General features: G+C 68.8%; 54 protein-coding genes, 2 pseudogenes and 1 riboswitch. Of the genes and pseudogenes, 33 read left to right on the top strand and 23 right to left on the bottom strand.

Annotated elements, in window-relative coordinates; all coding sequences use genetic code 11:
• Positions 1-417 precede the first annotated feature (417 nt).
• Positions 418-753 (bottom strand): winged helix-turn-helix transcriptional regulator, encoded by a 336-nt coding sequence (locus H9X80_RS01460; protein WP_204792587.1) that lies wholly within the window; start codon positions 751-753, stop codon positions 418-420.
• Positions 754-879: 126 nt separating this feature from the next.
• Here H9X80_RS01460 and H9X80_RS01455 point away from each other — a divergent pair, with 126 nt between their 5' ends.
• Positions 880-1,425, top strand: a complete 546-nt coding sequence (locus tag H9X80_RS01455) for a flavodoxin family protein (protein ID WP_204792586.1) — start codon at positions 880-882, stop codon at positions 1,423-1,425.
• Between the two features lie 383 nt (positions 1,426-1,808).
• Here H9X80_RS01455 and H9X80_RS01450 read toward each other — a convergent pair whose 3' ends face one another.
• Positions 1,809-2,669, bottom strand: coding sequence for a LysR family transcriptional regulator (locus H9X80_RS01450; RefSeq protein WP_204792585.1), 861 nt, complete (start codon positions 2,667-2,669; stop codon positions 1,809-1,811).
• Positions 2,670-2,791: 122 nt separating this feature from the next.
• Here H9X80_RS01450 and H9X80_RS01445 point away from each other — a divergent pair, with 122 nt between their 5' ends.
• The 5 genes and pseudogenes from H9X80_RS01445 to H9X80_RS09035 all read left to right on the top strand — a co-directional run bounded on the left by H9X80_RS01445 (position 2,792) and on the right by H9X80_RS09035 (position 5,965).
• The gene (locus tag H9X80_RS01445) at positions 2,792-3,649 is read left to right on the top strand and encodes an aldo/keto reductase (protein ID WP_204792584.1); all 858 of its coding nucleotides are present in this window, start codon (positions 2,792-2,794) and stop codon (positions 3,647-3,649) included.
• A 119-nt stretch (positions 3,650-3,768) separates the two neighbouring features.
• Positions 3,769-4,671, top strand: a complete 903-nt coding sequence (locus H9X80_RS01440) for a DUF5131 family protein (RefSeq protein ID WP_204792583.1) — start codon at positions 3,769-3,771, stop codon at positions 4,669-4,671.
• A 4-nt stretch (positions 4,672-4,675) separates the two neighbouring features.
• Positions 4,676-5,194 carry an aldo/keto reductase gene (locus tag H9X80_RS09210; protein WP_342590846.1) on the top strand — a complete coding sequence of 173 codons (519 nt, stop codon included), beginning with the start codon at positions 4,676-4,678 and terminating at the stop codon, positions 5,192-5,194.
• A pseudogene (locus tag H9X80_RS09405) lies at positions 5,191-5,562 on the top strand (aldo/keto reductase); the annotation flags it as partial. The gene H9X80_RS09210 and the pseudogene H9X80_RS09405, both read left to right, overlap by 4 nt.
• Complete coding sequence (locus H9X80_RS09035) at positions 5,492-5,965, top strand: aldo/keto reductase (RefSeq protein ID WP_428832964.1); 474 nt, start codon at positions 5,492-5,494, stop codon at positions 5,963-5,965. The pseudogene H9X80_RS09405 and the gene H9X80_RS09035, both read left to right, overlap by 71 nt.
• Before the next feature lie 96 nt (positions 5,966-6,061).
• Here the strand turns inward: H9X80_RS09035 and H9X80_RS01425 are convergent, their stop codons facing one another.
• Entirely contained in the window at positions 6,062-6,970 is a 909-nt protein-coding gene (locus tag H9X80_RS01425; RefSeq protein WP_204792580.1) for an ROK family protein, read from the bottom strand.
• A gap of 26 nt (positions 6,971-6,996) precedes the next feature.
• Positions 6,997-7,767 (bottom strand): GntR family transcriptional regulator, encoded by a 771-nt coding sequence (locus tag H9X80_RS01420; protein ID WP_204792579.1) that lies wholly within the window; start codon positions 7,765-7,767, stop codon positions 6,997-6,999.
• A gap of 309 nt (positions 7,768-8,076) precedes the next feature.
• On the opposite strand from H9X80_RS01420, the gene H9X80_RS01415 reads away from it, so the two are divergent.
• From H9X80_RS01415 to H9X80_RS01380, 8 genes are all read left to right on the top strand, one after another.
• Positions 8,077-9,477 (top strand): glycoside hydrolase family 1 protein, encoded by a 1,401-nt coding sequence (locus tag H9X80_RS01415; RefSeq protein ID WP_204792578.1) that lies wholly within the window; start codon positions 8,077-8,079, stop codon positions 9,475-9,477.
• Positions 9,478-9,610: 133 nt separating this feature from the next.
• Positions 9,611-11,005 (top strand): PTS sugar transporter subunit IIC, encoded by a 1,395-nt coding sequence (locus tag H9X80_RS01410; protein WP_204792577.1) that lies wholly within the window; start codon positions 9,611-9,613, stop codon positions 11,003-11,005.
• A 243-nt stretch (positions 11,006-11,248) separates the two neighbouring features.
• Complete coding sequence (locus tag H9X80_RS01405; RefSeq protein ID WP_204792576.1) at positions 11,249-11,551, top strand: PTS sugar transporter subunit IIB; 303 nt, start codon at positions 11,249-11,251, stop codon at positions 11,549-11,551.
• A 17-nt stretch (positions 11,552-11,568) separates the two neighbouring features.
• The gene (locus tag H9X80_RS01400; RefSeq protein WP_204792575.1) at positions 11,569-11,913 is read left to right on the top strand and encodes a PTS lactose/cellobiose transporter subunit IIA; all 345 of its coding nucleotides are present in this window, start codon (positions 11,569-11,571) and stop codon (positions 11,911-11,913) included.
• A gap of 158 nt (positions 11,914-12,071) precedes the next feature.
• Positions 12,072-12,326: a hypothetical protein gene (locus H9X80_RS01395; protein WP_204792574.1), complete on the top strand. Its 255-nt coding sequence runs from the start codon at positions 12,072-12,074 to the stop codon at positions 12,324-12,326.
• Positions 12,327-12,368: 42 nt separating this feature from the next.
• Entirely contained in the window at positions 12,369-13,184 is an 816-nt protein-coding gene (locus H9X80_RS09325) for an aldo/keto reductase (protein ID WP_204792573.1), read from the top strand.
• A 60-nt stretch (positions 13,185-13,244) separates the two neighbouring features.
• Positions 13,245-13,664, top strand: coding sequence for a GNAT family N-acetyltransferase (locus H9X80_RS01385; protein WP_204792572.1), 420 nt, complete (start codon positions 13,245-13,247; stop codon positions 13,662-13,664).
• A gap of 72 nt (positions 13,665-13,736) precedes the next feature.
• The gene (locus H9X80_RS01380) at positions 13,737-13,940 is read left to right on the top strand and encodes a hypothetical protein (RefSeq protein WP_204792571.1); all 204 of its coding nucleotides are present in this window, start codon (positions 13,737-13,739) and stop codon (positions 13,938-13,940) included.
• A gap of 178 nt (positions 13,941-14,118) precedes the next feature.
• Here the strand turns inward: H9X80_RS01380 and H9X80_RS01375 are convergent, their stop codons facing one another.
• Both H9X80_RS01375 and H9X80_RS01370 read right to left on the bottom strand, forming a co-directional pair.
• Positions 14,119-15,231: a DUF1648 domain-containing protein gene (locus H9X80_RS01375; RefSeq protein ID WP_204792570.1), complete on the bottom strand. Its 1,113-nt coding sequence runs from the start codon at positions 15,229-15,231 to the stop codon at positions 14,119-14,121.
• Between the two features lie 9 nt (positions 15,232-15,240).
• Positions 15,241-15,618, bottom strand: a complete 378-nt coding sequence (locus H9X80_RS01370) for a GntR family transcriptional regulator (RefSeq protein ID WP_204792569.1) — start codon at positions 15,616-15,618, stop codon at positions 15,241-15,243.
• A gap of 142 nt (positions 15,619-15,760) precedes the next feature.
• Between H9X80_RS01370 and H9X80_RS01365 the strand changes: the two genes are divergently transcribed.
• Both H9X80_RS01365 and H9X80_RS01360 read left to right on the top strand, forming a co-directional pair.
• Positions 15,761-16,495 (top strand): ABC transporter ATP-binding protein, encoded by a 735-nt coding sequence (locus H9X80_RS01365; RefSeq protein WP_204792568.1) that lies wholly within the window; start codon positions 15,761-15,763, stop codon positions 16,493-16,495.
• A 10-nt stretch (positions 16,496-16,505) separates the two neighbouring features.
• Positions 16,506-18,191: a hypothetical protein gene (locus tag H9X80_RS01360; RefSeq protein WP_204792567.1), complete on the top strand. Its 1,686-nt coding sequence runs from the start codon at positions 16,506-16,508 to the stop codon at positions 18,189-18,191.
• A 437-nt stretch (positions 18,192-18,628) separates the two neighbouring features.
• On the opposite strand, the gene H9X80_RS09320 is transcribed toward H9X80_RS01360, so the two are convergent.
• The 6 genes from H9X80_RS09320 to H9X80_RS01330 form a co-directional block, all read right to left on the bottom strand.
• A complete protein-coding gene (locus tag H9X80_RS09320) occupies positions 18,629-20,071 on the bottom strand; it encodes an ATP-binding protein (RefSeq protein ID WP_204792566.1) in 1,443 nt (480 codons plus the stop codon).
• Positions 20,072-20,142: 71 nt separating this feature from the next.
• Positions 20,143-20,805 carry a response regulator transcription factor gene (locus H9X80_RS01350; protein ID WP_204792565.1) on the bottom strand — a complete coding sequence of 221 codons (663 nt, stop codon included), beginning with the start codon at positions 20,803-20,805 and terminating at the stop codon, positions 20,143-20,145.
• A 25-nt stretch (positions 20,806-20,830) separates the two neighbouring features.
• A complete protein-coding gene (locus tag H9X80_RS01345) occupies positions 20,831-21,256 on the bottom strand; it encodes a hypothetical protein (protein ID WP_204792564.1) in 426 nt (141 codons plus the stop codon).
• Entirely contained in the window at positions 21,249-22,058 is an 810-nt protein-coding gene (locus tag H9X80_RS01340; protein ID WP_204792563.1) for an ABC transporter permease, read from the bottom strand. The genes H9X80_RS01345 and H9X80_RS01340 overlap by 8 nt, the downstream gene beginning before the upstream one ends.
• A gap of 5 nt (positions 22,059-22,063) precedes the next feature.
• The gene (locus tag H9X80_RS01335; RefSeq protein WP_204792562.1) at positions 22,064-22,840 is read right to left on the bottom strand and encodes a hypothetical protein; all 777 of its coding nucleotides are present in this window, start codon (positions 22,838-22,840) and stop codon (positions 22,064-22,066) included.
• Positions 22,837-23,565 (bottom strand): lantibiotic protection ABC transporter ATP-binding protein, encoded by a 729-nt coding sequence (locus tag H9X80_RS01330; protein WP_204792561.1) that lies wholly within the window; start codon positions 23,563-23,565, stop codon positions 22,837-22,839. The genes H9X80_RS01335 and H9X80_RS01330 overlap by 4 nt, the downstream gene beginning before the upstream one ends.
• 345 nt (positions 23,566-23,910) lie before the next feature.
• On the opposite strand from H9X80_RS01330, the gene H9X80_RS09025 reads away from it, so the two are divergent.
• From H9X80_RS09025 to H9X80_RS01310, 4 genes are all read left to right on the top strand, one after another.
• Complete coding sequence (locus H9X80_RS09025; protein WP_342590845.1) at positions 23,911-24,444, top strand: sigma-70 family RNA polymerase sigma factor; 534 nt, start codon at positions 23,911-23,913, stop codon at positions 24,442-24,444.
• Positions 24,441-25,202 (top strand): hypothetical protein, encoded by a 762-nt coding sequence (locus tag H9X80_RS01320; RefSeq protein ID WP_204792559.1) that lies wholly within the window; start codon positions 24,441-24,443, stop codon positions 25,200-25,202. The genes H9X80_RS09025 and H9X80_RS01320 overlap by 4 nt, the downstream gene beginning before the upstream one ends.
• Positions 25,203-25,312: 110 nt before the next feature.
• Positions 25,313-26,266, top strand: coding sequence for an ABC transporter ATP-binding protein (locus H9X80_RS01315; RefSeq protein ID WP_204792558.1), 954 nt, complete (start codon positions 25,313-25,315; stop codon positions 26,264-26,266).
• Positions 26,259-27,524, top strand: coding sequence for an ABC transporter permease (locus tag H9X80_RS01310; protein ID WP_204792557.1), 1,266 nt, complete (start codon positions 26,259-26,261; stop codon positions 27,522-27,524). Before H9X80_RS01315 ends, H9X80_RS01310 begins: the two co-directional genes overlap by 8 nt.
• 84 nt (positions 27,525-27,608) lie before the next feature.
• Here the strand turns inward: H9X80_RS01310 and H9X80_RS01305 are convergent, their stop codons facing one another.
• On the bottom strand, positions 27,609-28,160 hold the full coding sequence (locus tag H9X80_RS01305; protein WP_204792556.1) for a TetR/AcrR family transcriptional regulator: 552 nt from the start codon (positions 28,158-28,160) through the stop codon (positions 27,609-27,611).
• Between the two features lie 183 nt (positions 28,161-28,343).
• Between H9X80_RS01305 and H9X80_RS01300 the strand changes: the two genes are divergently transcribed.
• Positions 28,344-30,260, top strand: a complete 1,917-nt coding sequence (locus H9X80_RS01300; protein ID WP_204792555.1) for a heavy metal translocating P-type ATPase — start codon at positions 28,344-28,346, stop codon at positions 30,258-30,260.
• A 25-nt stretch (positions 30,261-30,285) separates the two neighbouring features.
• Here H9X80_RS01300 and H9X80_RS01295 read toward each other — a convergent pair whose 3' ends face one another.
• The gene (locus H9X80_RS01295) at positions 30,286-30,849 is read right to left on the bottom strand and encodes a flavodoxin domain-containing protein (protein WP_204792554.1); all 564 of its coding nucleotides are present in this window, start codon (positions 30,847-30,849) and stop codon (positions 30,286-30,288) included.
• 181 nt (positions 30,850-31,030) lie between these two features.
• Between H9X80_RS01295 and H9X80_RS01290 the strand changes: the two genes are divergently transcribed.
• The 4 genes and pseudogenes from H9X80_RS01290 to H9X80_RS01270 all read left to right on the top strand — a co-directional run bounded on the left by H9X80_RS01290 (position 31,031) and on the right by H9X80_RS01270 (position 34,190).
• Positions 31,031-31,615, top strand: coding sequence for a TetR family transcriptional regulator (locus H9X80_RS01290; protein WP_204792553.1), 585 nt, complete (start codon positions 31,031-31,033; stop codon positions 31,613-31,615).
• Positions 31,612-32,280: an alpha/beta hydrolase gene (locus tag H9X80_RS01285; protein ID WP_204792552.1), complete on the top strand. Its 669-nt coding sequence runs from the start codon at positions 31,612-31,614 to the stop codon at positions 32,278-32,280. Before H9X80_RS01290 ends, H9X80_RS01285 begins: the two co-directional genes overlap by 4 nt.
• Before the next feature lie 105 nt (positions 32,281-32,385).
• Positions 32,386-33,278 (top strand): annotated as a pseudogene (locus tag H9X80_RS01275) (aldo/keto reductase).
• A gap of 144 nt (positions 33,279-33,422) precedes the next feature.
• Positions 33,423-34,190 carry a 4Fe-4S binding protein gene (locus H9X80_RS01270; RefSeq protein ID WP_204792550.1) on the top strand — a complete coding sequence of 256 codons (768 nt, stop codon included), beginning with the start codon at positions 33,423-33,425 and terminating at the stop codon, positions 34,188-34,190.
• Positions 34,191-34,297: 107 nt separating this feature from the next.
• Here the strand turns inward: H9X80_RS01270 and H9X80_RS01265 are convergent, their stop codons facing one another.
• The 7 genes from H9X80_RS01265 to H9X80_RS01235 all read right to left on the bottom strand — a co-directional run bounded on the left by H9X80_RS01265 (position 34,298) and on the right by H9X80_RS01235 (position 42,341).
• A complete protein-coding gene (locus H9X80_RS01265; protein ID WP_204792549.1) occupies positions 34,298-35,101 on the bottom strand; it encodes a PhzF family phenazine biosynthesis protein in 804 nt (267 codons plus the stop codon).
• Positions 35,098-35,703: a flavodoxin family protein gene (locus tag H9X80_RS01260; RefSeq protein ID WP_204792548.1), complete on the bottom strand. Its 606-nt coding sequence runs from the start codon at positions 35,701-35,703 to the stop codon at positions 35,098-35,100. The genes H9X80_RS01265 and H9X80_RS01260 overlap by 4 nt, the downstream gene beginning before the upstream one ends.
• A gap of 260 nt (positions 35,704-35,963) precedes the next feature.
• Entirely contained in the window at positions 35,964-36,605 is a 642-nt protein-coding gene (locus H9X80_RS01255; RefSeq protein ID WP_204792547.1) for a TetR family transcriptional regulator, read from the bottom strand.
• Between the two features lie 151 nt (positions 36,606-36,756).
• On the bottom strand, positions 36,757-37,533 hold the full coding sequence (locus H9X80_RS01250) for a transglutaminase family protein (protein ID WP_204792546.1): 777 nt from the start codon (positions 37,531-37,533) through the stop codon (positions 36,757-36,759).
• A 164-nt stretch (positions 37,534-37,697) separates the two neighbouring features.
• Positions 37,698-39,824 carry a circularly permuted type 2 ATP-grasp protein gene (locus H9X80_RS01245; RefSeq protein WP_342590844.1) on the bottom strand — a complete coding sequence of 709 codons (2,127 nt, stop codon included), beginning with the start codon at positions 39,822-39,824 and terminating at the stop codon, positions 37,698-37,700.
• Between the two features lie 468 nt (positions 39,825-40,292).
• A complete protein-coding gene (locus tag H9X80_RS01240; protein WP_204792544.1) occupies positions 40,293-40,802 on the bottom strand; it encodes an HD domain-containing protein in 510 nt (169 codons plus the stop codon).
• 45 nt (positions 40,803-40,847) lie between these two features.
• Positions 40,848-42,341 carry an ATP-binding cassette domain-containing protein gene (locus H9X80_RS01235; protein WP_204792543.1) on the bottom strand — a complete coding sequence of 498 codons (1,494 nt, stop codon included), beginning with the start codon at positions 42,339-42,341 and terminating at the stop codon, positions 40,848-40,850.
• A 669-nt stretch (positions 42,342-43,010) separates the two neighbouring features.
• Here H9X80_RS01235 and H9X80_RS01230 point away from each other — a divergent pair.
• Positions 43,011-45,014 (top strand): translation factor GTPase family protein, encoded by a 2,004-nt coding sequence (locus tag H9X80_RS01230; protein WP_342590843.1) that lies wholly within the window; start codon positions 43,011-43,013, stop codon positions 45,012-45,014.
• A gap of 252 nt (positions 45,015-45,266) precedes the next feature.
• Entirely contained in the window at positions 45,267-46,481 is a 1,215-nt protein-coding gene (locus H9X80_RS01225) for an MFS transporter (RefSeq protein WP_204792541.1), read from the top strand.
• Positions 46,482-46,596: 115 nt separating this feature from the next.
• Here the strand turns inward: H9X80_RS01225 and H9X80_RS01220 are convergent, their stop codons facing one another.
• The gene (locus H9X80_RS01220; protein WP_204792540.1) at positions 46,597-47,109 is read right to left on the bottom strand and encodes a DUF2798 domain-containing protein; all 513 of its coding nucleotides are present in this window, start codon (positions 47,107-47,109) and stop codon (positions 46,597-46,599) included.
• Between the two features lie 231 nt (positions 47,110-47,340).
• Here H9X80_RS01220 and H9X80_RS01215 point away from each other — a divergent pair, with 231 nt between their 5' ends.
• The gene (locus H9X80_RS01215) at positions 47,341-48,258 is read left to right on the top strand and encodes a ketopantoate reductase family protein (protein ID WP_204792539.1); all 918 of its coding nucleotides are present in this window, start codon (positions 47,341-47,343) and stop codon (positions 48,256-48,258) included.
• A gap of 364 nt (positions 48,259-48,622) precedes the next feature.
• Here the strand turns inward: H9X80_RS01215 and H9X80_RS01210 are convergent, their stop codons facing one another.
• A complete protein-coding gene (locus tag H9X80_RS01210) occupies positions 48,623-49,576 on the bottom strand; it encodes a calcium/sodium antiporter (protein WP_204792538.1) in 954 nt (317 codons plus the stop codon).
• A gap of 248 nt (positions 49,577-49,824) precedes the next feature.
• A riboswitch (guanidine-III (ykkC-III) riboswitch) is annotated at positions 49,825-49,886 on the top strand.
• A 51-nt stretch (positions 49,887-49,937) separates the two neighbouring features.
• On the opposite strand from H9X80_RS01210, the gene H9X80_RS01205 reads away from it, so the two are divergent.
• From H9X80_RS01205 to H9X80_RS01185, 5 genes are all read left to right on the top strand, one after another.
• Entirely contained in the window at positions 49,938-50,261 is a 324-nt protein-coding gene (locus H9X80_RS01205) for a DMT family transporter (RefSeq protein ID WP_204792537.1), read from the top strand.
• Between the two features lie 211 nt (positions 50,262-50,472).
• Positions 50,473-52,446: an FAD-dependent oxidoreductase gene (locus H9X80_RS01200; protein WP_204792536.1), complete on the top strand. Its 1,974-nt coding sequence runs from the start codon at positions 50,473-50,475 to the stop codon at positions 52,444-52,446.
• Positions 52,447-53,028: 582 nt separating this feature from the next.
• Entirely contained in the window at positions 53,029-53,502 is a 474-nt protein-coding gene (locus tag H9X80_RS01195) for a DUF4430 domain-containing protein (RefSeq protein WP_204792535.1), read from the top strand.
• A gap of 1 nt (position 53,503) precedes the next feature.
• Positions 53,504-54,430 (top strand): energy-coupling factor transporter transmembrane component T family protein, encoded by a 927-nt coding sequence (locus tag H9X80_RS01190; RefSeq protein WP_204792534.1) that lies wholly within the window; start codon positions 53,504-53,506, stop codon positions 54,428-54,430.
• On the top strand, positions 54,430-55,255 hold an 826-nt coding region (locus tag H9X80_RS01185; RefSeq protein ID WP_204792533.1), incomplete at its 3' end, for an energy-coupling factor ABC transporter ATP-binding protein. The genes H9X80_RS01190 and H9X80_RS01185, both read left to right, overlap by 1 nt.

Genomic DNA, 55,255 nt, shown 5'->3' with positions numbered 1-55,255 from the left:
GACTGGTACTTACCAAAGGGAAAGTGCTCAGGCGGCTCTCGCCCCCCCTCCGCTCTAACCGCGCTGTCGTGCCATCGAGATGGTCGTCCTTCTGCTTACGAAAACGCAGCTGTTGCGCTCTTTGTTCCGGCGTGTGCTTAGAAAACGCTAGGTGTTGCTCGAGTTTCCCGGTTGTGGGCTTACGGAATTGAGGTTGATGCGTCCCAGGGAGGTCCGGCAGACGCGTCGCCCATGATTTTCTAAGCGACTGAACGCTCAGAGGCCGCAACGACCGTGATTCTCTAAGCGGTTCGGCACCCCGAGGCCGCAACGACCGTGATTTCGTAAGCGCGCGACGGGACAGCGCCCGCAACGTCCGTCACTTCGTAAGCGGTCCGCGCGTCCCGGCCCGGGCGCTCCGCCCCCCGCACCCCTGCATTACGCGGGACGGTGCTGGCTGCCCCACTCGCACATGAGGTCGAGCACGGGCACGAGCGAGCGGCCGCGCTCGGTGAGGCTGTACTCCACCTTGGGCGGGATCTGCGGGTACTCCTCGCGGTGGACGAGCTCGTCGGCCTCCAGCTGCTTGAGCGTGGAGGAGAGCGTCTTGTACGAGATGGTGCCGATGTAGCGCTGCAGCTCGTTGAAGCGCACCACGCCGAACTCCATGAGCGCGTAGAGCACGGTCATCTTGTACTTGCCGTTGATGAGCGAGAGCGTGTACGAGAAGCCCGTCTCGCCCAGGCACTCGTCGGATATGCAGCGGTCGGTCATCCGGTCTCCTTAGCACTTTCCAAAAGGTAAGTACTAAACCTTAATGTGCGTACTTATCACTATGAGAGCAGTTTCCTACGATTGTCCTGAGACGGCAAGGGGCCGTCCGTACGGAGAGGAGCAACTATGGGCAAGAAGGTCGTCGTCATCACCGGGAGCCCGCGCAAGGGCGGCAACAGCGCGTCGATGGTCGACGCGTTCGTCGACGCAGCGCGCTCGCTCGGGCACGAGGTCACGCGCTTTGACGCTGCGTTCATGAAGGTGGGCGGATGCCACGCGTGCGAGACCTGCTACAGCACCGGTAAGGCGTGCAGCTTTGACGACGACTTCAACGCCATGGCCCCGACCATCCTTGAGGCCGACGCGCTCGTCTTTGCGACGCCGGTGTACTGGTACTCGTTCCCCGCGCAGATCAAGGCCGTGATCGACCGCATCTATTCGCTCGTGGTGGGCGGCAAGGACATCGCCGGCAAGGAGTGCGCGCTCATCGCCTGCTGCGAGGAGGAGGATCCCACGGTCCTCGACGGCGTGCGTGTTCCGATGGAGCGCACAGCGGCCCTCAACAAGTGGGAGATGGTCGGCGAGGTGCTCGTGCCGGGCGTGCTCAACAAGGGCGACATCGAGAAGACCGACGGATGTGCCCAGGCGGCGGAGCTGGCCGAGAAGATCTAGCGCTCGAGCGCTCCGCTGGCCTGGCGCCAGCGCGGCGCGCTATCTGCGGCTGCTCGCTCGGCGGGCTCTTCTCGCTGTATGCGTTCACGCGCGACGGGCGGCTCGCGGCGTGCGCGTGCGTCTCGGGATCGGTCTGGTACGAGGGATGGATGGGCTACCTACGCGGCCCCGCGTTTCCCGGGTGACGTCGCGACCTCCCCTTATTATGTGGGCGTGCCTACAAGGGGAGGCACCATGGGTATGGCAGTTGTGTCCGGCGGGGCCGACGAGCATCAGGGGCTCGTGGGCTGGGCGCGCCCGGCGTCCGGGACTCGAAGAGGATGCTCGGGCTGCTGCCGGGCACCTCGACGCTTGCGAGCCCCGGATGCTTGGTGGTGGGTCGCTCAACCCCGTCGGGCGGTTCCCTGCGACCGAACCCAGTCGAAGAGCTGGCGGACGGTGTCGCGCGCGTCGGCCCGCGTGGCGAGCCAGAACGTGAAGTGCGCCCAGTCGCCCTCCACGGGCACGATGGCGCGGCCGGGCACCTGCGCCTCCAGGTAGGGCGCGTCGGTCGTGAAGACGCAGTGCGGCGTCGTGCGCGCGAGCCGGCTGAACACCGAGCGGTCGCGCTGCTCGATGAGGGTGGCGTGCGGAAGGGCCCGGTCCACGGCGTCGCGCCACACGCCGATTTCGGTGAAGATGAGGAAGGTCTGCCCGTCGAGGTTATCGGCGGTCACGTTTGGTCGCGCGGCCAGCGGGTGGTTGGGCGGCAGCGCCACCGAGAGGCTCTCGCGCATGAGCTTGCAGGAGAGAAGGTCCGCCCCCGCGGGCTTCTCGGCAACGATTCCTAGGTCAAGGGCGCCGTCCGCAAGTCCGCGCAGCGCCTCGTCACCGCGAATGGTCTCCGAGGTGAGGGTCTCCTCCGGCAGGCGCTCCACCATGAGGCTCGTGAGGCGCCAGAGCGGCGCCGGCGCCACCGTGCCCACGCGCAGCGTCCGCGCCCGTTGGCCCACGGCAGCGACCGCCTCGCGCAGGAGCCGCTCGTCGCGCAGGATCTGGCGCGCCCAGTCCACCGCCACGCGCCCGGCCTCGTTGAGCGCCACGCGCCGGCCCGCCCGGCTGAGCAACGCCTGCCCGAGCTCGGCCTCGAGCCGCTGGATTGAGCGGCTGAGCGCCGGCTGCGAGACGTGCAGACGACGGGCGGCCGCCGTCATGGTGCCCTCGCGCTCGAGGGCGTCCAACTGGCGCAGCTGTTCGAGCTCCATGGCGTCACGTCCTTCTTGCCTCATGCGTACTACGCATAAGCATCTTATCAAAAGGCATTTTACACCAGTACTGGAGCGCCTGATAATATGCATCAAGCACATCAGCGAGAAAGGAAGTGCCCATGCAGACCATCACCATGAACGACGGCCACGCCATCCCGCAGCTCGGATGCGGCGTGTACATGATGAACGGGGACGAGCTGAGCCGCCTTATCCCTACGGCGATCGAGACGGGGTATCGCCACTTTGACACGGCGAACGCCTACTTCAACGAGGTGGCGCTCGGCAGGGCGCTCGCCGAATCGGGCGTTCCGCGCGCAGAGCTGTTCATCACCTCCAAGCTCTTTCCGCAGAGCTATCCTACCGGGCAGACCGGCCCGGACATCGATGCGACCCTGGAGCGCCTGGGTACCGACTACCTCGACCTGCTGCTGCTTCACCAGCCCTATGGCGCCTACGTCGAGGCCTGGCCTGCGCTCGAGGACGCCGTGAGCGCGGGCAAGGTGCGCTCGATCGGCCTCTCCAACTTCCCGGTGCACAAGATCGAGGAGATCATGCGGGTGGCCACCATCAGGCCGGCGGTGCTGCAGGTGGAGCTCAACCCGTACTGGACCCAGCACGAGCTGCGGCACGAGCTGGAGCGCATCGGTCTGGGTGACGTGACGCTGGAGAGCTGGTATCCCTTTGGGCACGGCGACGCCGAGATCATGAGGGAGCCGGTGCTCGTCGAGGCGGCACAGGCGCACGGCAAGTCGGTGGCACAGGTGATTCTTCGCTGGGCGCTGCAGGAGGGCGTCGTGGTGTTCCCCAAGACGCTCAACCCCGAGCACATGCGCGAGAACTTCGACGTCTTTGGCTTTGAGCTCAGCGCAGACGAGATGGCGCGCATCGACGCGATTCCGCAGCACCCCTACTACGTGGTGCCCGAGGACGCGCCGGATTTCGTGCTCGTGCACAACGACTACAGCAAGCAGATCTAAGGCGGCGGAAGGGGCGCGCTCTACCGCTCTACTAGACTCGGGCGGGCACGCGACGCAGCGGAACTGAGGCACAATGATACGAGGGGACTGTCCCTTCGTATCATTGGAGGGCACTGCTCATGCATGACATCTGGAACCCGTGGCACGGGTGCCGCAAGGCGAGCGAGGGCTGCGCCAACTGCTACATGTTCACGATGGACCGCTGGCGGGGGCTGGACGGCTCCGTTGTGCGGCGCAACAAGGCGGGGTTTCGCTACCCGCTGGCGCGCAGCCGCGACGGCTCGCTCAAGGTGCGCCCCGGCGAGCTCATCCGCGTGTGCATGACCTCGGACTTCTTCGTGGAGGAGGCGGACCCCTGGCGCGATGAGGCCTGGGACGTCATGCGTCAGCGTCCCGACGTGCGGTTCTGGCTGCTCACCAAGCGCCCGGAGCGCTTTGCCACGTGCCTCCCGGACGACTGGGGCGAGGGCTGGGACAACGTCATGCTCAACGTCACCTGTGAGAACCAGCGCCGTGCCGACGAGCGGCTTCCGGTTCTTCTCGCCACGCCGGCGCGCCACAAGGGCGTCATGTGCGCCCCGCTCATCGGGCAGGTGGACATCGAGAGGTACCTGGAGCTGGGCGATCACGGCGGGGGCGGCGTGCGCGGCTGCGGCATCGAGCAGGTCATCTGCGGCGGCGAGAACTATGAAGGCGCCCGCCCGTGCGACTTCGACTGGGTGCGCCTGCTCTCCGCGCAGTGCCGCGCGCATGACGTGACGTTCGCCTTCACCGAGACGGGCACGGTCTTTGTGAAGGACGGGCGGACCTACCGCCTGCGCGACCACCGGCTCCAGTCCGAGCAGGCGTTCAAGTCCGGCGTGAGCTTTGCCGGCCGGCCGATCGAGTGGCACCTGCACGACCCGCTGAGGCTGCCGATCCCCGCCGAGGAGCTCTACCAGCCCAGCTTCCGCGAGCGCTGTAAGACGTGCGGGCAGCGCCTCATCTGCAACGGCTGCTCCGCCTGCGGCCGCTGCGCATGAGTCAATGGGGACAGGCCCCTTTGTCTCATGCAGTGCGCCGCTTTTCCGGAAAGCGTGGCATATGCCCCCGAAGCGGGAAAACCGACCGTTGAACACAGCCGGCCGCAACGCAAGGCTGAGAGCATGGGCGTCGCCCGCGGCGGCCGCAGACAACTCACTGGAGGCAGATCATGGACACGGACTACATTCCCATGGAGAGGGCCGGCAAGCTCTGGGCTTTGGCCTCATGCGCCTGCCGCACAAGGGCCCCCTGACCGACGTCGAGCAGGTCAAGCAGATGGTCGACCTGTTCATGGAGGCGGGCTTCACCTACTTCGACACGGCGTTCGTGTACGCGGGCAGCGAGGCCGTCATCCGCAAGGCGCTCGTCGAGCGCTACCCACGCGCGTCCTACACGCTGGCCACCAAGCTCAACGCGTTTCTCATGGCACCCACCGAGAAGGCCGCAAAGCGGCAGTTCGACACCTCGCTCGAGCGCACGGGCGCGCGGCGCGCGTGGAAATCGGATAGGGGGAGGTCATGAGGACGCGCCTGCTCGGGGGCATCGCCGTGTCGGAGGTCGGCATGGGCTGCATGGCCTTCTCGCACGGGTACGGCAAGATCCCACCCGAGGACTACAGCGTCGAGGCTATCCGCGGGGCGTATCGCCATGGCTGCACGTTCTTCGACACGGCGGAGATCTACAGCCCGGGACTCTCGGGCATAGGGCACAACGAGCGCATCGTGGGGCGCTCCCTCGCCGACGTGCGCGACGATGTGGTCATTGGGACCAAGCTCTTCCTGGGGTGGTCGGAGGTCGAGCGCTCGGGCTCGGTGTACGGTGCGGTGCGGCGTCACCTCGAGGGCTCGCTCGAGCGTCTGCGGACCGATCGGGTGGACATCTACTACCTGCACCGAATCGGCGGCGCGCGGCATCGGGTTCGTGGCGTTCTCACCCATAGCGAGCGGCCTTCTCTCCGGCAAGGTCACCGAGCGCACACAGTTCGAGCGCTACGACGACGTGCACACGTGGGTGCCGCAGCTGAGCCGTCGCAACATCCGCGGCAACCGGCCCATCGTGGAGCTCGTCGAGCGATTCGCCGCGCGTAAACACGCCACGCCCGCACAGATCTCGCAAGCGTGGATGCTCGCCAAGTACCCCTGCGTCGTACCGATCCCAGGCTCCAAGAACAAGGAGCGCATCATCGAGAACCTCGACGCCGCGCAGGTGGAGCTCACCGACGAGGAGTTCCGTGAGCTCGACGACGAGCTCGGTCGCCTGCATGTCTACGGCCACCGCGGCTTTTCTCGCTAGCCAAAGAGGCGTTCCAAAAGGGGGCAGGACAAAAGTGGGACACGACTGCTCCGCTGCCGTCGTGCCCCACCTTCGCCCGTCCCTTTGGGACATGCGTCAGCGCGTCTGCTCCATGGCGAGGAAGTGCTCGTAGGCGCCGATGAGGTTGGCATCGTTGAAGAACCGGCACGCTACGATGTCCGTCTCGGGGAAGGCGTTGTCGAACGACGCGTTGAAGCGCCTGTGCGCGTCCCGCACGCCCTCCACGAAGAGCGGGTTCTGGCTGATGCCGCCACCGAGGCAGATGCGCTCGGGGTCAAGCCAGCACTGGATGTTGTGGATCTGCAGGGCAATCTCGTCGCACACCCGGCGGAACACGTCGGCAACGACTTTGTCACCGTCCTCGAGCCAGCCGAACAGCTGCCGCCCGTCACAGCCGTCAATCCCCTTTGCCCGGGCAACGCGCTGGCAGAGGGACTTCGTCGAGCAGGCAGACGACCAGAGCTGATCACTTGTGATGGGGTCCCTGGGGTCCTCGGGCCAGGAGGTGAGGACCTTCGATGCCTCACCGGCAAAGAGGTGCGCCCCCCGCAGGACCTTGCCGCCGGCGATAACCCCGCCACCGATTCCCGTCCCGAACGCGAGCACCACGCCGCAGTCGACGCCCTGCAGGTTGCCACGAGAGAGCTCGGCGATCGCCGAGCAGCGCGCGTCGTTCTCAACCTCGATCGAGACACCGAAGCGCCTCTCCCACTCCGTCACGTCAACGTCATAGTTGTAGAGCAGCGCACCGCCCGTCCGGATGTACTTCTGGCGCGCATCGATCTCCCCGGGCATAGAGAGGGCCAGACCCTCGACGTCTCCCATGCGCTCAAGGATGCCCTCGATGGTCTCGAGGAACGCCTCGGGGTCGTGGCTTTCCCCGTCGGGAGTGGGCACCTGCCCCTTACCCTCGATATCCGTACCGCACATGGTGCAGTACTTGATTGCGGAGCCACCTACGTCGAGAACCGCCAGCCTCTTCATGTCTTTCTCCTGCCTTCGCCTTCTGCCTATATGACGTTCACGTCGCGCAGCTCGGAGCGCTTGCCGTTGCTGCATGCGACAGAGAACTCGAAGGGTGTCCCGTCGTCGAGGAAGCCGACCTGGGAGATTTCGAGCAGGGGGGCGCCCGCATCGAGCCGCAGGCGCCCGGCCTCCTCCTCGGTTGCGCCCACGGCGCGGATGATGCGATGGAAGCTCGAGATCTTCAGTCCGAGCGTGTCCTGCACAAACGCATAGACGGAGTGGTAGAGCTGGTCGCGCTTGAGGCCGGGCGTTACGTCGATCGGCATGTAGGTGTACTCGATCGTAATCGGCTCGTTCTCAAGGCAACGCACCCGGCAGAAGTAGTAGGTGAAGTCGTCGGGGGAGATGCTCAGGTGCCGCGCGACGCTCTCGGGCGGGTTCGTGACCGAGAAGTCGTAGACCACCGAGCTCACGCTCCTCCCGCGCGCGCTGTGCGAGGCGGTGAAGCCGATCGGCTGGTCGGACCGGGTGAACCCGAACGCGTCCTCCCGCGCGCCGTCCTCGCCCACGAGCAGCGGGTCGACGGTTCCCGTGTCAAAGAGCTCGGTGGTGTTCTTCACGTAGGTGCCCGACCCGCGCTTGCTGGCGATGAGGCCCTTCTCGGTGAGGATCTCGAAGGCGCGCTTGACGGTGATCTTGCTCACGCCGTAGCGGTCGCAGAGGTCCACGACCGTCGGCAGCTTGTCGTTGGGCGCGAGGTCGCCGCTCTCGATTCGGTTCTTTATGTCCTGGGCAATCGTCTCGTACTTGAGCATGGCGGCCTCCCTCGTGCTTTCTGTGGTCCTCGGCGCTCACCGCGAACGGTCTATTTTTGGCCGCGAACGGTTTGCTTTGGCGGTCAGGCAAGAGGGCGCGAGCTTGTTTCCCAGAGGGCCCGTCGGGTTCGTCGTCCGTGAATCCCCAGCTCATCGACGTGGTTCTCGTCTGACGTAATCCATTATCTTCCTTTGTCTCCGTCTTTGTCGGCAATAAATCCGCTACATAGAGAAAATAAAAGCGCTACAATTCAATCAACAAAGCGCGACAAATAGACGCGCGAAAAGGAGCGAGGAAAAGGAGGCGTCATGGCAGAACTGACCCTGCCCGAGAACTTCTTCTTCGGAGCGGCGATGTCCGGTCCGCAGACGGAAGGGGGCTGGAACGTAGGCGGCAAGCTTGAGAACGTGTGGGACACCTGGTCCAACGAGGACATCGAGGCGTTCTACAACCGCGTGGGCTCCTACGTGGGCAACGACTTCATGCACCACTACAAGGAGGACCTTGCCATCCTCAAGGGCCTCGGACTTGACAGCTTCCGCACGTCGATCCAGTGGAGCCGCCTGCTCGATGCCGACGGCAACATCAACCCCGAGGGCGCGGCCTGGTACCACGAGCTCTTCCGTGCGGCGCGCGAGGAGGGGCTCGAGCCCTTTGTGACCCTCTACCACTTCGACCTCCCCACCTTCCTCTTCCGCCGCGGCGGCTGGGAGAGCCGCGAGACCTGCGAGGCGTACGCCAACTACGTCGAGAAGGCGCTGCACGAGTTCGGCAAGGAGATCCGGTACTGGTTCACGTTCAACGAGCCGAGCGTCGAGCCCGAGAACCGCTATTGGCACGGCGGCTGGTATCCTCAGCACCACAGCTTCCGCGAGGCGGTGGCGGCGCAGTACAACATCTCGATCGCGCACGCGCTCGGCGTCGCCCGCTACCGCGCGGCGCGCGAGGAGGGCGCGCTCCGTCCGGACGCGCGGATTGGCATCGTGTGCAACTTCAGCCCCTCCTACACCAAGGAGGACCCGAGCGAGGCCGACCTCGAGGCGCTGCGCATGAACGACGGCCTCACCACGCGCTGGTGGCTCGACCTTGCGACCAAGGGCAGCCTGCCCGCCGACGTGCTCGAGACCCTTGCCCGCCTTGGGACGCCGGTCCCGGCTCGCCCCGGCGACGAGGAGGTCCTGCGCTCGGGCGTCGTGGACTGGCTCGGCTGCAACTACTACCAGCCCTGCCGCGTGCAGGCGCCGACCCGCGATCATGACGAGTGGGGCAACCCGCTCTTCGCCGAGCCCTACGTCTGGCCCGAGCGCGTCATGAACGAGAGCCGCGGCTGGGAGATCTACCCAAAGGGCATCTACGACTTCGGCATGAAGTGCCGCGACGAGTATCCCAACCTCGAGTGGTTCGTGTCCGAGAACGGCATCGGCATCGAGGGCGAGTACAAGAACCGCGACGAGAGCGGCCAGATTCAGGACGACTACCGTGTCGACTTCGTGCGTGACCACCTCTCCTGGATCGCCCGCGCAATCAACGACGGTGCCAAGTGCAGGGGCTACCACTACTGGGGCCTCATCGACAACTGGTCCTGGGCGAACGCCTTCAAGAACCGCTATGGCTTCGTCGAGGTCGACCTCATGGAGAACTACGAGCGCAGGCCCAAGAAATCAGCCGCTTGGCTCAAGGAGGTCACCACGACGCACGTGGTGAAGTAGGTCCTTGGTCCGGATCGGGAGGAACGGTCCCGGGCTCCCTCCCCCTGGTTCGGTCATCGGATACGCGTCCCCCTGGAGGGGGAGCGCGATGGTACGGCTAATGTTTCCAACAGTTCAGTTAGGAGTGAAAGACATGGCCAACGGACAAAGCTTCCTCGACAAGTTCGCGGAAGTCTCCGCCAAGGTCGGCAACCAGGTGCACCTGCGCAGCCTTCGCGATGGCTTTGCCACCATCATGCCGATCTTCATCCTCGCCGGCCTCGCCGCGCTGCTCAACAACGTGGTCTTTACGTTCCTGTGGAGCGCGGACCCGAGCAGCCCCGGACTCTTCCCGAACGCGGACGTGCTCGCCACGGCCCAGTACTGGGGCAACGCGCTCACGCAGGGTGCGCTCTCCATCTCGGCCATCCTGCTGTGCGCCATGGTGGGCTACAGCTTCGCGAACAACAAGCGCTTTGACAACCCCGTCTCGTGCGTGGTGGTGGCGCTCGCGGTCTTCTTCATCATGATGCCGCAGTCGGTGACCGCCAACCTTGCCGCCTCCTCGCCGCTCTACGTGGCTGACGAGGTGACCACCGCTCAGGTCTCGAGCGCGTTCATCACGGACTATACCGGCACCAACGGCATGTTCACCGCCATCATCATCGGCCTGTTTGCGCCCACGCTCTTCATCAAGGTCTCGGGCATCGAGAAGCTGCGCATCAAGATGCCCGAGGGCGTGCCGCCCGCGGTCGAGAAGTCCTTCAACGTCCTGATCCCGATGCTGCTCACCCTGGGCGTCTTCGGCGTGCTCTCGATGGTTCTCTTCGCGTGCTTCCAGACCGACGTCACCGCCCTTATCAACACCTTCATCCAGACCCCGCTGCGCTCCCTCACCACTAACCCCGTCGGCCTCGTGCTGATCTACTCGCTCGGCGTGTTCCTGTTCACCCTCGGAATCCACCAGTCCACCATCAACGGCGTGCTGGTCGAGCCCATCCTCACCATCGTGCTCGTCGAGGCGACGAGCGTGTACAGCGCCGGCGGCATCGACGCGGTCATCGCCCGCCCGGACCTGTGGCTCAACATGAACGTCATCAACGTCTACGCGCTCATGGGCGGCTCGGGCTGCACGCTGGCACTGCTCCTTGCTACCTTCATCTGGGGCAAGTGGCGTCCCTCCCGCGAGGTGGCCAAGCTCGGCATCCTGCCCGCCATCTTCAACATCAACGAGCCGGTCATCTACGGCTACCCGATCGTGTTCAACATCCCGCTCATGGTGCCGTTCGTGCTGAACACCATCATCGGTATTCTCGTCGGTTACTTCGCCACGGCCGTCGGCCTGGTCAACCCCACCTGCATCCAGGTGCCCTGGACCACCCCGATCATCGCCTCGGGCATCCTGTCCACGGGCGGCGACATCCGCGCCGGCATTCTCCAGATCGTGCTGCTCGTAATCTTCACGCTGATCTACCTGCCCTTCATGAAGGCGTCCGAGACCGCACAGCGCAAGCAGTTCGAGATGGCCTCCGAGAGCGCCGAGAACTAACCCCCCTCAGCGTGCGCGGGGCTCTCGGGCCCCCGCGATCCCCCGGCAGCCCTTTCCGGACGCGCGTCCCGCGCGACCTTCGGATTTGAGCTGCTCGCAGGAGTGCCCGTCCCCCCGCGCACGCACCCCGTTCCACCTCTGTCGTCCAGCATGACGAAAATGGATGCTGACACAGGAAACCAATTCGGACGCCCAAGCGTCCGGAATGCAAGGCCACCCGTGGGTGGCCGGAAGGGAACCACCATGAAGAAGATCATGCTTTGCTGCAACGCCGGCATGTCCACGAGCCTGCTCGTGCAGAAGATGCAGAAGGAGGCAGCGAGCCGCGGCGAGGATGTCGCGATTGAGGCGCGCCCGATGAACGAGGCCATGGACCACATCAACGAGGCCGACGTCATCCTCCTTGGGCCCCAGATCGGCTATGCCAAGGGCGACTTCGAGAAGGCCGTCGAGGGGCGCGTTCCCGTCGCCGTCATCCCGATGGTCGACTACGGTCGCATGAACGCTGCCAAGATTCTCGACGACGTCAAGAAGATGCTCGGCTAGCCAGCGAGGAGGCTGCGATGGAAGACATGGACGAGCTCGAGCAGATCTGCTTTGAGATCATCAGCTACGTGGGCACTGCCAAGTCCTGCTACGTCAACTCGATTGCCAAGGCCAAGGAAGGCGACTTCGACGCGGCGGTCGACCTGGTCAAGCAGGGCGACGAGGCGTACAACGGCGGTCACGAGGTTCACATGAGGCTGCTCCAGGCCGAGGCGTCCGGCGAGAGCAAGAAGACGCTGCCGCTGCTTCTGCTCCACGCCGAGGACCAGATGGCAAGCGCGGAGACCTGCAAGCTCATGGCGCTGAACTTCGCTGACACCTATCGCGAGCTGCTCTCTCTTAAGGAGAAGCTCAACGCGTAGACGCGGCATGAAGAGGTCGACGGGCCGGGGCTGCCGATGACGGCGGCCCCGGCCTTTTCGTGAGCTCAGCCCCCTTTTTGGGCCATTTCCGTCAGCCAGCCGTTTGGTGCACAATAGATGACGAGACGTTGCGTACCGGCACCAACAGCGGGGGGACCATGGAGTACCGAGAGCTGCCGCACGGCGGCGAGAAAATCGGCGTCATCGGCTTGGGCGCCGCACAGCTGGGGGCCACGCCGCACGACGAAGCAGTGGCCACCTACGTGGAGGCCGTGCGCGCGGGCGTCAACTTCATGGACCTCGTCGCAGGCCACGCCCCGCTCTTCTCGGCGCTCGCCGACGCCCTGCGCGAGCTGGGGCCGCACGCGCGCGAGGGGCTCTACTTCCAGGTGCACTACGGGGTCAACTACTAGACGCCGGACGCGGAGTACGGCTGGACCGCGCGCCTGGAGGACATGCGGCGCTCGGTGGCCTGGGAGCTTGAGACCCTGGGCACCGACTACATCGACTTCGCGTTCATCCACTGCATCGACGAGGCCTCGGACCTCGACGCCTTCGTGAGGTCGGGCGCCCTCGACCACCTGCGTGACCTGCGCGCCCAGGGCGTGGTGCGCCACCTCGGCCTCTCCACGCACAGCCCCGAGCTCGCGGGCCGCGTGCTCGACCTCGGCGAGATCGACCTCATGATGTTCAGCGTGAACCCGGTCTACGACTACGGCGAGGGCACCTACGGCCTGGGCACCTCGGCCGAGCGCCAGGCCCTCTACCGGCGCTGCGCCGAGGAGGGTGTGGGCATCTCCGTGATGAAGGCCTTTGCGGGCGGCCAGCTGCTCGACGCTGCGCAGTCGCCGTTCGGCTGGGCGCTCACCCGCTACCAGTGCCTCCAGTACGCGCTCGACACCCCGGGTGTGGTCTGCGTGGTCCCGGGCGTGCGCGACCGCGCCGACCTGCACGAGCTCCTAGGCTTCTTCGACGCCACGGACGCCGAGAGGGACTACTCGGTGCTGAGCAGCCTGGCGCCGGAGAAGGTGGCTGGACGCTGCGTCTACTGCAACCATTGTGCGCCATGCCCCGTGGGCATCAACGTCGGGCTCGTCAACAAGTATTACGACCTCGCGCGGGCCGGCGACGTGCTCGCGGCGGACCACTACGCCAAGCTCGACCTTCACGCCAGCGACTGCGTGGGCTGCGGGCACTGCGACGTGCGCTGCCCCTTCGGCGTGGTACAGTCGGCACGCATGAGCGAGATCGTGGGGCACTTCGGCCGATGATGAGAGGGGACAGTCCCTTTTCATCATTTCGCGACTCACACTTCAGGCGGTAGGAGGACCATGGACATTCGTGCCTACAACTACCTTCCCGAGGAGGCGCGCGCCATACGCCGGGCGGTCTTCATGGAGGAGCAGGGGTTCGTCGACGAGTTCGACGAGGTGGACGACATCGCAACCCACATCGTGCTCTTTGACGGCGGGGAGGCGGTGGCGACCTGCAGGCTCTTTCCCAGCGGCGAACCCGGCGAATACGTCGTGGGCCGACTCGCCGTGATGCGCGGGCACCGGGGGAGCCATCTCGGGGCACGGACGCTTGCCGGCGCGGAGGACGAGGCTGCCCGTCGTGGGGCCACAAGCGTCGTCCTGCACGCCCAGGTTCGCGCGGCGGGCTTCTACGAGAGTCAGGGCTATGAGCGCTTCGGCGAGCAGGACCTCGACGAGGGCTGCCCTCACGTCTGGATGCGCAAGTCCCTCGCCTAGAGCGCGACCGCGCGGACGGTGACGCCATTGGCGCGCAGGAGCCCGACCAGGTCGTCGGTGGCGAGGAGCACCGTGGCGGAGTTGTCCCAGGGATGCACCTACGCCCGCCCGGTGTGGACGGCGGCCGTCCTGTCGGCGCTCTGGGTCGCGGGCGCCGTCGCCCTCGGCGCGGTGACGGGCGGCCTCGGCTCGCCCCGCGACTGGCTTGCCGTGGCGGGCGGAGCGGTGGTGCTCCTCGCGTTCTGGGCGATGGGACGAAGGAGGGGTCGGAAGTAGGGATTGCGGGATGGTCGATAACAACCGCGATTTTCTAAGCACCAAAAACACGCCATCTACCTGCGGATACTCGCATCGTCGCAGGTAGATGGCCGCTTAGAAATCAGCGGGTATTGCGCGAGGGCTTCCAGTGTTTTGGGCCCGCCCCCTGACGGGCGGATTGCAGCGATGCGCCCTTCTAGGCGAGGACGACCTCGATCACCACGACAAACGCCACGACGGCGGCAACGAGAAGCACCGTAAGCCCCCACGCTTTGGGGTTGCCCCAGTTCATGGCCCAGCCCACACCGAAGCGCCGGGGGAGCACCACCGAGGGGTCCTCGCGGTTGACGTAGAAGACGCCGAGCTTCCAGTGCTCATCATCGTCGAAGCCGAGCTCGTCTGAGGCCGTCATGCGGCGCAGGAGCCGCGACCCCGCCTGGCCGTAGACGAGCGAGACGGCGACGGTGGGGACGATGGCGGCAACTACGATGACGACGAGCGCCACGACGGACTGCTCGGAGGTGACGACGCCGGCAAAGGCGAGCGGCATGATCGCGATCGAGGCGCACACCACGAGCCCCGTGAAGAGCAGCGCCGCGCTCTGGGCGCGTGCGAACGTGCCATAGGCGAACGCGGAGGCAACGGGGTGCTCGGGGGAGGCGGGCCGGCGGCTCCGGAGCATCTGCCAGTGCGAGGCGGTGAGACAGAGCGCCATGAACGCCTGCACGGCCAGGGGCATGGCTATGACCTGCCAGCCCTTGGCCAGGTAGTCGTCGGGCACGCCGGCGGCGTCAAAGTGCACTGGCACCGGGTCGGGCATCGCGGGGTAGAGCGCAAGCGTGAGGGCGAGCGTGGCCAGCATGACGGGCAGGTACAGCAGGTCCCACGCAAGCGGCAGCGGGCGGGGCGCGTTCGCCTCCGCCACGCCGGCGACGGCTGTGCGTCGCTCCGCGTGCGCCTCCCACCCCTCGGCACGCTTGATGCGCCGCACGCGGGCGCGAAAGACGAGCATGAGCGCAAAGCCCGCCGCCACCGGCACGCACACGATTGCGCTCGTGGCCACCGGGTTTGCGGCGGAGAGCAGGAAGGTCGCCACGGCGGCCACGGCCGAGACCGCAAGGACGCTGGCGAGAAAGACCGTGCGCATGCGTCTGATGCGCGGGTCCGCCTGGGCGGCCTCCGGGACGCTCACCGCGAAGGCCTCGCGGCCGCGGGTGAGCCAGGGCGTGGCTGCGATGAGGGCGCCGGAGAGGAAGGTGACGAGCGCCATGGACGCGCTTACGGTCAGCGCGATGAGGTCGGGTGACATGGGGGCTCCCTAGTCTAGCTTCCGGGCGGCACGTCCCGCCGCGGCGAGAAAGGCCGTGCGCGTGCCACCGCTTGCCTTGAACTCCGTGGCGAGCTTGGCGAGCGCGTCGGTGAGCGCGTCCTCGCCCATGCCGGCCGTCGGGTCGGCGGGGACGTCGGCCACGTAGGCTCCGCGGCGGCCGAGCATGATGACGTAGCCCTCGTCACGCAGCGTGGCGTAGGCCTTGTTCACGGTGTGCAGGTTGATGCCCAGGTCCTCGGCGAGCGAGCGGACGGAGGGGAGGGCGTCCCCGGGGTGCAGCTCGCCTGCGGCGATGCCGGCCACCACCTGGTTGCGGAGCTGGAGGTAGAGCGGGGTCTCGTCGAGTCTGTCTACGGTTATGACCACCGCTTCCCCCTTCCAAATTGTTCTATCTGAACTATAGCAAATATGCCAGAAACGTGATAGAGTGCCGACCTGTTATAGCTGATATAGAGCAGATGGTATCAGCGAGAGGAACGTGCAGGCATCAAGGGAGAAGGGGGCTGCCATGCTCACGGGACCAGTGCTCGACATCAGGCACTTCAGCAAGCGCTATGGGAAGAAGGAGGCCGTGCGCGACCTCTCGCTCACGGTTGAGGCCGGGGACATCTACGGTTTCATCGGCCGGAACGGGGCGGGCAAGACGACGCTCATCCGCTCGATCGTGGGGGCGCAGCCTCCCAGCTCGGGTGAGGTGCGCGTCTGTGGCGTTGACGTGTGGCGCGATCCCGTGGCCGCCAAGCGGCTCATGGCCTACGTGCCCGACAACCCTGACGTCTACGACTTCCTCACCGGTCAGCAGTACCTGGACCTCATCGCCGACGTGTTTGAGGTGGGCGTGGACGTGCGACGCGAGCGGGTAAGCATGCTTGCCGAGCGTCTGGAGCTCACCGGAGCCCTGGGAGACCTCGTTTCGGGCTACTCGCACGGCATGCGGCAGAAGCTCGTGCTCGTGGGTGCGCTCCTGCACGACCCGGCCCTGCTCGTGCTCGACGAGCCCTTCGTGGGCCTTGACCCGGCGGCGTCCCACGAGCTCAAGGAGCTGCTGCACGAGCGTGCGGCCGCGGGCGGCGCGGTGTTCTTCTCGTCGCACGTGCTCGAGGTGGTCGAGAGGCTCTGCAACAAGGTCGCCGTCATCCGCGATGGGCAGATCGTCGTCGCAGGTCCCACGGAGCAGGTGCGAGGCGACTCCTCACTCGAGGACGTGTTCCTCGAGCTGTCGGGTGAGCGGGAAGCCAGGTAGGAGGACAACCATGCAGTCAACGAGGATTCAAAAGACGGCCCCCGTGGGGCGGCGCGGGTCTCTGCGCGGATTCCGCTCTCTCGTGTCCCTGCAGGTGCGGTCGTTTCTCCACGGTCTCGGCGTGCGCAGGGGAGCGGGCGGCGCGCGAGCGGTGGGCGTGGCTCTGCTCGGCGTTCTTCTCGCCGTGATGATTGCAGCGTATCTGTGGCTTCTAGGTTCGGGCATGGCCGCGGTCGGTGCCGCAGGGGCAATACCCGTCCTCGCCCTGGCCCTGGGCTCGCTCGCGTCGGTTGCCCTGGTGTTCGTGAAGGCGCCCGGCACGGTGTTCGGCTGCCGGGACTTTGACCTCGTGGCGTCCTGGCCGGTGCCGACGCCCGTGGTGGTTGCGGCGCGGACGGCGCCCCTGTACGCAGGTGGGGTGGCGCTCTCGCTGCTTGCGACGGCGGCGCTGTACGCGTCGTATCTTCCCGCGGCGCCGCTCGGCCCTGCCGTGGTGCCGGTGGCCGTGGCCTGTGCCGTGCTTGCGCCCCTCGCCCCGGTTGCCGTCTCCATGCTGGCTTCGCTGGCGCTCACGGAGGTGGCGTCCCGGTTCCGGCGCGCCGGTGTGGTGCAGCTCGTCCTGTCCGTCGTCTTTGTTGCAGTCGTGGTGGTTGGCGCCGGTGCGCTGGGCGGCTCGTTCGGGGGAATGTCTGACGCGGAGACGGTGACAGCGCTGGGGGACGCCGCGGGAGCCGTGTCAGCCCTGGTAGCCGGCGCGTACCCGCCCGCTGCCTGGGCGGCTGGCGAGGTCTCCGGCGCAGACCCAGCGGGCATGCTGCCGTTTGCGGCGCTCTCGCTTGGTGTGCCTGTGGCCGTGACGGTTCTTCTCGCCAGGTGCTACCCGGCTGTGAACGCCGCGACCCGCGGTGTCGCGCGACATGGGGGCAAGGTCGCCGCCGTTGGCAGGCAGTCCAGCCCGCTTTGCGCCCTTGTGATCAAGGAGCTGCGGCGCATCGGCTCGATGCCCTTCTACGCCATGAACGACTGCGCGGGGCTCGTGCTGATGGTGGTTGCGGCGGGGGCGGTTGCCTTTGTGGGGTTGGATGGCATCCTGACCTCGGGCGTCATCGACGGCGTGAGCCTTACCGCCCAAGAAGCGGCGGCCCTGCGAGGCCAGGCCGAGGCCGTCGTCCCCTGGGTGTTCGGCTTCTGCGGCGGCATCTCGCTCACCGCAAGCCCGTCGGTCTCGCTCGAGGGGCGCGCCTCCTGGCTCATGCTCACACTGCCGGTGGACCGCGCGACCGTCCTGGCCTCGAAGCTCTTGGCCAACGTCGCCGTTGCCGTGCCCGCGGTTCTCGCCTCGTTCCTCCTGCTGCTCGTCGGCGGCGTGGGACCGCTGCTCGCGGCGGAGTGCGCGGTCTGCGCCCTGGGGATGCTCGTGGGGTTTGCGTCGCTCGCGCTCTCGCTGGACGCGCGCCGTCCCAACTTCGCCTTCACGGCCCCGGTCGAGGTAATCAAGCGCGGTCTGCCCGTCATGGCGGGCTCTCTTGGCGCGGTCGCGGGGTCGCTGTGTCTGGGGTTCCTCTCGATCTGGGTCTACGGTGCCTTCGGGTCGGGAGCCTCGACGGTGGTGACGTTTGCCGCGTCCGTCGCCGTTGCTTCCGCCGGAACCCTTGTGCTCGTGCGCTCGAACGAGACAGGGAAGCCCATGGGATAACGTCTGTCATCTCATTGCTATAGTCATGACTGAGGTTTCGAAGAACGGGGCCACCATGGGTGAGCGTGAGGTTGGGTCGTCGGACGCTGCGAGCACGCGGCTCGTGGAGGTCCTGGCCCACAACCGTGCGTACGTACGTAACGAGACGGGTGGCGGGCGCCGCCGCGCGAGCGGTAAGCCCGCAAAGCGCCTTGCCGATGTGCCGCGTGCGCCACACTGCTTCCGACTTTGCCCGCGTCGCGTTCTAGGTGAGCCAGCCGATGCGCTCTTACGAAAAGTGCGAAGACGCCCCCCTGTAACAACCGCGATTTTCTAAGCACCAAAACCAGGCAATCTACCTGCGGATACTCGCATCGTCGCAGGTAGATGGCCGCTTAGAAAAACGCGCTCGTTGCATGGAGAGGAACAAGAGAAACGCCGAGATGCCCTCCCGCCCATCAGCAATCAAGCGGAACGCTGATCGTGGCAACGGCACCGAGAACCGGCCCGTCGTCGTCCGTGCGGTTCGCAAGGGTGAGGGAGCCGCCGTGGGCGCGCGCGACCGCGTCGGCGGTGTAGAGACCGATGCCGTAGTGCGGCTCGCCGTCATGCACACCGCGGGAGGCGTCGTCGGTGAAGAAGCGCTCCCTTCCATGCTCAAGGGCGGCAGGCGAGAAGCCCGTCCCATCGTCGGCGACCTCGATGACCAGGTCCTCCTTTGCGATGCCACAGGAGAGCGTCACGCGCGAGCGCGCATGCTCGGCCGCGTTCGAGACGAGGTTGGCGGCGGCCCGTGCGAGGGCGGCGCGGTCGAGACGGGCCGCGGGTGCGGCGGCGACCGCGGAGTCGACCGAGACGGCCAGCTCGACACTACGCGCCCGCGCAACCGGCCCCGCCTCCGCCACGATCTGAGAACAGAGCTCGGCCGGGCGCACAAAGTCCCTCGCCGCACCGGCCGTTCCGCGCGACACCTCGATGAGCAGGCGCACGTAGCCGTCAAGCCGCTCCGTACCGGCCGCGATGTCGCGCGCGGCTCCGGTGAGCTCCTCCCGGTCCTTCTCGCCCAGTGCCCTCCCGTCGGCAAGCTCCTCGCCGATGAAGTCTGCGTTGGCGCGCAGGACAGTGAGCGGCGTCTTGAGGTCGTGGGCGAGCGCGGCCACCTGCTCGCGCTGGGTGCGCTCCGCCTCCCACCGGGCCTCGAGCGAGTCCGCAAGGGAGGCCCGCATGGCGTCCATCGCGACAAGGACGTCGTTAACCTCCCGCACGTTGGTGCGCTTCACCTTGAAGCCAAGCTCCTCGCGCCCGACGCGCTCCGCCACCGCGACGAGCGGGGCCATCTTGCGCGCGAGGACGTGGCTCGCCCGACGCGCCACAAGGGCGAGGGCAACCGCGCTTCCGACGACGCCGGCGGCGAGCATAAGGTTCTGTGGGTTGGGGAGAAGCTCGACAAGGTCCCGCGAGACCCACTGTGGCAGGTACTCGCTGACGAGCGCGCAGGCGCCACCGTCGGCAAGCGGGAACGCCGCATAGGTGAGCCCCGCGCCGCCGCCCTCGACCTCCACCGCCCCGGGAGTGGCCCCCAGCGCCGCGCGGGCCATCTCCGACGCGCGGTCGAGGCGGGCGCCCTCAAGGTCCGTCATGAGCGCCTCGCCGGCGGCGTCCGTGACAAGGTATTGATACGCCGTCGGAACGTCCTGCGGCCCACGGACGCCCTCGCGTGCCAGGTTCCCGGCGACCTCGCGCACGTTGGCCGGGCCCCAGCTTGCCTCGTGGACGAAGCCCATGTTGATGGCCGCGGAGAGCGCGACAAACGCGACGAGCCACGTTGCCGCCACCGCCACGAACGCATAGGCGAAGTAGCGTGCGATCACAAAGGAAAGCGGCATGCCCCGGCTCTGCACGCCCCGGCCCCTCATGCCCCACCGGCTCTTCTCCACCAGGTTCTTCTCGCCCCGGCGTGACGCACACTGCCCTAGAGCTGCCACTTGTACCCCATTCCCCACACGGTCGCGATGGGCTCGGCCCTCGCGTCGGCGAGCTTCCTGCGCGCGCGGCTCACCTGCATCGAGATGGCAGCGTCGTCAGCCTCGCTGTCCCAGCCGAGCGCGGCCTCGCGGATCTGCGCGCGGCTCATGACCTGCCCGGGATGCCGGGCGAGCAGCTCGCAGATCGCGTACTCGGTGGGCGTGAGCGGCACGGTCTCGCCGCCAACGGCAAGCTCGCGCGCCCCGAGGTCCAGCCGCACGTTGCCAAACGCCAGCGCGTGCGTGTGCGGCCGGCGCTCCCGGCGCAGGTGCGCGGCCACCTTGGCGCGCAGCTCGGCCGCGCCGAAGGGCTTGCGCACGTAGTCGTCCGCACCGAGGCCGTAGCCGGTGACGGCGTCCTCCTCCGCCACCTTGGCGGTGAGAAAGACGATGGGCCCGTCAAAGGCGGGGCGAATCCGTCGCACGAGCTCGAAGCCGTCGAGCCCCGGCATCATGACGTCGCAGAGCACGAGGTCATAGCGCGCGAGGTCCATGTCCGGCACGGCCAGAGGGTCCGTGGCCTTGACGACGTCGTGGCCCTCGCGCGAGAGCACGCGCGCGAGGGCGTCGAGGATCGCCTGCTCGTCGTCTATCGCCAGAATGCGCGCCATGTCCGTCCCTTCCGTCGTGGGCAGATTATACGTGGCTCCCGTCACGGCCGACCAGACTCTCAAGGGCCGCAACGGGCACGGCGTCGACATCAACGGCCCCATACCGCACCCCGGAGCCGCCTCGCGCCTCAATCTCAAGCCAGCCCTCGCCATCAGACTCCCTCCCAAAGAAGATGAGCTGGAGCTCGCGGACGTTACCGTCCTTATCCGCCGCCCTGACGAGGTGGACGTAGTTCTCGCCCGCGCCCGTGGCGTCTGCGTAGGAGCTCGTGTGGCTGCCCGGCTCCGGCGTAGGCGCCCACAGGGTGTCCTCCGGGTAGGGCAGCACGCGGTCCGCCACGGAGCGCAGAGCGGGACCCCACCCGGCGTCGAGCAGAACGCGGCCGCCCAGGAGAAGCGCCACGGCAAGAAGGGCAAGTGCAACGGCGACTCCCGCCCTTGCCCTACGCATCGGCCTTCCCTCCCTCAAACCGCCGGAACCAGGCGAGAAGAACGACGATGCTGGCAAGCGTAAGCGCAGCGCAGGTAGACGCGCAGCCGAGCAGGGCTCCAGTCACCTGCGTCGCATCGATGAAGAGCTCGACGCCAAGCGAGGCGAGCCGTGCCGGCCACGACAGGGGCACCCATCCCAGAACGCTTGACGCGGCCCCGGTGAGCTCCCCCGTCATGAGGCCGTGCGCGAGGCCGCCCACGCTGAAGAACGCGACGAGCATCCCCGCCGCGCCAACACCGATCGCGACGTTGCGTCCAAGGCGCAGCGCGAGCGCAAGCCCCAGCTCGTAGAGCGGGAGACTCCCGAGGACCGTACCCGCCCACGCAAGCGCGAGCGGGAGCGCCCCGAGCGTCAGGCGTCCGGCAGCGGCAAGCACGACCCCGAAGACGCCAAACGCCACGGCGAGCGCAAGGGTCCCCATGAGGGCAAGCGCAAGCAGCTTGGCGATGACGGCACGCCCGCGTGCGGGCACGCTCGTGAGGTTGGCAAGTCCGCCCGCCGCACGCTCCTCGTCCACGGCAAGCCCGCAGACGATGCAAGACATGAGCGGCATGAGCGCGCCGAGGAACTGCGCGAAGGCGTCGGCGCCCATCGCCGGGTCCCAAACGGCGACAGCGAAGTACGCGCCGCAGGCGAGCCCGCCCACAACGCCGCAGACAAGGTGCACTGCCGTGAGAGGCGAGCGGGACAGCCGCATGAGCTCGGAGCGCAGGGCGTGCGGTAGCGTCATGCGCGGCGCCGGGTCGGCGAATCGTGCCATGCAGATCACCTCTCCTCGGAGCGCGCGAACCATGCGGCCGTAGCCGCCGTGAGCGCGACGAACGTGGCGGCGCAGACGACAAGCCCCGCCAGCGTGAGTACCCCGTCCGCGGCAAGCGCCCCGCCGAGCGCCGTGTCTGCCGCGAGCGGCTCGCCGCTCGGTAGCACGGGGATGAAGCTCGTGGGGATGACCGTGGACGCCGAGGGCGGGAAGAGCTGCGGCAGCGGAATCACTGACCACGCAAAGGCGCCGACGATCTGCACCGCCAGCGGCAGGAAGATTCCCGCGAGCATGCCGAGACGCACCGTGAGGAAGAGTCCCGCGGGAATCATCCACGCGGCGGTCAGCGTGTTCACTCCGGCGCAGCAGAGCATCGTGAGCGTGCCCGCCGCCGTGACACCCTGCTCGGTGAACGCCGACCCCACGAGGTAGATCGCGCACACGATGAGGTTGGAGAGCGCAAGCAGCGCGAGGCACCAGAGCGCCTTCGCCCACCACGAGCGGGCCGGCGGGACGCCCAGGCTCCGCACCCCGCGCATCCTGAGGCGCGCGTCCGCCTGCGCCACGCACGCCACCACAAGAGCGAGCGTCACGGGTAGGAAGAGCGTGTACCAGTAGTTCCAGGCCGAGAAGGACTGGTGGCCCAGGTAGGGCATGGCGCCCAGGAGCGGCATCGGCAGCGCCATGAGCACGGCCAGGCGCATCGGGGCCGCATGCCGTGACTTCAGCGCCTCGGCGCGCAGGCACGCGAGCGGCGCCGGCGGGAGGTTCTTCTCGCTCATGCCGCCACCTCCCCGCGGACGCGGCGTCCCTCTCGGCAGACGGACATGAAGAGCTCCTCGAGGTCCTGCCCGGGTCGCAGAGCGTCCTCGTAGGCGAGGCGTCCCCGGTAGATGATGCCCACCGTGTCCGCCATCTGCTGGACCTCGGAGAGGATGTGGCTCGAGACGAGCACCGTGGTGCCCACCGCCGCAAAGCTGCGGACCTGGTCGCGCAGCTCCTCGATGCCGATGGGGTCGAGCCCGTTGGTGGGCTCGTCCAGCACGAGCAGGCGCGGCCGGGAGAGAAGCGCCAGCGCGAGCCCCAGACGCTGCCGCATGCCCATCGAGAAGCGTCCGGCACGCTTGCGGCCCGTGTCGGTGAGGCCGACGGTTTGAAGCGCCTCGTCGATGCGGGACTCGGGCAGCCCCAGCAGCGTGGTGCGCACGCGGAGGTTCTCGCGCGCGGTAAGGTTGGGATAGAGCGGGGGCTCCTCGATAAGGGAACCGATCTGGTAGAGGTCCTCGCGGCGCCAGGGGTGCCCGGCAAAGACGACCTCGCCGGACGTCGGGCGGAGCATGCCGCAGATCATCTTGAGGGTGGTGGACTTGCCGGCGCCGTTGGGGCCCAGCAGCCCGTACACCTCGCCCTCGCGCAAGTGCAGGCTCACGTTGGAAACGGCCGTCTGCGCGTCCGCGCCGCTGCCGAAGCGCTTGGTGAGCCCGCACGTCTCAAGCAGGTTGCCCATGGGACGTCCTCTCTCTTGGGGCACGCCGGGCGGCGCGCCTTCCTCAGGTCGCCTTCCATGGTGCGGGGCGTTCCTAACGAAGCGGTAACGGCACCGGAATCGCCTGCGGGCGGGTGCGGGACCCGACAGAATCGCCGTCACTCCCCAAGGCCCCTACAACAACCGTGCATTTCTAAGCACCAAAATCAGGCCGTCTACCTGCGGGTTCTCGCGTTTCAGCAGGTAGATGGCCGCTTAGAAATCCGAGGACATTACGCGAGGGGGCCGCAGAGGGCGACCCTTCCCCAACTCGACCGCTCATCTTTGAGCGAAAAACCGTTATTAGGGATAGAGGGAGGTGACGGCGTGGGCGAGAAGCGCAGACGCATCGGCGAGAAGAACGCGCGGACCGAGGAGGCGGAGCGCCTGGTTGGCGCTCACTACGCGGACGTGCTGCGGTACTGCCGCGCTCACGCGCCGGCGGGGCTTGCCGAGGACGCCGCTCAGGAGACGTTCCTGCGCTTCGTCCGCGCTCGCTCGCATTACCGGGAGCGAGGGCGCGCCCGCGCCTACCTCGTCACCATCGCGCGCAACGTATGCGCCGACCTGACCCGCGGGAGGGCTGGCGGGTGGGACGAGCTCCCCGAGTCGCTGCCTGGCGGGGGAGACCCAGCTGACGCCGACGGCGGGCTCGACCTTGCCGCGGCCCTCGCGCGGCTGCCCCGAACCCAGCGCGAGGCGCTGGAGCTCCGCTACGGCCAGGGGCTCAAGGTGGGCGAGGTTGCCTCGGTGCTCGGCGTGAGCAGGTTTGCCGCCGCACGGACCCTCTCGTCCGCACTTGAGGCGCTGCGGGCAAGCCTGGGCGCATCCGACGAGAAGAAGCAGGGAGGCCGGAGATGAGAACACGGGAGAGACGCGCCCTGGAGGGCGTGCTGCGGGAGCACTACCAGGCGGGCCCCGGAGCCGTCGGCGCCGCGCCGCACGCGCTCGTAGAGGCGGTCGCCGCCGAGATGGCCCGTCCCGTGCGCCCGCGCGCCGGCGAGGTACTTGCCGAGCAGGCACGCCGCATAGGGACGGGAACGTGGGCGCTCCACGGCGTCCTTGCTGCCGCCGCCGTGCCCGCAGCCCTCTCCGGGCTCGGGTCCGGCGTGGTCGCGGCCGTCCTCGGAGCGGCTCTCGCCCTCGCCACGCTCATGGGGATCACGCGCTCGCGCTCTTGCGGCATGGCGGAGCTCGAAGCCGCCTGCCCCGTGAACGCCCAGGCGGCGGCCTGTGCGCGAGCCCTGGTCCTCTGTTGTGCCGACGCGCTTGTCGTCGTTCTTCTCGCCGTGCTTGCGGGTGCTTCGTCTGCACCGTGGGCCGTGCTCGCCCAGGGGCTTGCGCCCTACCTCGTCGCGCTGGGGGCGGGGCTGCTTGCCGCGCGGAGGGCTGCGACCCCCGACGCGACCGTCGCCGCGGTTGCCGCTGCTGGCGCGGTGTGCGGCGCCTGCGTCCTGGCACGTACCATCTGCCCGACGGCGTTTGGCTCTGCCGCGGCGCTTGCCTGGTGGGTTGCCGCAGCAGTTGCGCTTGCCTTTGCGGCGACCGAGGTGCGCGCGTGGCTCCGAGCGGCGGCATCGGGCTTCGCGGACGCTGCCTCTCCCGCCGCGCTGTCCTAGCAATGACGAACGGCTAGCGAGAGGGATCTGACAAAAAGGGGCTGCTTTTTATCAAAAACGGAATGATACGAAGGAACTGTCTCTTCGTATCATAAGAGAGGATGGCGAACATGGAACTGACGCTCGACCGACTGACCAGGGAGTTTGGCCCCAAGATTGCCGTGGACCGCGTGAGCGCGACGCTCGCGCCCGGCGTCTACGGGCTGCTTGGCGCCAACGGCGCCGGCAAGACCACGCTCATGCGGATGGTATGCGGCGTGCTGCGCCCGACCTCCGGGGAGGTGCGCTTTGACGGCACGTCGATCTCTCACATGGGAGACGCTTACCGCGCCCTGCTCGGCTACCTGCCGCAGGACTTTGGCTACTACCCAGAGTTCACGGCGCTCGACTTCATGGAGTACATGGCGGCCCTCAAGGGCCTGGGCCGTCGTGACGCCCGCGACCGCTCGCTCGCGCTGCTCAATCGCGTGGGGCTTGCCGGAGAGGAGCGCCGGCGCATCCGTACCTTCTCGGGCGGCATGAGGCAGCGACTCGGCATCGCGCAGGCCGTCCTCAACGACCCGGAGGTGCTCGTGCTCGACGAGCCCACGGCCGGTCTCGACCCCAAGGAGCGCGTGCGCTTCCGCAACCTCATCTCCGGCTTCTCCCAGGACAAGGTCGTCCTGCTCTCCACCCACATCGTCTCCGACGTGGAGCACATCGCCGACGAGATTCTTGTGATGCGGGCCGGCTCCGTGGTGCTCTCGGGGCCGCCGGACGAGCTCGTGGCCGAGGCCAGGGGCAAGGTCTGGGAGGCGACGGTTTCGGCCGTGCGCGCCGAGGAGCTCGAGGCCACGCTCACGGTGGGCAACGTGCGCCACCTGGACGGCGGGCAGGCCCTCGTGCGCTACGTCTCTGACGAACCGGTCGTCCCGGGGTCCGTGTCCGCGGAGCCCACGTTGGAGGACTTGTACCTGTACGTGTTCCGCGACGGTGCGGCCGGGGCGGGCTCGCATCCCGCCGCCCGCTCGCAGGTCGCCCGCGCCCGCCGCGGCGCCCACCTCAAGGAGGATCGCAATGGCTAGGCTCATTCTCTTCGAGCTCAAGAAGATGCTCACGCGCCGTGTGGCGCTCGTGGCGAACGTCGGCGTCATCGTGTTCCTGGTGGGAATCATGGCGCTCAACGTGGTGCAGAACAAGGCGGCCAACGCCCAGGGGGAGATCGTCTCCGGCACGGAGGCCATCGCGCAGGCACGTGCGGAGGCCGAGAAGTACGCCGGGACGGTCACCGCCGAGCGAGCCGCCGCGGACATCGCCGCCTACCAGGAGGTTCTGTTCGAGAAGATTGACCGCGACGCGGTGGGCGACATGACGGGGTCGGCCGTCTACGACCTCATGTTCCAGAGCTTCTCCGACGAGAAGGTCTACGAGCTCTACAACTCCTACTGGTCCTGGCTGCTGCGCCCCTGGCGCATCGCGAGCGAGGAGCCCGCGCAGACGGCCGCCCGCGTGACGCCCGAGATGGCGGCGGACTGGTACGGCGGCGTGGCGCAGCTCACCCAGGACGCCCTCGACGACGGGCAGGGCGGCATGTGGGAGTACAGCCAAGCCGAGCGCGCGTACTGGACGGACAAGCAGGCGTCGGTGACGGTCCCTCTTACGTACGACTACTCCGGCGGCTGGGACAACATCGTCAACTGCGCGGCGTTTCTCGTCTTTGCGATCCTTGCGGTGTGCGTGACGCTGGCGCCCACGTTTGCCTTTGAGTACCAGTCCGGTGCGGACGCGGTGGTGCTCGCCACGAGGCGCGGACGCTCGACGCTCGTTGCCGCCAAGGTCGTGGCCGCGCTCACCTACGCCACGGTCTACTTCGCGCTCTGTGCGGTCGTCATCGTGGGTGTCTCACTCGCCTTCTACGGCGCGGACGGATTTGCCCTCTCAATCCAGAGCATGGCGCTCTCGTCCCCGTATCCGCTCACGGCGGGGCAGGCGGCGCTCATCGCGGTCGGGCTCATGTACGCGGCGTGCCTGGGATTTGCCTGCCTCACGCTCGCCCTGTCCTCGCGCACCCGCTCGACGCTTGCGGTCTTCCTCACGGACGTGGTGCTCGTCCTGCTCACGAGCCTGGTCCCCGCGGGCGGCATTGGCATCCTCGAGCGCGCTCTGGCCGTCTTTCCCATCAACTTCGCGAACTTCAGCATGCTCTTCTCGGCGCTCGAGTCCTACCCGCTCGGACCGGTGGTGCTTGACCTGATCGGCATGGTCCTTCTCGTCTACGGGGCGCTTGTGGTCGTGGCGACCCCCGTGGCTGCGGTCTCGTTCAGCCGCCACCAGGTGGCGTGAGACAATGGGGACAATAGACAATGGGGACAGGTTCGTTTGTCTCATTAATTCTGAAATGAGACAAACGAACCTGTCCCCAACGTCTCATGCGAGTGCCGGGCCCATGAGGGTGCGGAACCACCGGTCGAGCTCCTCGGGCTCGACCGCACAGCCGCCGCGCGCCCACCAGCGCACCATCTCCACGAAGCCGCCCGCCACCTGGCTGACCAGGAACTCCGTCGGCACGTCGTTCTCCTGCGCCCATGCGCCCGAGACCTGCGTGGCCACCAGGTCGCGGAGGCTCTCCACGAAGGCGCGCGTGAGCACCTCGCTGTTCTCGCCCGCCAGGAGACGCAGTACGGGGCGCCTGCCCTCGCGCAGGTGCCAGAGCAGGTGGCAGAAGACCGAGCCCACGTCCTTCTCGCCAGCTGCGCCGGCATGCTCGGCCGCGGCCGCCTCGACGTGGCCAAAGAGGTCGTCGCAGAGCACGCGCAGCAGGTCGTCCTTGGTCTCGAAGTTGTCGTAGAACGTGGTGCGCCCCACGTCGGCGCGTTCGATGATCTGGCGCACCGTGATCGAGGCGTAGGGCTGCTCGGCGAGAAGCCCCTCAAAGGCCGAGAAGATTGCCGCCCTCGTCTTTCTGCGCCTGCGGTCCATGGGCTCCCCTTTCCGCACAAACTTCCGTATAAACGTGACGCCAGTGACCGGTAGCGAACGCCGGGGCCGTGTTGCCCCTTGGTCGTCCCCGGCGCCCCTTCTAGAATCATAACCGAACAAGTTGTTCGCTAACAGGCATATTGTTCGGCTATAAGCCGTTATCGTGCCGGAAGAGGGGAGAAGATGCTCAAGCGATTCACGGACTTCCTGGCAGGCGCGCCCATGACCATCGTGGCAGGCGTGTTCCTGCTGCTCGACCTTGTCCCGCACCTTACGGAGGAGTTCACGGGCACGGCTGCGCTTGAGCTGCCGCTGCCCTTTGACCCCGCGTGGGTCACGATCTTCATCAGCGGCATTCCCTTGGTGTACCTGGGCCTGTGGCGCATCCGCCACAACAAGGGCATCTCCAAGATCTCCTCGGCGCTGCTGATCGACGTGGCCATGGTCGCGGCCATCGCCATCGACGAGCTCTTCGCGGCCGGCGAGGTCGCCTTCATCATGGCCCTCGGCGCGATCCTGGAGGACGCGACCACCGAGCGCGCCAAGAAGGGCCTCAAGAACCTCATCGCGCTCGCGCCCACGATGGCGTGCCGCGTCACGGACGGCGTCGAGGAGGAGATCCCCGCCGAGCAGGTGCGCGTGGGCGACGTGCTGCGCGTGCGCCCCGGCGAGACCATCCCCGTGGACGGGCGCATCCTCGAGGGCGAGACCTCCGTGGACCAGTCGGTCATGACTGGCGAGTCCCTGCCGCAGGACAAGGGCCCCGGCGACGACGTCTTCAGCGGCACCATCAACCGCTTCGGTTCCATCGACCTGACGGCCACCAAGGTCGGCGAGGACAGCTCGCTCTCGCGCCTCATCCGCATGGTCGAGGACGCCGAGAACAAGCAGGCACCCATGCAGCGCATCGCCGACCGCGTGGCGAGCTGGCTCGTGCCGGTGGCGCTGGGCATCGCCGTGGTCTCCTACCTCGTGACGGGCGACCTCGTGAAGGCGGTCACGGTGCTCGTGGTCTTCTGCCCGTGCGCGCTCGTGCTCGCCACGCCCACGGCCATCATGGCGGCAATCGGCCAGGCCACCAGGCACGGCGTCATCATCAAGAGCGGCGAGGCGCTCGAGCGCATGGGCAAGGTCGACACCGTGGCCTTTGACAAGACGGGCACCCTCACCTACGGGCGTCTCGAGGTGAGCGACGTGCTCCCGCTGGGCGGCGCAGCCTCCGGCGAGAAGGACGGCGCGGGCGAGAAGGACGCGCTGCTTGCCCTGGTCGCCTCCGCCGAGTCCCTGAGCGAGCACCCGCTCGGCCGCGCGGTCGTGGAGCGCGCCCGTGAGCGGGGGCTTGCCCTCGCCGAGCCCGCAGGCTTCTCGATGGACGCCGGGCGCGGCGTGCGCGCCGAGGTCGGCGGGGCCGAGGTGGTCTGCGGCAGCGTCACCTACCTCTCCGGGCGCGGCGTGGACTGCGCGGCGGCCGAGGGCGTGCTTGCCAGCCTGCGCGCCGAGGGAAAGGCGACCGTGCTCGTGGCCTCGGGCGGAGCGCTCGTCGGCGTCATCGCCCTCTCCGACGTGCTGCGCCCGGACTCGGCGAGCATGTGCGAGCGCCTCTCCGGCATGGGGGTCCGCACGGTGCTGCTGACGGGCGACTCCGAGGCCGCGGCGACGTACTTTGCCGGCAAGGCCGGCGTCTCCGAGGTCCGCGCCGAGCTGCTGCCCGAGGAGAAGGTCGCCTCCGTGGAGGCGCTCCAGGCGGAGGGGCGCGTGGTGTGCATGGTGGGCGACGGCGTGAACGACGCCCCGGCGCTCGCGACCGCCGACGTGAGCGTGGCCATGGGCGAGATGGGCTCCGACATCGCGGTCGACGCCGCCGACGTGGCCCTCATGAGCGACGACATCTCCAAGATCCCCTACCTCAAGCGCCTCGCATGCGCCTGCGTGGCTACCATCAAGTTTGGCATCACACTCTCGATGTGCCTGAACGCGATCGCCATCGTGCTGTCGCTCCTGGGCGTGCTCACGCCCGTCACCGGCGCGCTCTGGCACAACGCGGGCTCGGTGATCGTGGTTCTCATCGCCGCGCTGCTCTACGACCGCAAGTTCGAGTGAGACAACGGGGACAGGTTCTTTTGTCTCATTTAATTTTAAATGAGACAAAAGAACCTGTCCCCAACGTCTCATGCAGGGGCTCCAGGTATGCGCGCCGACATCCGTCGAAGCCCGCGCGCATGCTCTCAAGCGCCACGCCGTCGCGCGTGTTTCCCTCGCGCGCGCTCTTTCTGAGCATAGCGAAGTAGGCGCGCATCATGAGGCGGTCCGCGAGGCTGAGCTGCTCAAAGTGGAAGTTACCCTGGCAGTAGCACCACGGGAGGTCGGGGTAGCGCTCGGCGGGAAAGGAGCGACGGAACGCCTCCTCGTGCTCCGATGCAGGGTAGTCCGGACCCGGCATGGGCGTGGCGCCCACCGCGACCACGGCGTAGCGCTTCTGGGGATGCGCGGCCATGTAGGCTTGGAACCGCTTGACACCCACCAGCGACGCCGCGTGGAACCAGCTGCAGAAGACGACGAGGTCGCAGTCTGTCCCACGAGCGTCCAGCTCCTCGAGCGGCGCGACGGGGCAGGCAAGGTCCTCGGCGAGCCAGGCGGCGTAGGTCTTGGCCGATCCGGTCTGCGAACAGTACACGACGAGTGCGTCCATGGCGGCTCCTTCGCGGGTGTCTGGTCTCAAGATACCCGCCTCGCGCGGCGCGCCCGCGTCCATGACGCAGGCCTTACAGGAAGCTGACGGAACGCCCCCCGAGGATGGCCGGCCTTCTTCCAAAGACGCTGCCGAACCGCCGGCGTATCATGTCGGCAAGGTAGAGAGAGGGGGGGCTTCCGTGGTACTCACCGGCACAGAGGACCTGCGCGTGCAGAAGACCGTGGGCGCCATACAGGAGACCTTCAAGCAGCTGCTGCTTGAGAAGCCCTATGAGAAGATCACGGTACGCGAGCTCTGCGAGCGGGCGCGCATCAACAAGAAGACGTTCTACCGCTACTACGAGACGCTCGACTACCTGCTTGCCGAGCTACAGGGGACGTATCGCGACGCCTACCTCGCGCGGACGCGCGACCTGCGCGTGCCCGAGGACACCGAGGCCATCACCCACGAGTTCGTCCTGTTCTCCTGCGGGCAGGACGAGGTCTACGAGCGCATCACCTGCGACCCCTCGCTCGCGCGCATCCAGCGCGCCATGACCGAGGGCGTGCTCGCGTCGCGCCGCTTTGACGAGTCGGCCTTCTCGGGCGTTCCCGAGGGCGAGGCGAGCCTGCTGGTCACGTTCGTCCAGACGGTGCCGCTCACGCTCTACCGGCGCTGGGTGGCCGACGGCAAGCCCCTCGCACCCGAGCGCCTGGCCGACATCGCCTGTACGCTCGTGCTGGGCGGGATGCACGGGCTGGCGCGTGGGGGAGGTGCGCGATGACATACGTTGACGAGAAGAACCTCGAGCTGTTCTTGGGTACCGCCGGTCCCGCGGCCCCGGCAATCTACGTGGTCGACTTGCCGGAGCACCCGTTCGACGTGGTGGCTGCGGCACAGGGCCTTTCCGCGACGGTCGTGCGCGTGCCGGTGCGCAACTGGGACGACAGCCTGACGCCGTGGCCCGCGCCGGGGCTGCGACCGGGAGAGCCCGACTTCGGCGGCAACGCCGCGTCCACGCTGCGCGAGCTCACTGAGGAGACGATTCCACAGGTCGAGGCACGCCACGAGCTCTCCCCCGCGCGACGCGCCGTCTGTGGCTACTCGCTCGGTGGGCTCTTCTCGCTGTACGCGTTCGCGCAGAGCTCGTACTTCTCCGCCTGCGCGTGTCTCTCGGGATCGCTCTGGTATCCGGGCTGGGTCGACCATCTGCGGGGCCTGCCCCTAGAGGGCGCCGGCCGCTATGTGTACTTCTCGATAGGAAAGAAGGAGCGCAAGGCCGGCCCGCCCGTCATGCGCACGGTACAGGACGACATGGAGGCGTGCGCGGAAATCCTGCGCGGGCGCGGCTGCGCGGTCGACGTCACGGTCGGCCCCGGCAACCACATGCAGCACCATACGGAGCGCCTTTCCGCAGGACTTGCCGCGCTCGACGGGTTTCTCGCCTGACATACGGCGGCGCGGGCCCCATATGCGCCGCTTTTGGCCAAAGAGGCGCATATGCCACCCCTGCGTCAGAAGTGCCCATCGACCTGAGGTTCTTCTCGCCGTTAAATGAGGCTGAGAAGGAGCTCGGGAAAGGAGCGCGCCATGAGCGAGCAGACCTACGTCACCCTGAACGACGGCAACAAGATTCCGCAGTTTGGCTTGGGGGTGTACATGGTGCCCGAGGGCACGGAGACCGAGACCGCGGTGCGCACCGCCCTTGACCTGGGGTATCGTCACATCGACACCGCCCACGCCTACCAGAACGAGCGCAGCGTGGGCAAGGCGGTCCGCGAGAGCGGCGTCCCGCGCGACGAGGTGTGGATTACCTCCAAGCTCTGGCCGAGCGAGTACGGCGAGGGCGTCACGGCGGAGGCCATCGACAAGATGCTCGCCGCCTGGGAACCGACCACATTGACCTGGTGCTCCTTCACCAGCAGTTCGGTGACTACCTCGGCGCCTGGCGCGACATGGAGCGCGCCGTTGCGGCCGGCAAGGTCCGCTCGATCGGCCTCTCCAACTTCGAGAGCGACCGTCTGGAGGAGGTGCTTGGTGCCGCCACGATCAAGCCGTCCGTACTGCAGGTGGAGTGCCACCCCTACTACCAGCAGGGGGAGCTCAAGAAGCACCTGGCCCCGTACGGGACGGTGCTCGAGGCCTGGTACCCGCTGGGCCACGGCGACGCGGGGCTTCTTGCCGAGCCGCTCTTCTCAAAGCTGGGCGAGAAGTACGGCAAGAGCCCGGCTCAGGTGATTCTGCGCTGGCACATCCAGGAGGGCACGATCGTCTTCCCCAAGACCACCAACCCCGCGCACATGGCCGACAACATCGACATCTTTGACTTCGAGCTCACCGACGAGGAGATGGCACAGGTTCGCGCGCTCGACCGGGGGCAGCGCTACTTCACGCTCGGCCTCGAGGAGCAGGAGGCGGCCCTCTCCGCCTTCACCCCGGCGGACTAGGGGCTGCGGCCCGGGATGTGCCGGCGACCCTGCTGCGCACGCTCGACCGGCGGCGATTTGGCGAGTGAATTTGGAACCGTGCGTCTGACGGCCCCGTGCGACGGAAACAATGAAATTAGGTGACGTCGTGGAGAGGGGCTTGGCATGCAGGTTGTTCAGATTGTTTTTAGTCCGACGGGCGGCACACAGCGCGTTGCGGACATCATAGCGGGCGCGCTCGGGAAGCCGGCGGAGCGGGTTGACCTTACCAGCCCGACCGCCGGCTTCTCCTCGGTGCACCTGGACGAGGAGGACCTGGTCGTCATTGCCGTGCCCTCGTACGGCGGGCGCGTGCCGGCGCTTGCGGCGGAGCGCCTCGCGCAGGTGCGCGGGCACGGGGCCCGCGCGGTGCTCGTGTGCGTGTACGGCAACCGCGCCTACGAGGACACGCTCGTCGAGCTTGAGGACGTTGCGAGCGCGGCGGGGTTCCACGAGGTCGCGGCCGTGGCGGCGGTGGCCGAGCACTCGATTCTGCATCAGTACGCCACGGGCCGGCCGGACAGCGCCGACCGTGCCGAGCTCGAGGGCTTTGCGCGCCGAATCGCCGAGAAGCTCGCGGGCCAGAACGCCGACGCGGCGCCGACGGGCGTCCCGGGCAACCGCCCGTACAAGCAGGCCGGCGGCTCGGCGATGGTGCCCAAGGGAGACTCCTCCTGCGTGGCGTGCGGCCTCTGCGCGCGCCGCTGCCCCGCGCAGGCGATCGACCCGGCCAGCCCGCGCAAGACCGACCCCGAGCGCTGCATCGGCTGCATGCGCTGCGTGAGCGAGTGCCCGCAGGGGGCCCGCAAGGTCAGCGGCGCCCTGCTCAAGGCCGCGGGCCTCGCCCTCCGCAAGGCCTGCTCCGAGCGCAAAGGCTGCGAGCTCTACCTGTAAGGGCAAGGGGGCATTCCTCGCGGGGACGCCCGCGGAGCGCGAGGGCGTCTCGGTCTCTGTGGTGGAGGAGCGCCGGATAGCTGCCGGCGCGTAGCCCCCAGGGCGCCTCAGCCGACCTCGATCGTCCCCTCCAGGTAGAGCGCCCCGTGGCCGGAGATGCGAACGGAGTCCCCGCAGTCGCGGCACCACACCGTGCCCGTGCGCTCGGAGGGCTCGAAGCAGGTGAGCTCCGCGCGGCCGAGCCGGCCAGACCAGTACGGGACAAGAGCCGACTGCATGGACCCGCAGACCGGGTCCTCCGGGATGCCGAGCTTGGGCCAGAAGGCGCGGGCCACGTAGTCATAGCCCGCGGCAGGCGCGGTCACGTAGAGCGAGAGCCCGTGCTCGAGGCGCTCCACGGCCGCCGTGTCAGGCCGCAGGTCACGCACCGTCGCCTCATCGGCAAAGACGGCGACCACGTCGCGCTCCGTGACGAGCAGCTCCGTCGGCTCCGCCCCGCAGGCAGCTGCGACGGGTCCCGCAAGCTCGGGCGGTGCGGGCGTGGGGACGATGCGTGGGAAGTCCATCTCGGTGCGGTCCCCCACGCGCCGGCAGACGAGCCGGTGCCCCGCCATCGGGGCGTGAAAGACGATCTCGTCCGCGTTCTTCTCGCCAGTGCGAAAGAGCACGTAGGCGGTACCGAAGGTCGCGTGCCCGCAGAGGTCGATCTCCGCGCGCGGCGTGAACCAGCGCAGGTCGTAGGTCCCGTCGTCGCGGCGCACGCAGAAGGCGGTCTCCGAGAGGCGGTTCTCGGCGGCTATCGCGCACATGAGCCCGTCGTCGAGCCAGTCCCCCAGCACGCAGACGCCGGCTGGGTTGCCCGTGAGCGGCCGCTCGGCAAAGGCGTCCACCACCCAGTACCGCAGCCTCATCGGAGCGCCTCCCCCTCGTCGTCGAGAAGAACGCTGCGGCCGAACTCCCGCGCACGTCTGAGGTGGTCCGTCTCGGCGATGCGCGGACGGCCGTTGGTGTCCCCGCAGCCGCCGGCAAGGTACGTCCCGCGGTCGCGGCAGCCGATGTAGTTGACCATGGTGAAGCGATAGTAGGAGACCGCCTGGTCAAAGGTCCAGAAATAGTCGTCCGCCGAGGTCATGAGCAGCGCCGAGCTGTGGACCGGATAGCGCTCGTAGCGGCCGAGCGGCGGGTGCGGGTCCTCCTCGGCAAGGCAGTAGAAGCGCTCGATGAAGGCCTTGAGCTGCGAGGATATGGTCCAGAAGTAGAGGGGGCTCGCCAGGGCGAGAAGATCTGCCGAGCGTACCTTGGGCGCCAGCTCGTTGAAGGCGTCCCTCTGCACGCAGGGCTTGCCGTAGCGGCACGCGTTGCAGCCCAGGCAGCCGTTCACCCGGCTCTGTGCAAGCGAGACTATCTCGACGTCGTGGCCCGCCTCGCGCGCGCCCTCGGCAAAGGCGTCAACGAGCTGCGCGGTGTTGCCGTGCGGCCGCCCACCGCCCCGGACGACGAGGATGTGCTTCATGGGAGCCCCTCTCACGCTTTCCTGAACGTCATTCTACCTGCGCCACGGTTCTTCTCGCCTCTGTCTCTGGTGGATTTAAGACAAGGAGGGGAGGCGACGCCATGAACGCGTCATGGTCAATGGGGGCACCAACAAGAACGGCACCACGCACCGCGCGCTCGAGAAGGCGGCTGACGACGGCGAAACGGTGGTAGGAGACAGCCTGGTCGAAGGTCCGGAAGCAGCCGTCGGCTGGGTCCAGGCGCCCTTGTCCCGGCCGGTCAGCGCGCGCAGTGGGCGAGGCACATCCCGATAAAGTCACTCATCTCGGCGCGGAAGTCCACCACGGGCCGCTCCACGCCCAGCTCGTCGAGGGCCTGCGCCACGAGTGGATTGCTCGCGCAGGTGCCTGTGAGGCCCACCGCGTGGTGGTAGGCGGTCTCCAGCAGCCAGCTCACGCGGTCGGCGTCGATCGGCAGGATCTTGGGCAGGCGCTCGGCCATCGCGCTGACCATGTCGTAGTAGCAGCGCTTGTACTCCACGAGCCTGGCCAGCGTGACGTTGGTCTCCACGATGGTGAAGAGCAGGTCGCCCAGGCGGAAGTAGTCGCGGTGGGCGTTGGCGATCCCGGCCCAGACCTCGGCCACCACCTCGGGCGCCAGGCCGCAGCCCTCGGGCAGCGCGGCGAGCAGCGCCTGGTAGTAGGAGACGCACTCGTCCGAGGAGAGCAGCAGGAAGATCTCCTCCTTGGTGCGCACGTACTTGTAGAGGTTGGCGCGCGACCATCCGAGCTCGTCGGCGATGGTCGAGAGCGTGATCTCGTGGTAGGGGTGCTCGGAGAACTGCCGCCGTGCGACGTCCTTGATCTGGTCGAGGCGCTGTTCCTTCTGCTCGGCGCTTCGCGCCCTGATGAAATCCGGCATGGGTCCTCCGTGTGTCCTGTTAGGTTAAGTATAGCATTCCTAAGAGGAAACTAGATAAAAGAGCGTTACTTAACCACAGGGTGCGGGGGATCCGGCGAGAAGAACCTGCACAAGAGCTGCGCAAATGCCGTCAGGGCAGCGTTCTTCTCGTCTAGAGTTCGACCTCGTGGACCGAGGCGTTGACCCACTGGGTCTGGTTGACGTAGGCGCCCGAGAAGAGCCCGATGTCGATCTTGGTGTCGCGGTAGTCGCGCCCGTGGCCAATCACGATGTAGGAGTCCCCGGCCGGCCGGTCGTGCGTGGGGTCCAGGCCCACCCACACGCCACGCTCGTCGTAGACCTCCACCCAGGCGTGCGTGGCGCCCTCGCCGTCGAGCATGCCGGCGATGTAGCGCGCCGTGAGCCCCACGTGGCGGCAGACGGCCAGCATCACGTGCGCGTAGTCCTGGCAGACGCCGCGCCCCTGCGCAAGGGCCTGCTCGGCGGTGGTCTCCACGGTGGTGGAGCCGGGCGTGTAGGCAAAGGCCGCGTACACCTCGTGCATGACCTCGCTCGCCCGAGCCACGACGCTCGCCCCCTCGCCGAGCGCGGCGATCCGTGCGCGGCAGGCCTCGACGAGCGCGCTTACGGCCGGGCCGGGCGTGGTGAGCGGCGTGTCAAAGCGGTAGAGGGGCTTTACTGGGTTCGACTTGGCGTTGGCCACGTCCACGAAGGCGATGCCCGTGACGGCGTAGGAGAAGTGGTCGTGCGGGTTCGGCAGGTAGCCGGTGGCGACCACCGAGGAGAACGAGTCGACCTGCATGTCGAGGTGGCACGGTGGGTCGACCTCCAGCTTGACGTCGACCACCTGCTGGCGTGCCCGTGTGGCCGGTACGCAGCGCAGCTGGAAGCGGTGCTCGGTCACCGGCCCGTCGAAGGTCAGCCTCATCTCGTAGTCAAACGCGAGCTTCTTAACGCGGACCCCCGTCCCGGATTCGACTCGTAAGGTGGTAGGGACATCATGCCACCCTGCCGGCGCGCCCCCGCCGCCCTCACGCGGTCGGGGCGCCCGAGGGCGGCGATGCGCGGGCTGCGGATCATGGGCCGCCGCCCTCACGCGGTCGGGGCGCCCGCGCCGGAGGGGGAGGCGAGGATCTCGCAGAGCCGGTCGTCCGCCGTGGGGTAGCCGCGGCCGGGCAGCTCCTCGGCGAGCAGGCGCATGCCGGCGGCCACGCACTCGGGCAGCGGCGCCCGGGCGAGGGCCGTGGAGTAGCTCGCGAGCTTGCGCAGCGGAGCGTCCAGCAGGTCCGCCGGCAGCGAGAAGCGCGTGTAGAGGTCGATGCGCTCGATGTACTTGCCCAGGAGCAGCAGCGCCTTGAAGGCGGGGTCGGCCGGCGAGTTCTCGATGCCGCCCCAGAAGGCGAGCAGGTCGTCGGCGATGTTTCGGTGGTCGAAGAAGTCGCCGGCGGCCGGGGAGAGGCGGATCGCCTCGTCGAGGTTGGCCATCGCGAGCTCGAGGTACTGCAGCAGGCGCGTGCCGAGCTCCGGGCGCAGGATGGTCGCGTTGTTGAACGCAGCCGTGAGCGCGCTGCTCACCGAGCCGGGGTTGCCCGTGTCGTAGAGTAGGCTGTGGACGAATGCGTCGACGTCCTCGAAGTCCTCGGGCAGGTCGAGCGCGTGGGCAAGAGGGCGGAAGGCCTCCGGCCCGGCGTCGAGCATGCGGTCGCAGTAGGGGTAGAAGAAGGCGAGCGTCGTGTAGACGCGCTCGGTGTAGCGGCCCAACCAGTAGAGGTTCTCGGACTTCGAGGCCGTCACGAGGGAGAGCGCGTGCGGGCGGGTGCGCAGGGACTCCTCGGGGAAGAGGCTCGGCGTGGCGCTCTCGCTACGGTCCGCGGCGCGCGCGTCCTTCTCGACGTCCTTCTCGCCGGGCGTGGCGCCGCTGCCTGGGGTGCCGCCGGCCGGTGCGGCCGCCGCCTGCGCGTCGTCCTCCGGGGAGAGCACCCAGGTGTCCTTGAAGCCGCCGCCCTGCGAGGAGTTGACGATCATCTGGCCCTCGACGAACGAGCAGCGCGTGAGGCCGGAGTACCAGACGTGGGTGTGCTTGCCGGTGAGCACGAAGGCGCGCAGGTCGCACTTGCGCGGGACGCGCTCGCCGCTGGCCGGGTCCACGACGTCGATGTCGCGGAAGTCGATGACCTCCTGCGCGATGAAGCGGCGCGGCTCGGCCTCGATGCGCTCGGCGCGCTCAGTCGCGCCGAGGGAAGAGCCGAAGACCACGCCGTAGCCGCCGGCCTCGGAGACGTCCTTGATCACGAGCTCGCCGAGGCGGCTCAGCGCCTCGCGCCGGTCCTTCTCGAAGAAGGGCAGGTAGGTGGGGGCGTTCTGGAGGATGGGCTCCTCGTGGAGGTAGTAGCGGACCATCTCGGGCACGAAGTAGTAGATGCCCTTGTCTTCGGCGGCGCCGTTGCCGGGCGCGTTGACGATGGCCACGTTGCCGGCGCGGTAGGCGGCGAGGATCCCGGGCACGCCGATGAGCGAGTCGGGGTTGAAGGCGAAGGGGTCGAGGTACTCGTCGGACAGGCGCCGGTAGACCACGCCCACGCGGTGGTGGCGTCCGGCGTAGTCGCGCAGGAAGACCTGGTTGTCCACGACCTCGAGGTCGTCGGGGAAGGCCAGGGTGGCGCCGGTCTTCTCGGCCAGATAGGCGTGCTCGGAGAAGGCCGAGTTGTAGCGCCCCGGCGAGAGGATCACGGCGATGCCCTGCGTGGAGACGAAGTCCATGGTCTTGCGGAGCAGCCGCGGGTAGTCGCGGTTGTCGCGGATGCTGTGGTCGCGGAAGAGGCGCGGGTCGGTGTGGCGCTCGATGTCGCGCACGAAGAGCGGGTAGCTCGCGCCGGAGGGGATGCGCAGGTTGTCCTCGAGCACCCACCAGCGGCCGTCTGCGCCCTGGACGAGGTCCTCGCCCGCGATGTGGGCGAAGATGCCGGCGGGCGGGGTCACGCCGTTGACCTGCGGCAGGTAGCCCGGCGAGGTGTAGACGAACTCCTCGGGCACCACGCCGTCGTGGACGATGCGCTTGTCGGAGTAGACGTCGCGCAGGTAGGCGTTGAGCGCGTCCACGCGCTGGCGCAGCCCGGCCTTGAGGCGGTCGTACTCGTCGGAGGCGATGATGCGCGGGATGGGGTCGTAGGGGAAGAGGCGGTCGTGGTACTCGCCGTCCTTGTAGACGCCAAAGCGCACGCCGTTGCGCGCGAGCTCGCGGTTGATTGCCTGCTGGTGGTGACGAGGCTCTCCGCAAGGCGCTCTGCGGTGGTTTCGATCATGGCGACTCCCTCTGGTTGCTTGGGGCACAGCCCCCCGAGCTAGCCTACGGCGTCCGTGTTGCGCACGTCTGACGGGCTTGTTGCCGGTAGAGGACGGCCGTGTTGCGGGCGGGGGTCGAGGGCGGCGGCGTGGGGCGGCGGTGGGCGGTCCCGCTTGGCCGCGCGTGCGCCCCTGCGTAGGGTACGTACACCCCCCCGCGTAGGGTACGTACACCGCCGAGGCCCCGACGTCCTTCTCGCCAACTCGTCTACCTGCGGAAACGTCGGACAGCCCGGCGAGAAGGACGTCGGGAAGTGTACGTACCCTACGCAGGGGGTGTACGTACCCTGCCGCGAGCAACGTGTCAGGGCGTTGGGGCGGGTGCGTGGACCGGGCGCGGCCCGGCTATGCGTCTAGGCCGTACATCGCGTGCAGGAGGCGCGTGCCGGTGGCCGTGCGGAAGACGCGCTCCCCGGCCGCCCGGACGGCCTTCTCGCTGGCGTCGTCCTCGTAGAGGTTCACGAGGAGGTCTGCCTCCACGAGCGCCTGGTGGTCGGGATCGGTGATCGACGCGTAGCTGTGGTGGTGCCCCACGAGCCAGGCCACGCGCTCGGTGACGTCGGGCGCAAAGCCCGCCGCGGCGAGCAGCTCGCGCGCGGGGGCCGGCCCCTCCTGCTCCTGGAGGCGCCCGTCGCAGCGGCCGTACTTCTCCTCCGCCGGGTGGATGCCGACGTCGTGCACGATGGCGGCGGCCTCCAGCGTGAGGAGGGCCGGGTCCGCTATGCCTTCGCCGAGCCCGATCGTGCGGGCTAGGCTGTGCACCTTGAGGAGGTGGTGGATGCGCCGCGGGTCGCCGCGGTCAAAGTCGACCATCCGCAGCATGAGGTCGTGCAGCAGCGCGTCTCTTCCCGTCATCGTGCGGCTCCCTTCCACGGAGCTTCCCTGGACCCTCCGCCCATCCTACGCCTCCCGGACGCGGCCGTCGCGCACCTCCCAGGTTCGCGTGGTGCAGGCGGAGAGGAACCGGCGGTCGTGGCTCACGAGCACGAGCGCCCCCGGCCAGGCGGTGAGCGCGCGCTCGAGGGCCTCGGTGGAGTGGAGGTCCAGGTGGTTGGTGGGCTCGTCCATGAGGATGAGCGCCGGCCGCCGCAGCGCCCCCTCGGCGAGCAGCAGCTTACGGAGCTCGCCGGGGCTCGTGCGCCCGCCCTCGAGCACGCGGTCGGGCTCCGAGTTAAGCTGCGCCACGGCGGAGAGCACCCGCCCTCGCTCTGTGGGGCCGAGGCTGGCAATGCGTCGCACCGCGGCGTCGCGCTCCCCGACGGCGAGCTCCTGCGGGATGTCGAGCACGCCGAGCCCCGCCGCGCCTTGGGCGAGAAGGACGCGCAGGTGGGCGAGGAGGGTCGACTTTCCGGCGCCGTTGGGCCCGACGACGCCCACGTGGTCGGTGTTGCCCACCCAGAGCTCGGGGACCTGGAGCGTGGCGTCCGGCCCGCACGGGATGGTCGTCGCGGGCACGTGGAGTACCGTGCGGCGGCGCGCGGGCTCGGCGCCGAGCCAGAGGTCGCCGTCGTAGCGCTTGTGCGTGCGCGCCGCGTCCAGGCGCTCGCGGGCGGCGGCGAGGTGGGCGTCCATCTGGGCGGAGACGCGCCCGGCGTGCCCGTCCTTTCCGGTGAAGCGCGCGCGGTTGATGCGGAACTTGGCGTCGTGGTCCTTGGGGTCGACGCGCCCCTTGCTGCGCAGGACGTCGGCTCGCGCCGCCTCGTGGGCCCGGGCGTCCTTCTCGGCGGACAGGCGCGCGAGCTCGCGACGGGCGTTGCGGCGCTCGTCGGCCACGCCGGCGCGCTCGAGCTCCGCCTGGGCGTGCGCGGCGGTGTAGCCCCCGGGCCTCACGACGAGGCCCTTGGGCTCGAAGGAGACGCAGCGGGTGGCGAGTGCGTCAACGAGGTCGCGGTCGTGCGAGACGAGGATCCCGATGCCGCCAAAGTCCGCGAGCGCCGCGGCGAGCTCGGCGCGGGCGTCAGCGTCGAGGTGGTTGGTGGGCTCGTCTGCCACGAGCACGTCCGGGCGCCGCCAGAGGGCAACCGCCACCTGCAGCTTCTTGCGCTCGCCGAAGGAGAGCTCGGAGAAGCGCCAGGGCATGTCATCAGTCAGGCGGAAGGCGTCGCGCAGCCTTCGGGCATCCCGACCGTAGTCGAGGGCGAAGTCGGAGAGCGCCTCGGGCGGCTCGTCGGCGTCCTGGGCGACGTAGGCGCACACGAGCCCATGCGTGACGGACCCGGCGCCAGGCTCGAGGAGGGCGCAGGCAATCTTTGCGAGCGTGGTCTTGCCGCAGCCGTTGTCTCCCATGAGGGCGGTCCAGCCCGGGGGGAAGGTCACAGTCACGTTGTCGAGGATGGGTTCGGGCGAGCAGGGATAGGCGTACGTGACGCCGGAGAGCATCAGGTTCTGGGGCATGTGACATCTCTTCTCTGACAGACGGCGCGGTGGGGGTGCCCGTTGCGCTGCCTGCCTTCCGTGGCGTGCGGTTTCTCAGGATGGATGTCTAGCGAATGCCCACGCTTCCCGTGCCTCTCTCGGTCCGATGGCGGCGCCACCCGCGCTGCGAGGCCCCATGCCCCGCTCGGCCTGCGCTCAGTGTACCATGACGGCGCGGCGGGGTCAAACGGTACGTTTGTTGGCGTTGGTCAACGGCTCCGTTGTGCTCTGCCGACGCGCGTCACCGTCTCTGTCTGTGGCGTTCCGTCGCGACCTCTGCCTGCGACGCTCTACTGTGAACTCTACCGGCAGTCTCCATCGGCGACGTCCTACTGCGGCCTCTGTTGGCGGCGCCCTGCTGTGGGCTCTGTCAGCGGCGCCCTGCCGCAGCCTCTGTCGGTGGCGCGTTAAGAATCGGCGCATCTTAGCGGGTTTTGGCCTCTCCGGGTTAGGAATTGGCCCATCTTAAGCCCATCGAAGCCAAAGATGCCCCGATTCTTAACGCGCCACCGACAGCAGCCCGGTAGCGGTCAGTGCCGAGAAGGACCTCAGCCCGCCCGGCATGCTCTCGCCGCTTTGCTAGCATCGAGGGCGCAAGGCGGCGGTGCGAGGCGAGGACGCAAGGCGGAGACGCGAGGGGAGGCTCGGGTGAGACAGGCGGTCGTGGGGCTTCTGGCACACGTTGACGCGGGCAAGACCACGCTCGCGGAGGCCCTGCTCGCGCGCGCCGGGGCCATCCGTTCCGCCGGCCGCGTGGACCGTGGCGAGTCCCACCTGGACACCGACGCGATGGAGCGAGAGCGCGGCATCACGATCTTCTCGTCCGTGGCGACGCTCGAGTGGGGCGGGGCGCGCGTCACGCTGGTGGACGCGCCCGGCCATGTGGACTTCTCCGCCGAGGCCGAGCGCACGCTCGCCGCGCTTGACCTGGCCATCCTGGTGGTGGGCGCCAACGACGGCGTCCAGGGCCACACCGAGACCCTCTGGGAGCTGCTTCGTCAGCGCGGCGTGCCCACGCTCGTCTTCGTGAGCAAGTGCGACCTGGAGAACCCGGGGCGGGAGGCTCTTCTCGCCGAGCTGCGCGCGCGGCTCTCGCCGGGCTGCCTTGACGCTGACGCGCTGCGGGCGGGAGACCCCGCGGCCACGGAGGAGGCGGCCGCAAGCGACGAGGCCGCGCTCGAGGAGTACCTGGACACGGGCGCGCTCGTCCCGGCCACCCTCTCCCGGCTCTTTCAGGCGCGCCTGATCCACCCCGTGCTCTTTGGCGCGCCGCTGCGCGGGGAGGGCGTGTCCGAGCTGCTGGACGCCCTGGCCGAGCTGGTGCCGGAGCACACGTGGCCCGCCGAGTTCGCGGCGCGCGTCTTTCGCGTGAGCCGCTCGACGCGCGGCGAGCGGCTCGCCTGGCTCAAGGTTACGGGAGGCGTCCTGTGCGCCAAGGCGCAGCTCTCCGGCAGCGATCGGGGCGTCAGCTGGCAGGAGAAGGTCAACGAGGTGCGCCTCTACCAGGGGGCGAGCTACCAGACCGTCGCCGAGGTCGCCGCCGGGGGCGTCTGCGCGGTGACGGGCCTCACCCACGTGGTGCCCGGCAGCGCCCTGGGCGCGGAGCCTGCCGGCGAGCGGCCGGCGCTTGCGCCCGTGCTCTCCTACCAGGTGATCCCTGCGCCGGGCACGGACGTGACCGCCCTGGTCCGGGCGCTGCGGGAGCTTGCCGACGAGGACCCCCTGCTTGGCGTGACGTGGCAGGAGCAGCTCCAGGAGGTGCACGTCCAGCTCATGGGCGAGGTCCAGCAGGACGTGGTGGCCGAGCTCCTGCGTGAGCGCCACGGCATCGACGTCACCTTCGGGCCGGGCGGGATCCTCTACAGGGAGACCCTGCGTGCGCCGGCGGAGGGCGTGGGGCACTTCGAGCCGCTGCGCCACTACGCCGAGGTGCGCCTGCTGCTGGAGCCCCTGCCGCGCGGCGCGGGCGTGGAGCTTGGTACGCGCTGCCCCACCGACGAGCTCGACCTCAACTGGCAGCGGCTCATTCTCACCAACGCAATGGAGCGCGACCACCTGGGCGTGCTCACGGGCGCGCCGCTCACCGACGTGCGGGTGACGCTGCTCGCCGGTCGCGCCCACGCCAAGCACACCGAGGGCGGGGACTTCCGCCAGGCCACGTATCGTGCGGTTCGCCAGGCCCTCATGTGCGCCCGCGAGAAGGGCGACTGCCTGCTGCTCGAGCCGTGGTACCGCTTCAGGCTCGTGGTGCCGGCCGAGCGGGTGGGCCGCGCCCTCGCGGACCTCACGCGCATGGCCGCCTCCTTTGACGCCCCGGCCGCGTGCGGCGATGAGGCCGAGGTGGCGGGCGAGGTGCCCGCCTCCGAGGTGGGGGAGTACGCGCTCGAGGTGGCGCGCTACACGGGCGGGCGCGGCCGGCTCTCGCTGGAGCTCGCGGGCTACCGGGAGTGCCACGACGCGGACGCCGTGGTCGCCGCTGCCGCCTACGACCCTGAGGCCGACCTCCCCAACACGCCGGACTCCGTCTTCTGCAGCCACGGCGCGGGCCACACCGTCAAGTGGCCGGACGTTCCCGCGCACGCGCACACCACCATGGACCCGGCGCACCTGCGTCCGTGGCGCGCGGCCGACGCGTCGTTCTTCTCCGCGTGACGGATTTGGGGGCGTGCCCCCGATCCTCAGAAAAGGGAGCGTGCCTCCGGCTGCCCGAGCGTCGCTTGTGCGCCGGCTGTGGGCGGGCGCCTGGCAGCCGGTCGCGGACGGGCGCGCGGCCAGGCGCCCGCCGCCGGCGGCCCGCCCGACCAGCGCGCGGGTCCTTCTCGCCAGGAGACCATGACCGGGCAGGGGACCGTCCCCTTTTGAGTACAATGCGCATCGGCCTGAACGTCGATTACGGAGGTGCGCATGAGCGAGAAGAACGGGTTGGGAGCGATGTCGCGGGCGCGCACGCTCGCCTGCGTGGCGCTGCTCGTGGCCCTGGGCTTCTCGCTCGGCTGCTCCGAGTTCGTTGTCATCGGGATCGAGCCGGAGCTCTCCCGGGCCTTTGACGTGAGCCTCGCACGCGTGGGCGAGCTCATTAGCTTCTTCTCCGTCGCCTACGCCGTCTGCACGCCCGTGCTCGCCGTCACCACGGGCCGGCTTCGCCGCTACACGCTGCTCGCCGTCTACTCGGCGGTCTTCGTGCTGGCCAACGCGGCGATGGCGTTCGCCCCGGGCTTCGAGGTCCTTCTCGCCGCGCGCGTCCTGCTCGGTGCGGTTTCGGGCGCGCTTCTGGCCGTGGGGGTGACCTTCATTCCCGAACTCGTGGGCGTGGAGCGCACCTCCGTGACCATCTCGGTGGTGTACGCGGCCTTTTCCGTGGCCATGGTGCTTGCCACCTCGGCCGGCAAGATGATCGCCGACGCGCTGGGGTGGCACGCCGCCATGCTCGTGACCCTGGCGTTCTCCGTGCTCGTGAGCGCCGCGCTGCAGCTCGTGCTGCCGCGCTCCGGCGCCACGGACGAGCCGGCGACCGTGTGCGAGCAGGTGGCGCTCCTCGCGGAGCCGCAGGTCCTCACCGGCATGGCGATCTTCGTCTTTGGCGTGGGGTCGGTCTACGTGTTCTACGGCTACGTCACGCCCTACCTCGAGGAGGTGCTGGGCCTGAGTCCGGCCGCGGCGAGCGCCGTGCTCATGGCCTACGGCGTGGCGTGCTTCTTCTCCAACCTGCTCTCCGGCTGGGCGGACGCTCGCTTTGGGCTGCGGGCCCTGCTCGTGTCGTTTCCCGTGCAGGCCGCGGTCTTGCTCGCGCTCTACCTGGTGGGCCCCGCCGTGCCGGCCGCGCTCGTGCCGGTGCTGCTCGTGGGCGTCACGATGTACGTGGTCTCGGTCCCGTGCATCAGCGACTTCATGCGGGCCGCGCGGCGGCGCCACCCCAAGGCCCTCACGCTGGCGAGCTCGCTCGAGCCGATGTCGTTCAACTGCGGGATCGCCTTTGGGACGGCCGTGGGCGGCGCCGTGGTGTCGGGGCCGGGGCTGCCGCTCGTGGGGCTCGTGGGCGCCGGGCTCTCGCTTGTGGCGATGCTGCTCGCAGGCGTGACGCTTGCGCTTGATGCGAAGAGGCGTCTCTCCGCATCATGAGATGAATGATACGAGGGGACTGTCCCGCCGTCCCCTCGTGGCGCCTTCGTATCAAAAAAAGGCCGCCACCGGCGCCCCTTGCGCCGACGGCGGCCACGAGCCGACGTTCTTCTCGCTATGCCGTCTTGACCTTGGCCGGGGTCTCCAGCACGGTGCCCTCGGGGAAGACGCGGCGGAAGAGCCAGCGCGAGAAGGGCCCGGCGATGATCAGGTTCCACGGCAGCGCGGCCACGAAGTTGAACGGGATGTTGGTGAGCCACATCATCGGCACGGCGGCGATCTCCCCGGTGTGCGTGGCAGCCTCGAGTGCGCCGTAAAGCGACATGAAGAGCACCATCGGGAACACCATCATGGTGGAGATGGCCAGCGTGATGGCGGTCTTGGAGCTCTTACCCGGCGTCACGAGGAAGCGGAACGCAAACCACTTGGCAAAGCGGCTCGCCACGAGCACGTCAAGGAGCATCGCGACCACGTAGGCCGGCGGGAAGCCCAGCCACGCCTCGGCGACGACGTCCAGACCAAACGACCAGCCGTGCACGCGCGCGACGTTGTAGACGGACATCCAGAGCACCATGCAGAAGCACATGATGACGGTGAAGATGAGGCTCTCTCGCTTGTTCTGGGGCATGAAACGCTTACCTTTCTCGACGGCTCCCGCTTCCCGCGGTCCTTCTCGCCCGCGCATAAAAAAGGCGCGCCGTTTCGCGCGGCGACGCCTGGTGGTCCGTATGTGCGGGGTGCCTCCGACCGTATCACGAAGCCCGGCGGTCTCGTAAGCGAAGAGTTTGTGGAGAAGCGCTGAGCGAGGCCGCGCGCCGCGCGCGGTACAATGCCGTCGTTGTCGGCGAGGGGAGACGAAATGGCCATCGAGCGGGTTGCGATCATCGGACGCGGGGCGGTGGGCCTGCTCTACGGCAGCCTCATCGAGAAGAACCTGGGGCCCGACGCCGTCGAGTTCGTGATGGACGACGCGCGCTACGCCCGCCACGAGGGCGAGGTCGTGACGATCAACGGCGAGCCCTGTCGCGTCCGCACGATCGCGGCGCGCGACGCCACCCCTGTCGACCTGGTCATCCTTGCGATCAAGGCGCCGGGGATGGCTGCGGCGCTCGACACGATGGAGCGCCTGGTGGGCCCGGGGACGGCCATAGCCTCGCTGGTCAACGGCATCACGAGCGAGGAGCGCATCGCCGAGCGCTTTGGCTGGGGGCACACGGTGCTCTCCGTGGCGCAGGGCATGGACGCGGTGTTCATCGGGACGGACATGACCTACACGCACCCCGGCGAGATCCGCTTCGGCGCGGCCGAGGGCACGGAGCCGGGCGTGGTCGAGGCTGTGGCCGACCTCTACGAGCGCGCAGGCATCCCGCACGTGGTGGAGGCCGACATCCGCCGTCGCATGTGGGTGAAGCTGATGCTCAACGTGGGGATCAACCAGACCTGCATGGCGTTTGGCGGCACGTACGGCTCGGCGAGCGAGCCCGGCGAGCAGAACCGCTGCTTCGTGGCCGCCATGCGCGAGGCGCTGGCCGTGGCGCGCGCCGAGGGCGTCGACGTGACCGAGGCCGACCTCGCGCAGATGGCCGAGCTCATCGCCTCCCTGGAGTCGGACGGCATGCCCTCGATGGCGCAGGACCGCATCAACGAGAAGCCCACCGAGGTCGAGGAGTTCGCGGGCACCGTGATCCGTCGCGCCGAGAAGCACGGCATCCTCGTTCCCACCAACCGCTGGCTCTACGAGCGCATCCGCGAGGTCGAGGCGAGCTACGGGGCGTAGGGCCGCGCGCGGGGCTCAGGCGCGCCTGCGGCTTAGGTGTACCCGCGGTTCAAGTGCGCCTGCCGCTCAGGCGTACCCCCGCTCAGGCGTACCCCCGCTTGGGTGTACCCGTCGCTCAAGTGCACTTCCTACTTAGGTGTACCCGTCAAGTGCACTCCCATCCGGGTGCACTTGACGACAAAAAGCCCGTTTTCGGTGCACTTAACGGCAAATCGAGCAATGTGCGGGTGCACCTGACGGGTGCACTTAGCTGGTGCACTCCTCGAGTGCACCCGTCAGGTGCACCCAGAGTGCCAACGGCGCTTGCAACGTGCGCCAGACACGCCCGCCAAGTGCACCCGCCGGGCGCCCGCGTGCCTCGCGGCTACCGAAGCACGGAGACCGCTACGTACGCCACGTAGAGCACGACGAAGGCCACGCCGTTCGCGCGGCTCATCTCGTGGCGTCGCCCGATGAAGGCAAACCCCACCAGGGCGAGCGAGAACACGGCGAGAAGGACGAGGTCGAGGTTGTAGGCGGCGTCGTAGGGAACCGCCGAGAAGAGCGCGGGCGCGCCCATCACGAGCAGCAGGTTGGAGATGTTGGAGCCCACGACGTTTCCCACGGCGATGTCGGAGTTGCCGCGCAGCGCGGCCACTACGCTCGTGACGAGCTCGGGCAGGCACGTGCCCAGCGCCACGACCGTGATCCCGATGACGCGCTCGGAGACGCCCGCCCCAGCGGCGATGAGGGTGGCGTTGTCCACCACGAGGTCGGCGCCGAACTTGAGCATCACGGCGCCAACGACGATGCGCGCCAGGTCGAGTGCGACCGCCCCGGCCCCCGAGCCGCCGTCCCCCGCGGCCTCGCCCTTCTCTCCGGCTCCCTCGTGCAGCCCCACGGTGACGGTGCGTGCCAGGAAGGCGACAAAGGCGGCGAGCAGGACCGCGCCCTCCGACGCCGTGACCTGGCCGTCCGTGTTGGCGAGAAGCGCGAGCAGCCCGCAGGCGGCCACGCTTACGGGAATCTCAAAGCGTTGGGTGTCCCGGGAGAGTGCGATGGGCGCCACGACGGCGGAGAGGCCCAGGATGAGCAGCAGGTTGGCGAGGCAACTTCCCACCACGTTCCCAAAGGCCATCTCCGCGTGCCCGCCTACGGCCGAGGTCACGCTCACCACGAGCTCGGGCAGGGAGGTGCCGATGGCCACGATGGTGAGGCCGGCCACGCGATCGGGCACGCCGAGGCGCGCCGCGATGCGACGGGCACCCTCGACGAGCGCGTCGGCACCAACGATGAGCAGGACAAAACCAATGACGATGAGGAGAAGGGCGGTTGGCACGGCGATCCTTTCGGGTCGGAGACGTCGATCTTAGTATGCCCGGCAGGCCATCAAGCCCCTTCAGCCGGCGGGACGGCTCCCAAGCGAATCCATAAGCGCCCTTTGAGGACGTCGCAAGGTGTGGGTTGCGGGCGTAGGTGCGGGCAGCCACGGCAGAACTGGTGCGGGCGGCCACGACGGGGCCGGTGCGGTCGGACGCGACCGGTCGGACGCGACCGGCGTTCCTCGCGACGCGCAGTGCTACACTGCAGCTGGCCCATCCGGGTCCCTGACGAGGGCAGCCGTACCAGGTTCGCAAAGACGGCGCGTTGGGTGGACGCGCGGGACGCGTCCACGGGAGTCAACGGTCAGGGAGGCTGTCATGGACTGGGTCGTTCTGGTTGTGTCGGGCGCGATGGAGGCCGTGTGGGCGGTGGCGCTCGACCGTGCTGAGGGGTTCACGAGGCCCCTCCCGTCGATTGTCTTTCTCGCGGCGCTCGTAGTGAGCATGCTGGGCCTGAGCCACGCCGTGAAGACCATTCCCATCGGGACCGCCTATGCGGTGTGGGTTGGCATCGGGGCGGCCATCACGGTGGCCTATGGCATGGCGACGGGCTCGGAGCCCTTCTCGTGGGCGAAGATCGTGCTGCTGACGGGGCTTGTCGCCTGCGTCGTCGGCCTCAAGCTCGTGGGGGAGTCTCACTAGGGGTCGGGGTGCGCGGCGTCGTTGCGAGCCCGCGGTTCTTGTCGCCCGCCCCGCTGCGACCCTGTCGCCTCCTCCCACGTCTGCCCGCCCTGGCCGACCCGCCTCCTCCCGCCGACCGCTCGCCCAATCGGCGCCGCCCGTGACCAGGCCTGGCGGTACGGTGGGGAGAATGCACCTCCGGTTGGGCCGTCGTGCCCGGAGAGGAACCGCCATGGCAACCACGAAGGACCTCGCGTCGAGCTCTGAGAAGTACCCGATGCTATTCTCGCCGCTCAAGGTCGGCACGCAGGAGGTGCGCAACCGCGTCTTCATGCCGCCGGTCTCCACCAACCTGGCCGACCACGGCTACGTGACCGACGCACTGATCGACCACTACGCCTCGCGCGCGGCCGGCGGGGTGGGGCTCATCGTCACGGAGGTCGTGACCGTGGAGCCCACCTACGTCTACCTGCCCGGCGACATGTGCATGGCGGACGACTCCTACGTGGAGGGCTGGACCCGGCTGGCCGCGGCCGTCCACGAGGGAGGGGCCAAGCTCCTGCCACAGCTCTTCCACCCCGCCTACATGGCCTTCCCGCTGCCGGGAACCCCGCAGCTGATCGCCCCGTCAAACGTGGGGCCCTACTATGCCCGCGAGGCGCCGCGTCCCGTCACGCGCGAGGAGCTCAAGGTGCTCGTGCGGCAGTTCGGCGACGCTGCGGAGCGCATGAGGCGCGCCGGCACCGACGGCGTCGAGATCCACGCGGCCCACGCCCACGGCCTGCTCGGCGGCTTCCTCTCGCCGCTCTACAACAAGCGCACCGACGAGTACGGCGGCGACATCGACGCCCGCCTGCGCCTCACGCTCGAGGTGGTCCGCGAGGTGCGCGAGCGCTGCGGGGACGACTTCATCATCGACGTCCGCATCTCCGGCGACGAGTACTCCGACGGCGGCCTCACCGTCACCGACATGTGCCACGTGGCCCGCGAGCTGGAGCGCGCCGGCGTGGACATGCTGCACGTCTCCGGCGGCACCACCATCAAGCGCGGCAGCGCCATCCCGGCGGCGGGTACGCGCCAGGGCAGTCACGCGGCGGTCGCGCGCCAGATCAAGGCGTGCGTGAGCATTCCGGTGGCCACGGTCGGCCGCATCAACGAGGCCTGGATCGCCGAGGAGCTGCTCGAGGAGGGCGTGGCCGACGCCTGCATGATGGGCCGCGCCAACCTCTGCGACGCCGAGTTCTGCAACAAGGCCGCGGCGGGGCGGACCGACGACATCCGACCCTGCATAGGGTGCCTGCGCTGCCTCACGGGCATCATGTTCGGCAAGCCCATCGCCTGCACGGTGAACCCGGACGTTGAGCACGACGACGGCGCCCAGGGGCCTGCGGCCGAGAAGCGCGACGTGCTCGTGATCGGCGCGGGCCCCGCCGGCATGGAGGCGGCCTTCGTTGCGGCGCGCCGCGGCCACCACGTGGTCCTCGTGGACGCGGCCGACGAGCCGGGCGGCACCATGTGCATCGCCGCGGTGCCCATCGCTAAGCAGGACCTCGCGCGCGTCATCAAGTTCCAGGCACGCCGGCTTGAGCAGGCGGGCGTGGAGGTGCGCCTGGACCGGCGCCTCACGGCCGAGGACGTGAGGCGCGACTTCCCGGGCTACGAGGTGGTCCTTGCCACCGGCGCCGAGCCGATCGTGCCGGCCTGGGCGGGCGCCTTCAAGCAGGCCGTGACCGCCGACGACATCCTGGCCGGCCGCGCCTTCCCGGGCAAGCGGATCGTTGTGGTGGGCGGTGGCTCGGTGGGCTGCGAGGTCGCCGACTACCTCGCGCCGCTGGTGAACGACCTTGCCAAGGGCAACCGCGACGTCACGCTCGTGGAGATGGGCCCCACGCTGGACCCAACGGAGGGTGCCGCCGGCCGCGCTGCCCTCATCACCCGCATGCTCGCCAAGGGCGTCCACGTGCTCACGGAGGCCCGCGTCACCAATGTCACCGAGGACACGATCTGCTACGAGAAGGACGGCGAGAAGCACGAGATCGCCGGGGCGGACACGATGGTGCTGGCGCTGGGCTACCGTCCGGACCCGACGCTCGCCGACGAGCTTGCCGCGGCGGGTGCGAGCGTCCACGTGATCGGCGACGCCGAGAAGCCCGGCAACATCAAGGACGCGATGGCCGCCGCGTACGCGCTCGCTCGGGAGCTGTAGCGGGACCGGCGCGGGGGCGGGCGCACGTTCTTCTCGCCCGACCCCGCGCGAATGCCGGGTGCACCCGGGTTGTCGCCAGGTGCACCCGGCCCGTCGTTAAGTGCACCTGGCGACGGGCCTGGTGCACCCGGTCCGTCGCCAGGTGCACCCGGTCCGTCGCCAGGTGCACCCGCCGGCCGGTGCACCTGACACGTTTTGCCGGCTTTTGGGTGCACTTGGCGCTTGTTTGACGGGGTCGTCGGTGCACTTGAGGGGTGCACCTCGCAAGTGTACTGGCCAGGTGCACTCGAAAGCACGGTCACCAGGCGCGCCCGCCAGGTGCACTCGCCAGGTGCGCCGGTCAGGTTCCGGCAGCCCCCACCAAGCCCAGGCCGCGCCGTCCGTGGTCCCGCGAAGCTGCTACACTGGTGCCCCCAACAGCATAGAGGGCACGGTTCGAAGAGCTGCTACGCCTAGTAGATGAAAAAAGGATTCCGGTTTGACTCCGGAACAGCACACGGCTGTGTCAAGGGTGGCGACCGCGCAGGTCGCCTGTCCTGCCTTGCCCTCCCGACGCCCGGAAACGGGAGAGAGTGAGGAAACATGTCCGGAAACAACCACATCGAGAAGAACCTGCTCGCGCGGCTCGGCGCCGGTATGGCGGCGCTTGCGCTTGCGCTGACGGTGGCCGCGTGCGGCTCCGCGCCCGCCACGACCGGTGACGCGACGTCCGGCACCGACGCTCCCCAGGAGCAGCAGGCCGCCCTCTCCGTGACCGTGGAGATCGACGCCACCGCCGCCGACGGCGAGAAGACCACCTCCGACGTGGAGCTTCCCGAGGGCGCCACCGCATACGACGCCCTGGTGGCCACCGGCGCCGACGTCAACGCCCAGGACTCCGAGTACGGCATGTACGTCCAGGGCATCGACGGCCTGGCCTCGGGCGACCACGGCGACATGAGCGGCTGGATGTACTCGGTCAACGGCGAGTCCGCCGAGGTTGGCTGCTCCGAGTACACGCTCTCCTCCGGCGACGTGGTCACCTGGACCTACGTGACCGAGTTCGTCTCGGAGTAGCGTGACCGGGCGCGCGGACAGCCGGACCGTCGACGGCGCGGCCGGCCAGGCCCCTGGCCGGGCCGTCGGCCGTCCCGTGCCCTTCGAGACCTGCCACGCGGTCGTGCCCGCCGTCTGCCTTGCGGGCGCGACCGCGCTCTCGATGCTGGCCGTCCAGCCCGTCAGCGTGGGCGTCTCGCTGACCGGGGCGCTTGCGTTCTCCCTCGTGACGCGCGGCGCGCGGGCCACGGCGCGCGGCCTTGCCTGGCAGCTGCCGATGCTCGCGCTGGTGTGCCTGGCAAACCCGCTCTTCTCGGCGTCCGGCTCCACGCTCCTCTTCAAGCTGGGCCCCCGCAGCGTCTACGCGGAGAGCCTCGCCTACGGTGCCACGATGGGCGCGCTCATGGTGGCCGGCGTCCTGTGGCTCGAGGACGCCGCGGCGGTGCTCACCCAGGACCGGCTCCTTGCTCTGGCCGGGCGTCGCGCCCGCTCGCTGCCGCTGGTGGCGGGCATGGCGGCGCAGCTCGTCCCGCAGCTTCTCGGACGGGCCCGCACGGTCCGCTCCGCGCTTGACGCCTGCACAGCCGCCGGCCCGCGCCCCGGCAGGAAGGAGGGGCTCCTGCGAACCTCGACGCTGCTCATGGGCTGGGCGCTCGAGGACTCGCTCGACCGCGCCGACGCCATGCGCGCCCGCGGCTGGGAGTCCGGGTGCCGGCGCACCTGCTACCGGGCGGAGCGGCTTCGGCGCGCGGACGTGGCCGCCGTCGTGGCGCTTGGCGCGCTGATCGCGCTGGCGGCCGTCGGCGCGTGGACGGCCTGCGCGTCGTGGCGCTTCTACCCGCGCATGGCGGGCCTTGCGCCCTGGTGGTGCTACGTTCCGTTGGTGCTTCTCGCCGTGCTTCCCACGCTGGTGGCGGTGGCCGGTCGTGTGCGGGAGAGGGGGCTCTGATGGGCGTCCCTCCCAGCGGCCCCGGCCCGGCCGCTCTCTCCCTTGAGCGCGTGAGCTTCTCCTATGCCGTTCCGGAGGGCGCCCCGCGCCCCGCCCCCGTGCTGCGCGATGCCTCCCTTGAGGTGCCGCAGGGTGCGTTTGCGCTGCTCGTTGGTGCCACGGGCTCCGGCAAGTCGACGCTTCTGCGCCTGGCCAAGCCCGAGATCGCCCCGGCGGGCGAGCTCGCGGGTGCGGTGCGCGTCTTTGGCGAGGACGCTCGCGCGCTCGGCCCCGTGGCCTCCGCCCGCGCCGTGGGCTACGTCTTCCAGGACCCCGACGCGCAGATCGTCTGCGACACGGTCTGGCACGAGATGGCCTTCGGCCTGGAGAACCTCGGCGTGGACGAGGGCGAGATGCGCCGTCGCGTGGCCGAGACCTGCAACTTCCTCGGCATCGAGCCGTGGTTCCGCGCGCGTACCGCCGAGCTCTCCGGCGGCCAGCGCCAGACGCTCGCCCTTGCGGCCGCGCTCGCGCTGCGCCCCCGCCTGCTGCTGCTCGACGAGCCCACGGCGATGCTCGACCCCCTTGCCGAGAAGGGCTTCCTCTCGCTGCTCTTCCGTGCCAACCGCGAGCTCGGGCTCACCGTGGTGGTGGCCACGCACGCCCCGCGCGCGATGCTTGACTACGCCACGTGTGCCTTCGAGCTTGCGGGCGGCGCCGTGCGCCCGGTCCCGCTGGGGGAGCTGGCGGCGGCCCCGGCGCTCGGGGTGGCCTCGCGGCCCTCGCCGGGGGTTGCGTCCCCGGTCGGCCCGACCCATGCCGGCCCAGCCCCGTCCAGCCCCAGCC

Origin of the sequence: Olsenella profusa (assembly GCF_016900315.1) — a bacterium.
Lineage (GTDB): Bacteria > Actinomycetota > Coriobacteriia > Coriobacteriales > Atopobiaceae > Thermophilibacter > Thermophilibacter profusus_A.
The sequence above is the reverse complement of the archived record's forward strand: the minus strand, read 5'-3'. Positions and strand labels throughout refer to the sequence as shown.

Excerpts from the sequence above, each read along its gene's own strand:
- H9X80_RS01420 (WP_204792579.1), bottom strand. The coding sequence starts at position 7,767 with ATGCTCAAGTACGAGACGATTGCCCAGGACATAAAGAACCGAATCGAG.
- H9X80_RS01295 (WP_204792554.1), bottom strand. The coding sequence starts at position 30,849 with ATGGACGCACTCGTCGTGTACTGTTCGCAGACCGGATCGGCCAAGACC.
- H9X80_RS01260 (WP_204792548.1), bottom strand. The coding sequence starts at position 35,703 with ATGAAGCACATCCTCGTCGTCCGGGGCGGTGGGCGGCCGCACGGCAAC.
- H9X80_RS01215 (WP_204792539.1), top strand. The coding sequence starts at position 47,341 with ATGGCCATCGAGCGGGTTGCGATCATCGGACGCGGGGCGGTGGGCCTG.
- H9X80_RS09210 (WP_342590846.1), top strand. The coding sequence starts at position 4,676 with ATGGGGACAGGCCCCTTTGTCTCATGCAGTGCGCCGCTTTTCCGGAAA.
- H9X80_RS01315 (WP_204792558.1), top strand. The coding sequence starts at position 25,313 with ATGGAACTGACGCTCGACCGACTGACCAGGGAGTTTGGCCCCAAGATT.
- H9X80_RS01365 (WP_204792568.1), top strand. The coding sequence starts at position 15,761 with ATGCTCACGGGACCAGTGCTCGACATCAGGCACTTCAGCAAGCGCTAT.
- H9X80_RS01375 (WP_204792570.1), bottom strand. The coding sequence starts at position 15,231 with ATGTCACCCGACCTCATCGCGCTGACCGTAAGCGCGTCCATGGCGCTC.
- H9X80_RS01330 (WP_204792561.1), bottom strand. The coding sequence starts at position 23,565 with ATGGGCAACCTGCTTGAGACGTGCGGGCTCACCAAGCGCTTCGGCAGC.
- H9X80_RS01285 (WP_204792552.1), top strand. The coding sequence starts at position 31,612 with ATGACATACGTTGACGAGAAGAACCTCGAGCTGTTCTTGGGTACCGCC.
- H9X80_RS01410 (WP_204792577.1), top strand. The coding sequence starts at position 9,611 with ATGGCCAACGGACAAAGCTTCCTCGACAAGTTCGCGGAAGTCTCCGCC.
- H9X80_RS01340 (WP_204792563.1), bottom strand. The coding sequence starts at position 22,058 with ATGGCACGATTCGCCGACCCGGCGCCGCGCATGACGCTACCGCACGCC.
- H9X80_RS01320 (WP_204792559.1), top strand. The coding sequence starts at position 24,441 with ATGAGAACACGGGAGAGACGCGCCCTGGAGGGCGTGCTGCGGGAGCAC.
- H9X80_RS01195 (WP_204792535.1), top strand. The coding sequence starts at position 53,029 with ATGTCCGGAAACAACCACATCGAGAAGAACCTGCTCGCGCGGCTCGGC.
- H9X80_RS01270 (WP_204792550.1), top strand. The coding sequence starts at position 33,423 with ATGCAGGTTGTTCAGATTGTTTTTAGTCCGACGGGCGGCACACAGCGC.
- H9X80_RS01235 (WP_204792543.1), bottom strand. The coding sequence starts at position 42,341 with ATGCCCCAGAACCTGATGCTCTCCGGCGTCACGTACGCCTATCCCTGC.
- H9X80_RS01450 (WP_204792585.1), bottom strand. The coding sequence starts at position 2,669 with ATGGAGCTCGAACAGCTGCGCCAGTTGGACGCCCTCGAGCGCGAGGGC.
- H9X80_RS01220 (WP_204792540.1), bottom strand. The coding sequence starts at position 47,109 with ATGCCCCAGAACAAGCGAGAGAGCCTCATCTTCACCGTCATCATGTGC.
- H9X80_RS01415 (WP_204792578.1), top strand. The coding sequence starts at position 8,077 with ATGGCAGAACTGACCCTGCCCGAGAACTTCTTCTTCGGAGCGGCGATG.
- H9X80_RS01395 (WP_204792574.1), top strand. The coding sequence starts at position 12,072 with ATGGAGTACCGAGAGCTGCCGCACGGCGGCGAGAAAATCGGCGTCATC.
- H9X80_RS09325 (WP_204792573.1), top strand. The coding sequence starts at position 12,369 with ATGCGGCGCTCGGTGGCCTGGGAGCTTGAGACCCTGGGCACCGACTAC.
- H9X80_RS01335 (WP_204792562.1), bottom strand. The coding sequence starts at position 22,840 with ATGAGCGAGAAGAACCTCCCGCCGGCGCCGCTCGCGTGCCTGCGCGCC.
- H9X80_RS01385 (WP_204792572.1), top strand. The coding sequence starts at position 13,245 with ATGGACATTCGTGCCTACAACTACCTTCCCGAGGAGGCGCGCGCCATA.
- H9X80_RS01205 (WP_204792537.1), top strand. The coding sequence starts at position 49,938 with ATGGACTGGGTCGTTCTGGTTGTGTCGGGCGCGATGGAGGCCGTGTGG.
- H9X80_RS01440 (WP_204792583.1), top strand. The coding sequence starts at position 3,769 with ATGCATGACATCTGGAACCCGTGGCACGGGTGCCGCAAGGCGAGCGAG.
- H9X80_RS01310 (WP_204792557.1), top strand. The coding sequence starts at position 26,259 with ATGGCTAGGCTCATTCTCTTCGAGCTCAAGAAGATGCTCACGCGCCGT.
- H9X80_RS01305 (WP_204792556.1), bottom strand. The coding sequence starts at position 28,160 with ATGGACCGCAGGCGCAGAAAGACGAGGGCGGCAATCTTCTCGGCCTTT.
- H9X80_RS01405 (WP_204792576.1), top strand. The coding sequence starts at position 11,249 with ATGAAGAAGATCATGCTTTGCTGCAACGCCGGCATGTCCACGAGCCTG.
- H9X80_RS01360 (WP_204792567.1), top strand. The coding sequence starts at position 16,506 with ATGCAGTCAACGAGGATTCAAAAGACGGCCCCCGTGGGGCGGCGCGGG.
- H9X80_RS01240 (WP_204792544.1), bottom strand. The coding sequence starts at position 40,802 with ATGACGGGAAGAGACGCGCTGCTGCACGACCTCATGCTGCGGATGGTC.
- H9X80_RS01250 (WP_204792546.1), bottom strand. The coding sequence starts at position 37,533 with ATGAGGCTGACCTTCGACGGGCCGGTGACCGAGCACCGCTTCCAGCTG.
- H9X80_RS01350 (WP_204792565.1), bottom strand. The coding sequence starts at position 20,805 with ATGGCGCGCATTCTGGCGATAGACGACGAGCAGGCGATCCTCGACGCC.
- H9X80_RS01400 (WP_204792575.1), top strand. The coding sequence starts at position 11,569 with ATGGAAGACATGGACGAGCTCGAGCAGATCTGCTTTGAGATCATCAGC.
- H9X80_RS01345 (WP_204792564.1), bottom strand. The coding sequence starts at position 21,256 with ATGCGTAGGGCAAGGGCGGGAGTCGCCGTTGCACTTGCCCTTCTTGCC.
- H9X80_RS01200 (WP_204792536.1), top strand. The coding sequence starts at position 50,473 with ATGGCAACCACGAAGGACCTCGCGTCGAGCTCTGAGAAGTACCCGATG.
- H9X80_RS01255 (WP_204792547.1), bottom strand. The coding sequence starts at position 36,605 with ATGCCGGATTTCATCAGGGCGCGAAGCGCCGAGCAGAAGGAACAGCGC.
- H9X80_RS01225 (WP_204792541.1), top strand. The coding sequence starts at position 45,267 with ATGAGCGAGAAGAACGGGTTGGGAGCGATGTCGCGGGCGCGCACGCTC.
- H9X80_RS01445 (WP_204792584.1), top strand. The coding sequence starts at position 2,792 with ATGCAGACCATCACCATGAACGACGGCCACGCCATCCCGCAGCTCGGA.
- H9X80_RS01265 (WP_204792549.1), bottom strand. The coding sequence starts at position 35,101 with ATGAGGCTGCGGTACTGGGTGGTGGACGCCTTTGCCGAGCGGCCGCTC.
- H9X80_RS01300 (WP_204792555.1), top strand. The coding sequence starts at position 28,344 with ATGCTCAAGCGATTCACGGACTTCCTGGCAGGCGCGCCCATGACCATC.
- H9X80_RS01425 (WP_204792580.1), bottom strand. The coding sequence starts at position 6,970 with ATGAAGAGGCTGGCGGTTCTCGACGTAGGTGGCTCCGCAATCAAGTAC.
- H9X80_RS01460 (WP_204792587.1), bottom strand. The coding sequence starts at position 753 with ATGACCGACCGCTGCATATCCGACGAGTGCCTGGGCGAGACGGGCTTC.
- H9X80_RS01455 (WP_204792586.1), top strand. The coding sequence starts at position 880 with ATGGGCAAGAAGGTCGTCGTCATCACCGGGAGCCCGCGCAAGGGCGGC.